Annotated in this window: 51 protein-coding genes and 1 pseudogene; 30 read left to right on the top strand and 22 right to left on the bottom strand. The window is 56.7% G+C overall.

Translation table 11 applies throughout. From position 1 onward, the window contains the following. Window positions 1–206, bottom strand: a pseudogene (locus AWM69_RS22075) (hypothetical protein); the annotation flags it as partial. Further along, the gene (locus AWM69_RS22080; RefSeq protein ID WP_010655513.1) at window positions 203–892 is read right to left on the bottom strand and encodes a heavy metal response regulator transcription factor; all 690 of its coding nucleotides are present in this window, start codon (window positions 890–892) and stop codon (window positions 203–205) included. The pseudogene AWM69_RS22075 and the gene AWM69_RS22080, both read right to left, overlap by 4 nt. Window positions 893–1,098: 206 nt before the next feature. On the opposite strand from AWM69_RS22080, the gene AWM69_RS22085 reads away from it, so the two are divergent. Then, window positions 1,099–1,452, top strand: coding sequence for a co-regulatory protein PtrA N-terminal domain-containing protein (locus AWM69_RS22085; protein ID WP_010655514.1), 354 nt, complete (start codon window positions 1,099–1,101; stop codon window positions 1,450–1,452). A 166-nt stretch (window positions 1,453–1,618) separates the two neighbouring features. After that, on the top strand, window positions 1,619–2,155 hold the full coding sequence (locus AWM69_RS22090; RefSeq protein WP_010655515.1) for a plastocyanin/azurin family copper-binding protein: 537 nt from the start codon (window positions 1,619–1,621) through the stop codon (window positions 2,153–2,155). Window positions 2,156–2,290: 135 nt separating this feature from the next. On the opposite strand, the gene dmeF is transcribed toward AWM69_RS22090, so the two are convergent. Continuing rightward, a complete protein-coding gene (gene dmeF, locus AWM69_RS22095; protein WP_010655516.1) occupies window positions 2,291–3,196 on the bottom strand; it encodes a CDF family Co(II)/Ni(II) efflux transporter DmeF in 906 nt (301 codons plus the stop codon). 19 nt (window positions 3,197–3,215) lie between these two features. Continuing rightward, on the bottom strand, window positions 3,216–3,491 hold the full coding sequence (locus AWM69_RS22100) for a metal/formaldehyde-sensitive transcriptional repressor (protein WP_010655517.1): 276 nt from the start codon (window positions 3,489–3,491) through the stop codon (window positions 3,216–3,218). 366 nt (window positions 3,492–3,857) lie between these two features. Between AWM69_RS22100 and AWM69_RS22105 the strand changes: the two genes are divergently transcribed. Next, a complete protein-coding gene (locus tag AWM69_RS22105; protein WP_010655518.1) occupies window positions 3,858–4,058 on the top strand; it encodes a heavy-metal-associated domain-containing protein in 201 nt (66 codons plus the stop codon). Window positions 4,059–4,126: 68 nt separating this feature from the next. On the opposite strand, the gene flgB is transcribed toward AWM69_RS22105, so the two are convergent. Beyond that, window positions 4,127–4,540, bottom strand: coding sequence for a flagellar basal body rod protein FlgB (flgB, locus tag AWM69_RS22110; RefSeq protein ID WP_019824148.1), 414 nt, complete (start codon window positions 4,538–4,540; stop codon window positions 4,127–4,129). A gap of 379 nt (window positions 4,541–4,919) precedes the next feature. On the opposite strand from flgB, the gene AWM69_RS22115 reads away from it, so the two are divergent. The 4 genes from AWM69_RS22115 (at window position 4,920) to AWM69_RS22130 (ending at window position 9,010) form a co-directional block, all read left to right on the top strand. Next, on the top strand, window positions 4,920–5,126 hold the full coding sequence (locus tag AWM69_RS22115) for a co-regulatory protein PtrA N-terminal domain-containing protein (protein ID WP_010655520.1): 207 nt from the start codon (window positions 4,920–4,922) through the stop codon (window positions 5,124–5,126). 215 nt (window positions 5,127–5,341) lie between these two features. Next, entirely contained in the window at window positions 5,342–7,249 is a 1,908-nt protein-coding gene (locus tag AWM69_RS22120) for a copper resistance system multicopper oxidase (protein WP_010655521.1), read from the top strand. A gap of 72 nt (window positions 7,250–7,321) precedes the next feature. After that, window positions 7,322–8,254 carry a copper resistance protein B gene (locus AWM69_RS22125; protein WP_073514879.1) on the top strand — a complete coding sequence of 311 codons (933 nt, stop codon included), beginning with the start codon at window positions 7,322–7,324 and terminating at the stop codon, window positions 8,252–8,254. 288 nt (window positions 8,255–8,542) lie between these two features. Then, window positions 8,543–9,010: a DUF411 domain-containing protein gene (locus AWM69_RS22130; RefSeq protein WP_010655523.1), complete on the top strand. Its 468-nt coding sequence runs from the start codon at window positions 8,543–8,545 to the stop codon at window positions 9,008–9,010. Between the two features lie 412 nt (window positions 9,011–9,422). Here AWM69_RS22130 and AWM69_RS22135 read toward each other — a convergent pair whose 3' ends face one another. The 5 genes from AWM69_RS22135 to AWM69_RS22155 form a co-directional block, all read right to left on the bottom strand. Then, window positions 9,423–9,755, bottom strand: a complete 333-nt coding sequence (locus tag AWM69_RS22135) for a DUF2790 domain-containing protein (RefSeq protein WP_010655524.1) — start codon at window positions 9,753–9,755, stop codon at window positions 9,423–9,425. Between the two features lie 624 nt (window positions 9,756–10,379). Continuing rightward, window positions 10,380–11,792, bottom strand: a complete 1,413-nt coding sequence (locus AWM69_RS22140; RefSeq protein WP_010655525.1) for a CHAT domain-containing protein — start codon at window positions 11,790–11,792, stop codon at window positions 10,380–10,382. A 24-nt stretch (window positions 11,793–11,816) separates the two neighbouring features. After that, window positions 11,817–12,437, bottom strand: coding sequence for a hypothetical protein (locus AWM69_RS22145; RefSeq protein WP_010655526.1), 621 nt, complete (start codon window positions 12,435–12,437; stop codon window positions 11,817–11,819). A gap of 404 nt (window positions 12,438–12,841) precedes the next feature. Further along, a complete protein-coding gene (locus AWM69_RS22150; protein WP_218728492.1) occupies window positions 12,842–13,924 on the bottom strand; it encodes an endonuclease/exonuclease/phosphatase family protein in 1,083 nt (360 codons plus the stop codon). 86 nt (window positions 13,925–14,010) lie between these two features. Further along, entirely contained in the window at window positions 14,011–14,673 is a 663-nt protein-coding gene (locus tag AWM69_RS22155; protein WP_218728494.1) for a YciC family protein, read from the bottom strand. A 183-nt stretch (window positions 14,674–14,856) separates the two neighbouring features. On the opposite strand from AWM69_RS22155, the gene AWM69_RS22160 reads away from it, so the two are divergent. The 4 genes from AWM69_RS22160 to AWM69_RS22175 all read left to right on the top strand — a co-directional run bounded on the left by AWM69_RS22160 (window position 14,857) and on the right by AWM69_RS22175 (window position 18,422). Next, complete coding sequence (locus tag AWM69_RS22160; protein WP_048378294.1) at window positions 14,857–15,333, top strand: NYN domain-containing protein; 477 nt, start codon at window positions 14,857–14,859, stop codon at window positions 15,331–15,333. A gap of 29 nt (window positions 15,334–15,362) precedes the next feature. Beyond that, a complete protein-coding gene (locus AWM69_RS22165; protein ID WP_048378293.1) occupies window positions 15,363–15,974 on the top strand; it encodes a PolC-type DNA polymerase III in 612 nt (203 codons plus the stop codon). A gap of 152 nt (window positions 15,975–16,126) precedes the next feature. Continuing rightward, a complete protein-coding gene (gene yedA, locus AWM69_RS22170; RefSeq protein ID WP_048378292.1) occupies window positions 16,127–17,017 on the top strand; it encodes a drug/metabolite exporter YedA in 891 nt (296 codons plus the stop codon). Window positions 17,018–17,084: 67 nt separating this feature from the next. Beyond that, window positions 17,085–18,422 (top strand): DEAD/DEAH box helicase, encoded by a 1,338-nt coding sequence (locus tag AWM69_RS22175; RefSeq protein ID WP_218728496.1) that lies wholly within the window; start codon window positions 17,085–17,087, stop codon window positions 18,420–18,422. Here the strand turns inward: AWM69_RS22175 and AWM69_RS22180 are convergent. Continuing rightward, on the bottom strand, window positions 18,391–19,647 hold the full coding sequence (locus tag AWM69_RS22180) for a TIGR03862 family flavoprotein (protein ID WP_218728498.1): 1,257 nt from the start codon (window positions 19,645–19,647) through the stop codon (window positions 18,391–18,393). The genes AWM69_RS22175 and AWM69_RS22180 overlap by 32 nt on opposite strands. Before the next feature lie 328 nt (window positions 19,648–19,975). Then, window positions 19,976–20,896: a histone deacetylase gene (locus AWM69_RS22185; protein WP_218728500.1), complete on the bottom strand. Its 921-nt coding sequence runs from the start codon at window positions 20,894–20,896 to the stop codon at window positions 19,976–19,978. Window positions 20,897–20,987: 91 nt separating this feature from the next. Here AWM69_RS22185 and AWM69_RS22190 point away from each other — a divergent pair, with 91 nt between their 5' ends. From AWM69_RS22190 to AWM69_RS22200, 3 genes are all read left to right on the top strand, one after another. Further along, complete coding sequence (locus AWM69_RS22190; RefSeq protein ID WP_131652115.1) at window positions 20,988–21,557, top strand: GNAT family N-acetyltransferase; 570 nt, start codon at window positions 20,988–20,990, stop codon at window positions 21,555–21,557. A 91-nt stretch (window positions 21,558–21,648) separates the two neighbouring features. After that, the gene (tesB, locus tag AWM69_RS22195; RefSeq protein ID WP_131652116.1) at window positions 21,649–22,518 is read left to right on the top strand and encodes an acyl-CoA thioesterase II; all 870 of its coding nucleotides are present in this window, start codon (window positions 21,649–21,651) and stop codon (window positions 22,516–22,518) included. Then, window positions 22,515–23,105 (top strand): HAD family hydrolase, encoded by a 591-nt coding sequence (locus tag AWM69_RS22200; RefSeq protein ID WP_218728502.1) that lies wholly within the window; start codon window positions 22,515–22,517, stop codon window positions 23,103–23,105. Before tesB ends, AWM69_RS22200 begins: the two co-directional genes overlap by 4 nt. 164 nt (window positions 23,106–23,269) lie before the next feature. On the opposite strand, the gene AWM69_RS22205 is transcribed toward AWM69_RS22200, so the two are convergent. Further along, on the bottom strand, window positions 23,270–24,163 hold the full coding sequence (locus tag AWM69_RS22205) for a neutral zinc metallopeptidase (RefSeq protein WP_131652118.1): 894 nt from the start codon (window positions 24,161–24,163) through the stop codon (window positions 23,270–23,272). Window positions 24,164–24,430: 267 nt separating this feature from the next. Between AWM69_RS22205 and pcaQ the strand changes: the two genes are divergently transcribed. From pcaQ to AWM69_RS22225, 4 genes are all read left to right on the top strand, one after another. Then, the gene (gene pcaQ, locus AWM69_RS22210) at window positions 24,431–25,360 is read left to right on the top strand and encodes a pca operon transcription factor PcaQ (protein WP_131652119.1); all 930 of its coding nucleotides are present in this window, start codon (window positions 24,431–24,433) and stop codon (window positions 25,358–25,360) included. A 98-nt stretch (window positions 25,361–25,458) separates the two neighbouring features. Next, window positions 25,459–26,178 (top strand): protocatechuate 3,4-dioxygenase subunit beta, encoded by a 720-nt coding sequence (pcaH, locus tag AWM69_RS22215; protein WP_218728504.1) that lies wholly within the window; start codon window positions 25,459–25,461, stop codon window positions 26,176–26,178. Between the two features lie 11 nt (window positions 26,179–26,189). Beyond that, complete coding sequence (gene pcaG / locus AWM69_RS22220; RefSeq protein WP_131652121.1) at window positions 26,190–26,795, top strand: protocatechuate 3,4-dioxygenase subunit alpha; 606 nt, start codon at window positions 26,190–26,192, stop codon at window positions 26,793–26,795. Window positions 26,796–27,029: 234 nt separating this feature from the next. Beyond that, window positions 27,030–27,917 carry a DMT family transporter gene (locus AWM69_RS22225; RefSeq protein ID WP_131652122.1) on the top strand — a complete coding sequence of 296 codons (888 nt, stop codon included), beginning with the start codon at window positions 27,030–27,032 and terminating at the stop codon, window positions 27,915–27,917. 89 nt (window positions 27,918–28,006) lie between these two features. On the opposite strand, the gene AWM69_RS22230 is transcribed toward AWM69_RS22225, so the two are convergent. After that, on the bottom strand, window positions 28,007–29,338 hold the full coding sequence (locus AWM69_RS22230) for an MFS transporter (RefSeq protein WP_218728506.1): 1,332 nt from the start codon (window positions 29,336–29,338) through the stop codon (window positions 28,007–28,009). 325 nt (window positions 29,339–29,663) lie between these two features. On the opposite strand from AWM69_RS22230, the gene quiC reads away from it, so the two are divergent. Together quiC and AWM69_RS22240 are read left to right on the top strand one after the other, a co-directional pair. Beyond that, window positions 29,664–31,574 (top strand): 3-dehydroshikimate dehydratase QuiC, encoded by a 1,911-nt coding sequence (gene quiC, locus AWM69_RS22235; protein WP_218728508.1) that lies wholly within the window; start codon window positions 29,664–29,666, stop codon window positions 31,572–31,574. Window positions 31,575–31,661: 87 nt separating this feature from the next. Beyond that, entirely contained in the window at window positions 31,662–32,339 is a 678-nt protein-coding gene (locus tag AWM69_RS22240) for a TetR/AcrR family transcriptional regulator (protein WP_131652125.1), read from the top strand. A gap of 66 nt (window positions 32,340–32,405) precedes the next feature. Here the strand turns inward: AWM69_RS22240 and AWM69_RS22245 are convergent, their stop codons facing one another. The 4 genes from AWM69_RS22245 to AWM69_RS22260 form a co-directional block, all read right to left on the bottom strand. Further along, on the bottom strand, window positions 32,406–33,278 hold the full coding sequence (locus AWM69_RS22245) for a shikimate dehydrogenase (RefSeq protein ID WP_218728510.1): 873 nt from the start codon (window positions 33,276–33,278) through the stop codon (window positions 32,406–32,408). A gap of 4 nt (window positions 33,279–33,282) precedes the next feature. After that, on the bottom strand, window positions 33,283–33,723 hold the full coding sequence (aroQ, locus tag AWM69_RS22250; RefSeq protein ID WP_218728512.1) for a type II 3-dehydroquinate dehydratase: 441 nt from the start codon (window positions 33,721–33,723) through the stop codon (window positions 33,283–33,285). 239 nt (window positions 33,724–33,962) lie between these two features. Next, a complete protein-coding gene (trmA, locus tag AWM69_RS22255) occupies window positions 33,963–35,051 on the bottom strand; it encodes a tRNA (uridine(54)-C5)-methyltransferase TrmA (protein ID WP_131652128.1) in 1,089 nt (362 codons plus the stop codon). Further along, on the bottom strand, window positions 35,048–36,343 hold the full coding sequence (locus tag AWM69_RS22260) for an NCS2 family permease (RefSeq protein ID WP_218728514.1): 1,296 nt from the start codon (window positions 36,341–36,343) through the stop codon (window positions 35,048–35,050). The genes trmA and AWM69_RS22260 overlap by 4 nt, the downstream gene beginning before the upstream one ends. A gap of 210 nt (window positions 36,344–36,553) precedes the next feature. Between AWM69_RS22260 and AWM69_RS22265 the strand changes: the two genes are divergently transcribed. Together AWM69_RS22265 and AWM69_RS22270 are read left to right on the top strand one after the other, a co-directional pair. After that, window positions 36,554–37,003 carry a DUF4879 domain-containing protein gene (locus AWM69_RS22265; RefSeq protein WP_048378273.1) on the top strand — a complete coding sequence of 150 codons (450 nt, stop codon included), beginning with the start codon at window positions 36,554–36,556 and terminating at the stop codon, window positions 37,001–37,003. A 65-nt stretch (window positions 37,004–37,068) separates the two neighbouring features. Beyond that, the gene (locus AWM69_RS22270) at window positions 37,069–37,614 is read left to right on the top strand and encodes a DJ-1 family glyoxalase III (RefSeq protein ID WP_218728516.1); all 546 of its coding nucleotides are present in this window, start codon (window positions 37,069–37,071) and stop codon (window positions 37,612–37,614) included. 75 nt (window positions 37,615–37,689) lie between these two features. Here the strand turns inward: AWM69_RS22270 and AWM69_RS22275 are convergent, their stop codons facing one another. Beyond that, window positions 37,690–38,934, bottom strand: coding sequence for an MFS transporter (locus AWM69_RS22275; RefSeq protein WP_218728518.1), 1,245 nt, complete (start codon window positions 38,932–38,934; stop codon window positions 37,690–37,692). Between the two features lie 410 nt (window positions 38,935–39,344). Here AWM69_RS22275 and AWM69_RS22280 point away from each other — a divergent pair, with 410 nt between their 5' ends. The 3 genes from AWM69_RS22280 to AWM69_RS22290 are packed head-to-tail and all read left to right on the top strand — an operon-like array spanning window position 39,345 to window position 42,023. Continuing rightward, a complete protein-coding gene (locus AWM69_RS22280; RefSeq protein WP_218728520.1) occupies window positions 39,345–40,784 on the top strand; it encodes a cytochrome ubiquinol oxidase subunit I in 1,440 nt (479 codons plus the stop codon). Window positions 40,785–40,787: 3 nt separating this feature from the next. Continuing rightward, the gene (gene cydB / locus AWM69_RS22285) at window positions 40,788–41,795 is read left to right on the top strand and encodes a cytochrome d ubiquinol oxidase subunit II (RefSeq protein WP_218728522.1); all 1,008 of its coding nucleotides are present in this window, start codon (window positions 40,788–40,790) and stop codon (window positions 41,793–41,795) included. A 60-nt stretch (window positions 41,796–41,855) separates the two neighbouring features. Beyond that, complete coding sequence (locus AWM69_RS22290; RefSeq protein ID WP_048378268.1) at window positions 41,856–42,023, top strand: DUF2474 domain-containing protein; 168 nt, start codon at window positions 41,856–41,858, stop codon at window positions 42,021–42,023. Window positions 42,024–42,204: 181 nt separating this feature from the next. Here the strand turns inward: AWM69_RS22290 and AWM69_RS22295 are convergent, their stop codons facing one another. Both AWM69_RS22295 and AWM69_RS22300 read right to left on the bottom strand, forming a co-directional pair. After that, complete coding sequence (locus AWM69_RS22295) at window positions 42,205–43,329, bottom strand: class I SAM-dependent methyltransferase (RefSeq protein WP_218728523.1); 1,125 nt, start codon at window positions 43,327–43,329, stop codon at window positions 42,205–42,207. Between the two features lie 131 nt (window positions 43,330–43,460). Then, window positions 43,461–44,174, bottom strand: a complete 714-nt coding sequence (locus tag AWM69_RS22300) for an autoinducer binding domain-containing protein (protein WP_218728525.1) — start codon at window positions 44,172–44,174, stop codon at window positions 43,461–43,463. 367 nt (window positions 44,175–44,541) lie between these two features. On the opposite strand from AWM69_RS22300, the gene AWM69_RS22305 reads away from it, so the two are divergent. After that, on the top strand, window positions 44,542–45,318 hold the full coding sequence (locus AWM69_RS22305; RefSeq protein WP_218728527.1) for a ferredoxin--NADP reductase: 777 nt from the start codon (window positions 44,542–44,544) through the stop codon (window positions 45,316–45,318). Between the two features lie 60 nt (window positions 45,319–45,378). On the opposite strand, the gene mscL is transcribed toward AWM69_RS22305, so the two are convergent. Further along, entirely contained in the window at window positions 45,379–45,792 is a 414-nt protein-coding gene (gene mscL, locus AWM69_RS22310) for a large-conductance mechanosensitive channel protein MscL (protein ID WP_131652136.1), read from the bottom strand. A gap of 315 nt (window positions 45,793–46,107) precedes the next feature. On the opposite strand from mscL, the gene radA reads away from it, so the two are divergent. The 4 genes from radA (at window position 46,108) to yjiA (ending at window position 51,135) form a co-directional block, all read left to right on the top strand. Continuing rightward, window positions 46,108–47,475, top strand: coding sequence for a DNA repair protein RadA (gene radA / locus AWM69_RS22315; RefSeq protein ID WP_048378264.1), 1,368 nt, complete (start codon window positions 46,108–46,110; stop codon window positions 47,473–47,475). 271 nt (window positions 47,476–47,746) lie between these two features. After that, window positions 47,747–49,813 (top strand): carbon starvation CstA family protein, encoded by a 2,067-nt coding sequence (locus AWM69_RS22320; RefSeq protein WP_131652137.1) that lies wholly within the window; start codon window positions 47,747–47,749, stop codon window positions 49,811–49,813. A 15-nt stretch (window positions 49,814–49,828) separates the two neighbouring features. Continuing rightward, the gene (locus tag AWM69_RS22325; protein ID WP_048378262.1) at window positions 49,829–50,026 is read left to right on the top strand and encodes a YbdD/YjiX family protein; all 198 of its coding nucleotides are present in this window, start codon (window positions 49,829–49,831) and stop codon (window positions 50,024–50,026) included. A gap of 140 nt (window positions 50,027–50,166) precedes the next feature. Continuing rightward, window positions 50,167–51,135, top strand: coding sequence for a GTPase (yjiA, locus tag AWM69_RS22330; RefSeq protein WP_218728529.1), 969 nt, complete (start codon window positions 50,167–50,169; stop codon window positions 51,133–51,135). The last annotated feature ends 31 nt before the right edge of the window (window positions 51,136–51,166 follow it).

The following is a 51,166-nucleotide window of genomic DNA, read 5'->3' on the forward strand; positions in this document are numbered from 1 at the left end:
GAGAATCCGGGGCTATTCACGATGCTATTCAATCCAGTCAAAATTCTCTGAGTAGAATGGAGCTTTTCGCTTAGTGCCTGTTGATCCAGCATCTTGAAGTGATGCTGGCTAAGGTTATTGAAGCTGAGGCCGGCAATAGTGAGCACCGCCGTTACAGCCAGCATGAACATCAGACTCATACGGCTCGTCAGAGACATTCGCTTCATTTCGACTCCGAATCAGGAGAGTCGAGCATGTAACCCATACCTCGCGAGGTATGAATCAGCTTGACCTCAAAATCATCATCGATTTTGGCTCTCAGTCGCCTGATCGCCACCTCGATAACGTTGGTATCGCTATCAAAATTCATGTCCCAAACTTGGGAAGCGATAAGCGATTTTGGCAACACCTCTCCTCGACGACGCAGCAACAGCTCAAGCAAAGCAAACTCTTTAGCTGTCAGATCTATACGTTTACCTCCACGGATGGCCCGACGCTTAAGCAGGTCCACTTCCAGATCGGCCAATTTCATATAGGTTTGCGAGGGAGCGCTGCTACCCCTACGCAGCAGCGTTCTAACGCGAGCCAAAAGCTCAGAAAAGGCGAACGGTTTGATCAGGTAATCATCTGCCCCGAGTTCAAGGCCCTTCACTCGATCTTCGACGCGGTCTCGCGCCGTGAGGAAGAGCACGGGAACATCCTTCCCGGATGCACGTACCTTCTGGAGGACTTCCCAGCCATCCAGCCCAGGCATCATGACGTCGAGAATCAGCAGGTCATAGGCTTCGCTCAAGGCGTGCTGAAGTGCCTCTTTGCCATCGGTAAACCGATCAACATTGAACCCCGCCTCGGTGAGTCCTTGCTGCAAATAGATGCCTATTTTTGGTTCGTCTTCAGCAACAAGAAGTCTCATAGGAGTGGCTCTCAAGTAATTATGAAACGGAGTCTGCAACGAAAAACACAAGCCAAGCAGCAACTGACAGAAAAGTAATATTGGCTTCAGGTATATGTCAGCGACCGCTGTCTATGGTCAAAAATGAGCATTTCCCTAATGCTCAGCCGACTCTTCAGCATGAACCGTATTTGGAGCCGGAAAACAATTCCAAAAGGAGCGGCACCATGAATCGCTTAAAAGTTCTTATTCTTGTGAGCTCGCTACTCGTCTCGTCTTCTCTATGGGCTGAAAGTGGCGGAGACCGGGTTGTAGAGCGTATGGAAAACCTGCGCAACAAGGCTGAATCTGTGCTTATACAAGCTGAAAGAGCTCCTGAAGGGCAGCGTCATGTCCACATGGCCGAGCATATGAATATGCTTGGGGAGATCATGAGTCAGCTCCATCAAGATCACCCAGACGCATCGATGTCACCTCAGCAGCACCTCGCTTGGATGGAAAAGCACGACAAAATAGTTGATGACGTTTTGAGCCAAATGCAGCGTGAGCACAAATTGATGCTTTCTGAAAACCATCAGTGACCAACCTAGTCTCATTGGGGTTTGTTAACCGCTCCGCTGAACACGGCGTTACCTGGGCGCCGTGTTTTCTTTTGAAAACTGACAGAAATGTAGTGTTCAGGTCAGTTAACTAGCAGCTCATTCCCTTTAGCATAGCCAGTGATTCCCTCTTACTCTCGAGGTCACCATGAAAGCTAAGCTCATTACCCCTGTTATTGCGGCAATCACCCTAATCTTCGGTGCTACGGCGATCGCCAGTGTTGGTCATGGTAAAGAGGACATCGGCCAGCCCGGTGTCTCTTCTAAGGTTACCCGTACGGTGGAAGTGGAGATGGGTGATGTTTTCTTCAAACCTAAAAGCATCGACGTCAAACCGGGTGAAACGGTCCGATTCGTCCTTCGCAATGAGGGTTCGCTGCTGCACGAGTTCAACATCGGCAAAGCCGCTGCTCATGCGGCACACCAAAAAGAAATGGCGAACATGTTCCAGAACGGGGCGCTAAGCCCCACCGGGGCCGGGAAAATGATGAGCGACATGGGCCATAGCATGGGAGGGATGAAGATGGTCGAAATGGAACACAACGACCCGAACAGCGTGCTGATCGAGCCAGGCGCAACCAAGGAGCTGATCTGGACCTTCAACACCACCACTGGGCTTCAATTTGCTTGCAACGTGCCGGGGCATTATCAATCAGGGATGGTCGGTCAGATTGTCCTGAAGTAGGTCGTAGTAGGCTGCAAACCACGCGTCGACGAAAGCGTTGGCGCGTGATAATCAACCGGCGTTCGATCCGCGCAGATCACGTTACCCTGGAAGAGTTGCGGGCACCATTGGAGGCCATAGTGAGGAGGCGCTGAATTAGACTGGTCGAAACTCGATCGTCAGATGGCTGACCTCGTGAACCGACTTGAGACGTTCACGAATGCTGTCGGCATTCGCAGTGGCCTCACCAAGGACGCTGACGATTGCCGCATGGGCTTGTGGCCCAATCTGCCAGACGTGCAAGTCCGTAATGGTGGCATCCCCCGGCGTCTCAACCAGTTCACGGATTTCCTCGGCAACATGCGCATCGGTCTGATCCAGCAGTACACCTGCAGTGACCCCCATCAAGGTCCATGCCCACCGCGCAATAACGATGGCACCGACGATGCCCATGACCGGGTCCAGCCACACCCAGCCGAGATAACGGCCGGCGAGCAGTGCCACAATGGCCAGAACCGAAGTCAGCGCGTCCGCGATGACGTGGACGTAGGCCGATTTCAGGTTGTTGTCGCTCCCGTGATGGGCATGGTCATGATCATCATGATCGTGCCCATGGCCCAGCAGCAGGGCGCTGGCAATGTTGACGATCAAACCGGCAATTGCGATGAGCGTAGCGGTGCCGAACTGCACGTCCGTTGGCTGGAAGAGGCGCATGACAGACTCAACGCCAATTCCCAGGGAGACCATGCCGAGAATCAACGCCGAGGCAAACCCGCCTAGGTCTCCAACCTTTCCGGTACCGAAACTGTAGCGCTGGCTGGAAGCGTGGCGTTTTGCATATCCGTAAGCGACGGCCGCGATGCCCAATGCTACGGCATGGGTTGCCATATGAAAGCCATCGGCCAGTAACGCCATTGAGCCAGTTATATAACCGGCGGTGATCTCGCCAACCATCATCACAACGGTAAGTGCCACAACCCAAAGCGTACGCTTGGCATTATCGTCGTGCGCTGAGCCAAGGAACACGTGGTCGTGGGTGTGTTTGATGTCGATACTGCTCATGAGTGATTCCTGACAGCGTTTACTTGGAGTAGCGGCGAATGGCTTCAAGAAGCTCTTCGACGCCCTTACTTCGCTCTTCTTCACTGAGAGCAGGGTTCGCGACATGCTCACGCGCATGCTCCTCGATGATTTCCTCCATCAAGCCGTTCATGGCACCGCGAGTGGCGGCAACAAGGTGCAGTGTTTTGGCGCAATCGAGATCCGATTCCAACGCTCGCTCAACCGCTTGAAGTTGTCCGGCGATACGTTTTACACGCTTGAGAAGATCATCTTTGTTTGCTGCGATATGGCCCATGGGATACCTCTCCTACCTATACGTCGCACATGATAGGCATACCCCCTATACCTATACAAGGTTCGCAGGCGTATGGGGCATTAAAAAACAGTGAGCAGGAAAGAGAGGTTCAAATCTGAGGATGAAGCAGAGGGCCTGGAGTGTTTTCTTCTGGCCGTGCTCTGCCGGCCATGGCCTAGATGCGTACTGGTCGAACTCGATGCAAATCGGGTGGTTAGATCAAATGAAAACGGTTGGTCAAGTCTGTGCTGTCATACATCAATGACACTCACAATTTGAAACAGACAATTATTGACATTGCCATAGTGTCAACCTTGATGCTGTCGGTGCGGTGTAAAGAGACCGCTCAGCACGAGAGGAATAATCATGTTCATCTTAGATGTATCAGGCATTGGTTGCGGCGGTTGCGTCAGCAAAATCACTAAAGCAATTCAGTCCTTGGACAACAAAGCTACGATTTCCGTGGATCGGTCCGCCGGAAAGGTGAGTGTTGAAAGTAGCGAAAGCTCAGAGCAAATTCGTAAAGCTGTCGAGGCGTTAGGTTTTCCTTCCCAAATCAGCACTTGAATGCTGACACCTACCCTTGGCCCATAGTCAGCGCCCCTTATGCGGATGGCTCACAAGACCCTGCGCTACTAATCTCCTCGCAGAGCTTTGAGCAAACCTTTGAATGCACCATTCAAACGAGTAAAAGCGGCATCGAAACGTATCCCATTTTCTGTGTATTTTGCGACCTCAACCTGCTGATCGACAGTATTTTGATCGATGGCAGGTTGAACCGGAGTGCTGTAAAGCAAACCGCTTCCGTAAATATCACTTGCTGAATCTTTTCCGGCAATATGTTTTACATTTGGCGTTTTCAAAGAAAACGTATTAGCAAGGTTTTCTCTATTCTGACTTGCAAGCACAGTAGAGAAGTCCATATCTCGAGCTTTGAAGTTCGGCGTATCGGCGTTTGCGATATTATTACTCAGGATTTCAGCTCTTTGACTACGATAAAATAACGCTCTTTCTGATGTGCCAAGTGCTTTCTCAAAGTTAATGCTCACACTCAATCACCCTTGATGGCTCAATTTTTTCCAAGAACAACTAATACTTTGATTTTGCCGCAGTGCATCTAGGTTCATACACGAAGCTCCGGCATAGAAATCTAAAAACGACTTCACCTTGAAAGCACCTAAACCAAATCAATTACCCACCTAAAGCTGAGGCTAAATAAACAGCCGTGCGACTCGAAAAGATCGATACTTTACGTATTGAATAGCGTATTCCTCAAGAGAAATATGCCAACCTGACACAACTGTAATATTCAGCTAAGGCTTCTGACAGGGCATGAGTTTTATAGTCCTATTGAGCCTTAAGCTCTCCCCTAAGAATCATCGTTTGATGTGGATTTAGGGATTACCAATACTCCCAGAGGACACTAAAATGAAATCCATCAAAGCTTTGTTCATCATTGCAGCCCTAACCGTCTCTTCTTTTGCTATGGCTGAAGGCGGTGGTGACCGGACGTTCGCCCGCATGGAAGTAGCTAGGAATAATTCAATGGAATCGTATCAAATAGCCCAACAACAGAGCACCCAGCCCCCGATCGCAGAAAGCAAAGTCAAAGCGATGGGCCACAAGAATTGCTGAATAGCTTACTGCGCATCAAAACTGACAGAAATGTAATCACTGTGATGGTTCAAATGTGGCAATTTCTGAGCTCGCTTGCCGTAAACACTCGTTTTTAGTGACGGCGAGCTAAGCTCATTCGGGCGCATCCCCCCGAGAGAGTTCCTTCAACCTGTTGAGCAACTCATTGGTTGTTTCGCACGGCTTCCCTTTTTCACTGATCGGACGTAAACGGCATGAATTCCAAAACCTCTAGGCGGACATTCGTTAAAGGCCTGGCCGCTGGTGGCGTTCTCGGCGGCCTTGGTCTGTGGCGCACTCCTGTATGGGCAGTGACCAGTCCTGGTCTGCCGAGCATTCTCACCGGTAACGAATTTGATCTGTTTATTGGTGAAACCCCTGTAAATATTACTGGCTCGCCGCGCACAGCCATGACCATCAATGGTTCGTTGCCCGGACCTTTGCTTCGTTGGCGCGAAGGCGAAACGGTCACACTGCGTGTGAAAAACCGCCTAGACCAAGACACGTCGATTCATTGGCACGGGATCATTCTGCCCGCCAATATGGACGGTGTACCGGGGTTGAGTTTCCATGGCATCGCGCCCGACGGGATGTACGAGTACAAATTCAATGTGCATCAAAACGGCACATACTGGTACCACAGCCATTCAGGCTTGCAGGAACAGGCAGGCGTATACGGTCCAATTGTCATCGACTCTAAAGAGCCTGAACCTTTTCAATACGATCGCGACTATGTGGTGATGTTGACTGACTGGACCGATGAAGATCCTAGTCGTGTCATGGCCAAGCTCAAGAAGCAATCGGACTACTACAACCACCACAAACGTACCGTGGGCGACTTTATCGGCGACGTCAGCAAGCAAGGTTGGTCTGCTGCTGTGGCCGACCGCAAGATGTGGGCTGAAATGAAAATGAACCCCACTGATCTCGCAGACGTCAGTGGGGATACTTACACCTATCTCATGAATGGCCAAGCGCCTAACGGTAACTGGACCGGTATTTTCAAGCCGGGCGAGAAGCTGCGCCTGCGCTTTATCAACGGTTCAGCTATGAGCTATTTCGACGTTCGCATCCCTGGTTTGAAAATGACCGTTGTGGCGGCTGACGGTCAACATGTCAAACCAGTCAGCGTCGATGAATTCCGCATCGCCGTGGCAGAAACGTATGACGTGATCGTAGAACCTACCAGCGAAGAGGCTTACACCATCTTTGCCCAGTCCATGGATAGAACCGGTTATGCACGTGGAACCTTGGCAGTTCGAGAAGGTTTGAAAGCACAGGTACCTGCGATCGATCCTCGGCCGCTTTTGACCATGGATGACATGGGTATGGGCGGTATGGAGGGCATGGACCATGGCGGCATGGCTGGTATGGGCGGCGATATGAAGCAAGGTGAAATGTCAGGCATGGCTGGCATGGATCACAGCAAGATGACGGGGATGAACCAAAGCGACATGACCGGCATGGACAGCGGTGACATGTCTAACATGGCCGGCATGGATCACAGCAAGATGGCGGGAATGGACAAAGGCGACACGTCCAATATGGCCGGCATGGACCACAGCCAGATGGCTGGGATGAGCGATATGAGTGGCGAAATGCAGGCCCATCCAGCATCCGAAACCAACAACCCCTTGGTTGATATGCAAGCCATGAGCCCTACGCCAAAGCTAAACGACCCTGGCATAGGTTTGCGGAATAATGGTCGTCGAGTCCTCACCTACTCTGATTTGAGAAGCACTTTCCAAGACCCTGACGGCCGCGAGCCCAATCGCACTATTGAACTTCATCTGACCGGTCACATGGAGAAGTTTTCGTGGTCCTTCAACGGAATCAAATTTTCAGACGCAGAGCCGCTTCGTCTGAAGTATGGGGAGCGTCTTCGGATCACCCTGGTGAATGACACCATGATGACCCATCCCATCCACCTTCACGGCATGTGGAGCGACCTTGAAGACGAAAATGGCAAGTTCATGGTGCGCAAGCACACAATTGACATGCCACCAGGTACTAAGCGCAGTTATCGAGTCACCGCTGATGCCTTAGGTCGCTGGGCCTATCACTGCCACCTACTTTTCCATATGGAAATGGGCATGTTCCGTGAAGTACGGGTTGATGAGTAAAGGAGACGATCTGTGAGCACATACGTAAATCGTAATAAATCGCTGGTGGGTTGCCTCTTTGCCGTTGGTCTGATGGGCGGACTCTCTTCTGTGGTGATGGCAGGAGAAGATAGTAGTGATCATTCATCTACTGCGAAAGCAACTAACAAACCTGCAACTACGGCAAACGAAACTAAGCCCGATCACGGTTCAATGGACCACAGCAAGATGGGGTCTATGGATCACAGTAAGATGAGCATGGACGACGGGGAAATGGAAGGTATGGAAAGCATGAATGGAGGGGCGACCGCCACGAGTCGAACCCCGATCCCTGTACTTACCGACGCTGACCGTGCAGCCGCCTTTCCAGATGTGGCAGGTCATGGTGTCCACGACAAACAACTCAACTCCTTCATGCTGCTGGATAAGTTTGAGTACCAGGATGCTGATAACGGTAGTGCACTGGCCTGGGATGCGAAAGGATGGATCGGCGGTGACGTTGACCGATTGTGGTTGCGCTCGGAAGGCGAACGTACCAATGGTGTAACGGAAAGCGCTGAACTCTCCGCACTTTGGGGACACGCCATCGGTCCGTGGTGGGATGTCGTCACCGGCGTACGGCAAGACTTCAAGCCCGGGTCGCCACAAACTTGGGGAGCGCTCGGTATACAGGGCATGGCCCTGTATAACTTTGAAGCCGAAGCCACTGCCTACATCGGTGAGAACGGTCAGACCGCTGCTCGATTTGAGGGCGACTACGACATTCTGCTGACCAATCGCCTGATCTTGCAGCCTACAGCCGAAGTAAATTTATACGGGAAAAATGATCCTCAGCGTGGCATTGGGTCTGGATTGGCTAACACCGAAGTAGGGTTGCGATTGCGTTACGAGATTGTTCGCCAATTTGCCCCCTACATTGGAGTTAGCTGGAACCGCTCCTACGGCAAGACGGCCGACCTGGCGAGCGATGAAGGAGAAAGGACCAGCGAGGCTCGATTTGTTGCCGGTATTCGGATGTGGTTCTGAGTGCATAGCATGAAAAAACATTGACCTCTGCTGGTGTGGTCGCCGCAATAGTAGCTGCCGGTAAGGTGCTCCCTCTGGATATCTTCATGCAGATGCAGCCGAAGAGGTAACTGAAGCAGAGGACCATCATGGCGAGAGACCGCGACTACGGTGAGGTAGCAGCACCTTCTCAGGATGAAAGTACCCAACATACCCATCCTTAGGGCGGTGAGGCTTCACATGACGCGTCTTCAACTCCGACCGCTTAGCCAAAAAATCATACCCATGCTGATGGGAAGGAACATACCCATGCGAAATAACATTTTTCGTCCTGGTCGGGCACTGCGCCTCGCTGCACTCTCGGTTCTGTTTATCAGTTCCGCAGGTCATGCCACAGAATTGCTGACGATCAACGTCCATCGTGACGCTAACTGTGGATGCTGCAAGAAGTGGATGGAGCACCTTGAAGCCACCGGTTTCACCGTCGTTGATCATGTAGAAACCAACATGAGCAGAGTCAAGAAAGACTTGGGTGTTATTCCGCGTCTCTCGTCATGCCACACCGCTATGGTCAACGGAAAATTTGTTGAAGGCCATGTACCTGCCGAGCAAATAGTTGCTTTGATCAAACGCGACGACCTTATCGGGATTGCTGTACCTGGCATGCCGACAGGGTCGCCTGGTATGGAGGTCGGTGGAAAGCAGGATGCTTATCAGGTCATTGGCCTGAGCAAAACAGGTATTAACCAAGTGATTGCCGAATACCCGGCAAACTAGTTTTCAAACTTTCCTTAATTCTTGCGTGGTCACTGCCCTTGATCATGCAAGTGACGGAGTGCTTACTCTAATGAGCTATCAAAATTGAGATGGACTCCGCACTGGCTATAACCATCTACCTGTAGGTTGGCAAAAAGCTATGGAGCATTTGTAGTCGTATGGGTGACACACCATAAAAAAGGCGCCACTAGGGCGCCTAAACCATCTCCACAACCAAAGGAGAAACACAGAGATGGGGTGTATCTGGTAAGCGAACATTTGTTGCTAGCTAGCATTTGTTAATAGAGTGGCAGTAGTTACTCAGCAATAAATCGAACCTAATCCAAATAAGAATCGAAAATGTCAGCACTCGTCGTTACTTGGCAACCATTAAACACATGCGCTCCAGAGAACCTACCATGGCTACCTTAGTCTATCCTCCGCGTGGGCAGTTAGTACCCATAACCCTGTACTCTACAGTGTTGAGCTTGCCAGCCGAATCTTCAAAGGTCATACGCGAAGGCGCTACAGCACAGTCTATATTGGCTTGCGTCATACTGACGATCTTATGAATATCTAGGTCCATACCATATTTATAATGAACAATTTCAGGGTTAGACTTCCCGTTTTTCAAGGCGTACTGCTCCATCGCCTGTTGGTTTTCTTGCATCATCCGACCGTAAACGCGATCACCACCTCCTTCAGCTATTGCCAAAGACGACAAGGCCAATATTGAAATGGTAAAAAATGCTTTAAATACTTTCATGATTGTCTCCTAGTGCTGACTTACTTCTGACTAGAGAATAACCAATGATACCTTTCAGAATGCTGCCGCGAATATTACTTATGTGTCAGGTATTGTGAGCCCGGCTCCTGGCTTGCAAGGTGTCTAGAGAATCCGGGGCGATTCAGACAGTTGCTACCGCACCGGTGGGTAGAGCTCCATCGCATTGATCAAATGGGCGTAACCCACTAGATTTCCCATTTTTTCCCCTGTCGCTGGCTAGATTTTCTTAACCGCGCCAAGATTTTCTTAAAATGTGCGCCGAACACTCAGAAAATATTAACCGAAAATGGCCGCGCAACCACTATTTTGGGGCTTTCCGCTTATTGGCGGTAAGCGTCCCGCAATCACACCTTACCGCATTGCGCTTTCTGGACGACCTGGGCTTTGAACGTTTTGGGATAAGAGCTACGTTGGCGCATGGAAATCCTAGCGATAAGGGTGATTGCGTTCGCTTAAAAATACGCGGACACAATCGCCCTTAATGCTGGAGTTCGGTAGGTGAGTTCGCCGGACGGTTACTGCTATGGGGCATCTCAGCCAGAACGCAGTCACTGAGTGCGAGCTACCCAACTGAGCTGGGAGTTGAACTGCTGAAAAGCACGGTTATTGGTAGAAGGCTGCCGACCCGTAGAACTCAAGTGGAGTATAATCTTCCTCTTTCCTTCGAAGCTGACGGATTAAATCAAATTCTCTTCCAGTTTTGGAGGCAAGGTCGTCTGCGATCTCTAATGTAGACCTCCTAATTGCAAGCATCGCCATCTTATAGGCGTCGAAATAAGAGTTCCCAGCCGCCAAATTGAAAGCTAGATAAGCTCCGAACGCTGCTGCTGGATAACCCATGACAGGCCATAGATGGGAAATTGTCGCTTGATCTGCGCTCGCTAAACCTGGGGCTATACCGATTTTTGGTAGAAAACCGCGTTCCTCAAATCGCGCTCCGTCACAAATGTTTAGAAATGCTAATCGCCGTTTATCCATGACTGGAGCCTGCTCCCATAGATCCTCAAGCGAAACGGATAAATTATCCCCGATGTGCATTTTCACATGTTTAGGAGACCAGTGATCAAACTCGCCGTGGGATGCGACCCAAATAATATCGTACTTAGGGTCTTTATAAGCGTCGATGAAGCTTTGTTGCGTGGCTTCGGTGAAGCAGACCACTTTTACGGTGGCTCCGGCAGATTCAAAGATGTGCTTAATTACTTCGGCCTCAAGTTCTTCTGTAAGACTTCCGCCACCACACCAAATCAAAACATTTTGCGGTTTTCTGTCAGATTTTGGAGTGGATAACGATGAGGTTAGCGGCCATGTTTCACCCCGCACTTTGAGCTGTATCGCTTGCAGCGGGGTACACTCAGTATCAAGAATCAACTGGTATAAAGGTTTGGCGTTGAACGGAAATGGAGAAAAGCAATAGCTTCTAGTTAGGGCTGTTTCGTATTCTGTAGAATTCCCATACTTAGGGATTCCTATTCTATTTGGAATTGTTAGACCAGAGTTGTCGGAATAAGCGATGGTTTTTGCCACGCCTAAAAAATGGTTGCTCGATTGTACCAGTTGCTCGATAAAGGTCTGAGTATCACGCTCAATGAATATTTTCTCGTCGCCTAAAGCTGCGAGATAGCCATGCTCACCGAACGGAATAGATATGTACAGATCTTGTGCATTGATATTGGAATTGGCTGTCAGTAACTGGTGCCACAGCAGTAAACCGTCAAGCGTGACGTGGGTTTTACCGGCGTTCAAGCTGTTGACGACAAACGGCAAAATTGAGCCGCTCCGCATTGCTGCATCACGAAAGAAATTAATTCCGTCAAGCTTTGACTTATAGAAACCTTGGACAAGGTTTATCTTTCTGAGAAGTGCGGATGGGTCTCCATCCTTATTGCCTGCATAGATAGTGGCTAGCAGTTGCAGCTTATGCGGCTCAGCGAGGTTTTCATTGAAGTCGGCGAGTGCCTTTGCTGCCCACTCATGCGATGCTTTGCTTGAGAACGCACTTGCTGTAGTAGACAAGGTGTAATAATGAACGGCACGGACTTAATCTGGTAGAGTATTTTTGCCAGCGACAGACTCTAGGTATGGAACGAAAGTCTTGGCCAAGTCAGGCGCTTCTTTTGCTGCCCAGCATGCCATTTGACTTCCAAGATTTGCTTCGTCAATGTAAATGTATTCCGCAGGCAGATTCATCGTGTCTGTAAAAGTCGATGCGGCGAAGGGCCATAGCTCGCGTGCTATATTGTTCATGGCTGTTCGCTCGCGAGCGTAGTAGTAGAAGGCGCTGAAAAATTTCACCATCACCGGCACAAACCCTGGCCAGGTTCTTACCACCGCTGATGAATAGAAGTCAAAGATTCTCCCCAGATGTAAATTTTTTGAGTGACTGTCTCTGGTGTCTTCTGATAACGCCCATCCAATCCAGCTCCCCATATCAGTTAGTTCATATATACGGTATGACGCGTGAAGTGTTTCGGTAGCAAAAATGAACTGGTAATAGTGGGACAATAGTCTGTCTTCGGCAGGGGCACTATTTTGCTGATCAATTATAAGGCAGATTATGCGTCGGACTTCTGCATGCGAGATGGATGAAGCTAAAGTGGCGTCACGGAAAACTTTGTCAAAGTGCTCATGCAGAATCGCTAGGCTTTGTTCGAGGTTCAATACATTGCTTCCTTCTAGTCTGCATTGATCAATTTATGTATCCGTTGGCCTCAGTCGGACTGCTCCTCTCTATGGGCACTGTCAATGTCGAGCGCCTAAACTGGCTGTGGATGTTTTGGCCGCTGTCAATCCTACCTGCAATCGGCAGGATTTATGTCAACCTTTGCCCCAATCATTGACAGTCAATCCAGTTCTGTAAGTATCGGGCGGTAGCCCCGGTTTCGCGGGGGATTTCGGTGTCAATGGTGATTGGACATAGGTGATACCATGCACTATTGGCCGGATGACCCGCTGGTGGCAGAGGCCACGGCCCGGATCAAACCGCGCAAAGTGTGAGGGGCGTCCGGTCGGCGTTCTGAGGCGGCGTGTCTGTCCACATTGCGGGCTGTAAGCAGGTTACCGGTTCAATCCACGGGCAGCAGCAAGCGCCCCACCACCGGCAGATGGTCGGAGATGGTCAGGGTGTCTTTCTGGCGCACATAGCCTTCAATGCGTTTGAGCTTTGGGCTGTAGAACAGGTAGTCGAGGGTGCGGTCAGGGGTTTCGACCCGTGGGTCGTTGGGGAAGTGGGTCAGCCATAGCTCCCGGTTTATGCCGGTGGCCTCGGGATTGCTGGGGATCATCGGGTATTTCTCCCACAGCTGGTGCAGCTCGCTGTCAGAGGAGTAGCCCAGGCGCTGCTCGGGTGGCAGACGCAGGAACTGGCCGATCGGCAATAGATTGAAATCCCCTCCGATCAACCAGGGTGTGCCTTGACTCTCAAGTTTGTCGGTCAGTGCCGCGACGGCCTGCATTTGCTTGCGCAAGTTGCTGTTGTTCTGCGTCGGTGCATCCAGCTGGGTGTTGATGGCAATCAATTGCCCGCCGTCGTTGAGCGGCAGGTAACTGACCAGCAAGGCGGGTTTTGGCTGGAATTGGCGGCTGATGAGGTTGGCTTCGGCCACGGGCAACTGTAAACGCTCGGCATGTTCGATCTGATAGCGGGCGAGGGTGACCAGTTTGCGGCCGACGCTACCAAAGATATGCCAGTCGGGGACAAAGTCGGCCTTCCAGGTAAAGGTTTGCGTGCTGCAGGGGTAAAGATCCACGAGGCGCTCTTGCAGCAAGGCCAGTTGATCCTGGTAGCCACTGGCCTTGGCGTTCTCGTCGAGTTCCTGCAGCAGCACCAGATCGGGTTGTTCATCGCGAATCACCCGGGCCACCTCATCGAGGCTGAAGGCCATGTCTTCGCGGTTCGGCCGGGTGTCGGGGCCGCTGCCGTCAGCCAGGTCGTACCAGAACACATAGCGCTTGCCCGCCAGGTACTGAACGTTCCAGGTCATGACCTTGAGCGCCTGGCCGGGTGTCAGCACGGGTGCTGTGGCCGGGCAGTTCAGCGACAGCACTTCTTTGGCCTCGGGTCGCCATGTCACGCTGTAAATCAGGCCTGCCAGCAGCCCTGAAATCAGCAGCAAACCAAATACGGTGAGGCGCAGGAAACGTGGCATGGGCTCGGCTTATGACGTTGCAAGAAGTGAACGAGCATACCGGACAGCAGGGGGTAGCCCAAGGTTCTATCGGTTGGGCGCAATTGTCATTTCATGTCAGACGAGTCGCTGATCAGCATAAACAACCGGAACAGGACGACGGATACAAACAACTGCAAGAAGCTGCTGACGCTTTCGAGGCCTACACCAAGCAACGGATTTTCATCCTTGTTCAGCAGCGAGAGGCTCAACTCCTTGAGGATCATCAGCGGACCGAGCACGGCCAGCAGACAGATGAAAATTCTTAAGAAATGGCCTTTGCTCATGGAGAAGCTCGACTTCATGGCGGCCAAGGGCGCCTCACCACGCAGCACTAACCGGTATTCAGAGAACGCCAGCATGACGGTGAGGAAAATACCGGGGACAAAAAACAGCGACAGTCCGAGCACAATCGCCAGGGTGCTGATGGCGGAAAGCAGGGCAAACCGGGGCCACAGCGTCAGCGCCAGTGCCAGCAGCTCGCGGTTACGGGGGCTTTCGCCTCGACTGCGGGCGTCGAGGAACAGAATCAGGGCGCCGGTATACAGCGGGTACACCAGCAAGCCGACCAGCAAGCCGTAGCCGGGCGATGGATCTGGCCCCACGGCGTTTTCGACGATGTGTTGCAGCACGGCTTCAAGAATGACCAGCGGCAGGCACAGCGTCGCGATCTGAACCAGATTGCGCTGGAAGAAGTAGAGGGAGTCGCGAATAACAGTCAACGGATTCATTGTCGGGCATCAGCAGTCAAAAGCGGTGCGTCACTTTAACCGATGAAGGGCCAGGGTGAGCATATCTAAACGCGGCGCTGGGGACACTCGGCGGTTTATCCGCGCAAACCTTCGACAGGCTGGCATACTGCGCCCTTGTTTTTCAGTCGTGTGTCCGCTTGCCGGGCACCATGAGGTTTACCGGTGAAAAGAATTGCGGTCTTCGCGGATGTGCAGAACCTCTATTACACGGTCCGCCAGGCCTATGGCTGCCATTTCAATTACGCCGCGTTATGGGCTGACATCAGTCAGCGCGGAGAAATCGTCGAAGCGTATGCCTACGCGATTGACCGGGGTGACAGCAAACAGCAGCAATTCCAGCAGATCCTGCGCAACCTCGGCTTTACGGTAAAACTCAAACCCTACATCCAGCGCAGCGACGGCTCGGCCAAGGGCGACTGGGACGTGGGCATCACCATTGACATCATGGATTCGGCCGCCGATGTCGACGAAGTGGTGCTGGCCTCGGGTGATGGCGATTTTGACCTGCTGCTCGAACGCATTGCCAGCAAGCACGGCGTTGAAACCGTGGCCTACGGCGTACCGGGCCTTACCGCTAACTCGCTGATCCGTGCCGCTGGCCGCTACGTGCCGATTGAAGGCAGTTTGCTACTCAAGTAATAGCCACTTTTTTACAGGATTGATCAGGTTTGGAACGCATCGCGGTAATTGACTTTGAAACCACCGGCATCTCCCCGAGCAGCAGTTGCCGGGCGACCGAAATTGCAGTGGTGATTCTCGAACAGGGACGCATTGTCGAGCGTTACCAAAGCCTGATGAACGCGGGGGTGCGGGTTCCGGGCTTTATCGAGCAACTGACCGGTATCAGTAACGCCATGCTGCGCAGCGCGCCATCTGCCGAGCAGGTGATGAACGAGGTCAATGAGTTCGTGGGCATCACCCCGTTGCTGGCGCATAACGCGGCCTTCGACCAAAAATTCTGGGACTTTGAAATGGGGCGCATCAAGCGCACCCGGTTGCAGAATTTTGCCTGTTCGCTGTTGCTGGCCCGGCGCTTGATGCCGGGGGCACCGAATCACAAGCTGGGTACCCTGACCACATTCGCTGACTTGCCCCACACCGGCCAGGCCCACCGGGCGATGGCCGATGCCGAAATGGCCGCCAACCTGACGGCACATCTGGCTCAGCAACTGCGCCAAAAACACGGTCTGCGGGAGTTGAACCACGATCTGCTGTGCAGCCTGCAGAAAGTCCCGGCAGCCAAAATCAACGAACACCTCAAACGTTATCGCGGGTTTTGAACCTGTCGTCGCTGCCGAGGCAAAAGGCTGCGGCGACCACGTTGTTTGATCGGTAAAAGTGTACGGTCGCTTTTGCAGCATTCTGTTACTTATTCTTTTCGCCATGCTTGTCTAGACTGCTTCATCCCTTGCCTCTGCCTTTGAGCTGACTCATGCCTGCCGTACGTCGTTTTCCGCTTCAATTGATCGGTGCTTTTTTTGCGTTGTATGTGATTTGGGGCTCAACCTACCTGGTGATCCGCATCGGCATTGAATCCTGGCCACCCTTGATGATGGCGGGCGTGCGCTTCCTTGTGGCCGGGAGCCTGATGTACGGTTTTATGCGCTGGCGCGGGTCGCCTGCACCGACTCTGGTGCAGTGGCGTTCGGCAGCTATGATCGGCTTTTTGCTGCTGGCGTGCGGTAACGGCGGGGTGACGCTGGCCGAACACTCGGGGGTTGCCTCGGGCGTCGCCGCGTTGGCGGTGGCAACCGTGCCGCTGTTTACCTTGTTATTCGGTTTTTTTTGGGGCGCGCGTAACACCCGACTGGAATGGGCCGGGATTGTGCTCGGACTGATCGGCATCGGCATGCTCAACCTCGGCTCCAACCTGCAAGCCAGCCCGATGGGCGCTGCGATGATCCTGTTTGCCGCAGCAGCCTGGGCCTTTGGCTCGGTGTGGAGTCGCCACTTGCCGCTGCCCGCCGGGCCCATGGCCAGCGCCGCCGAAATGCTCGTGGCCGGTGCGGTGCTCTTGATCGGCAGCCTGCTGAGCGGAGAGCGCATGACTGAAATGCCGACCGCCGCAGGGTGGGGGGCGCTGCTGTACCTGGTGTTCTTCGGCTCGATCATCGCCTTCAGCGCCTACATGTATTTGCTGAAAAACGTACGCCCGGCGGCGGCGACCAGTTATGCCTACGTCAACCCGGCCGTAGCGGTGATGCTTGGCATTGCATTTGCGGGTGAGACCATCGGCGTTGAAGAGTGCCTGGCGATGGCGGTGATCATCAGCGCGGTGGTGTTGATCGGCTTGCCGCAGTGGCGCAAGCAGAAACCCGCCTGAATTAGGGTAAACTGCGCGCCATTGCAACTTATGCACCCCTGCGCTGACCTTTTTCGACGGTATCCCCATGACATTCGCCACCCTTGGCCTGATCGAACCCTTGCTGCGCGCCCTTGAGACGCTCGGCTACAAGACTCCAACCCCGGTTCAGGCCCAAGCGATTCCCGCCGTGCTGGCCGGCCGTGACCTGATGGCCGCTGCCCAGACCGGCACCGGCAAAACGGGCGGCTTCGCGCTGCCGCTGTTGCAGTCGCTGACCATGGAAGGCCCTAAAGTCGCCAGCAACTCAGTGCGCGCACTGGTGCTGGTGCCGACCCGTGAGCTGGCCGAGCAGGTTCACGAAAGCATTCGTCAATACGCCGAGCACCTGCCGTTGAGCACTTACGCGGTATACGGCGGCGTCAGCATCAACCCGCAAATGATGAAAATGCGCAAAGGTGTTGATGTGCTGGTCGCCACGCCGGGTCGTTTGCTGGACCTGTATCGCCAAAAGGCCATCAAGTTCAACCAGCTGCAAACCCTGATTCTTGACGAAGCCGATCGCATGCTCGATCTGGGCTTCTCTGAAGAGCTGCGCGATATCTACCGCGCCTTGCCGAAAAAGCGCCAGACCCTGCTGTTTTCGGCGACTTTTTCCGATGCGATCCGTTTGTTGGCCGAGCAGATGCTCGACAACCCCCTGAGCATTGAAGTCAGCCCGCGCAACGTGGCCGCGAGCAGCGTCAAGCAATGGGTCATCCCTGTGGATAAAAAGCGCAAGCCGGAGTTGTTCCTGCATTTGCTGCGCACCCAGCACTGGAAGCAGGTCCTGGTGTTCGCCAAGACCCGCAATGGTGTGGATGATCTGGTGGGCAAGTTGCAGGCGTTGGGCATCAATGCCGACGGCATCCACGGTGACAAGCCGCAGGCCACTCGCCAGCGGGCGCTGGATCGCTTCAAGGCCAGCGAAGTGCAGATCCTGGTTGCCACCGATGTGGCGGCCCGTGGCCTGGACATCGAAGACCTGCCATTGGTGGTCAACTTCGACCTGCCGATCGTGGCGGAAGATTACATCCATCGCATTGGCCGCACGGGTCGTGCTGGCCAGAAGGGTGAAGCGATCTCACTGGTGTGCGCCGATGAAGTGAACATGCTGTCGGCCATTGAAATGCTCACCCGCCAGACCCTGGCGCGGCATGAAGAGCAGGACTTCGAGCCGGAGCACCGCGTCCCGGAGACCGACGCTTCAGGTCAGGTGGTCAAAAAACCGAAGAAGCCGAAAAAGCCGAAAACCTCGGGCGGTGGTGGCAAGCGCAACCTGGGCAAGTGGGTCGACAGCGGCGAAGCCGCACCGGCCGAACCTTCGGTCAAACCGGTGCGTAAAGTGCCTGTGTTCAACACCGGTCCGCGCAAGCGCAAGCCGTAAGCCAGCTCAAAACCCCCACCCCTGCGGCGCGACCACTGGCAAAACAGCCTGTGAGCAAGTAGCCGCCGGTGGGGGCTTCCCAGTCGAGCATTTCGCCGGCGCAGAACACCCCTGGCAATTGCTTGAGCATCAGCTTTTCATCCAGCGCTTCAAAGCGCACTCCGCCAGCCGTGCTGATGGCTTCGTCCAATGGGCGGGCCTTGAGCAGTTTCAGTGGCAGGGCCTTGATGGCCTTGGCCAGAAGCTCGGGGTCGTTGAAGCTGGAGGCGGGGCACAGCTCGCGTAGCAACGCCGCTTTTACGCCATCCAGCCCCAGTTGGCTGTGCAAATGCTTGCTCATCGAACGTGAACCGCGGGGTTTGGCGAGGGCCGCCCGGATTTTATCCACAGCCTTGCCCGGCAACAGATCGATCAGGATCGTTGCCGCCCCCTGTTGGTTGATCGCTTCACGAATGGGCGCTGACCAGGCGTAAATCAAACTGCCTTCAATCCCGCTGGCGGTGATGACACATTCACCCAGGCGTGGCGTGCTGTGTTCCAGCGCAAGGGCGATGTTCTTCAGCGGCGCTCCTGCGAACTTGTTGCGCAGCAGCTCACTCCAGCCTTCGACATCGAATCCGCAGTTACTGGCCTGCAATGCGGCGAGTTCCACGCCACGTTCAGCCAGCAGCGGCATCCAGGCCCCGTCCGAACCCAGGCGCGCCCAACTGCCACCGCCCAGCGCAAGCAGTACCGCATCCGGCTTGAGTTGTTTTTCGCCTTCCGGGCTGTCGATGCGCAACGCACCATCGGCTTGCCAGCCCAGCCAGCGATGGCGGGTGTGGATAACTACACCGGACTCGCGTAAACGCTTGAGCCAGGCGCGTAGCAACGGGGCCGCTTTCATGTCGGTGGGAAACACCCGGCCTGAGCTGCCGATAAAAGTCTCGATGCCCAGGTCGTGAATCCACTGGCACAGGGCATCTGCATCGAAAGCCCGAAGCAACGGGGCCATCTGCGGCGCTCGCTCTGCGTAGCGCGACAAAAAGGCCGGGTAGGGCTCGGAGTGGGTGATGTTCATGCCGCCAACCCCGGCCAGCAAGAACTTGCGCCCCACGGAAGGCATGCCGTCATACACATCGACCTGCACGCCTGCCTGGCTCAACACCTCAGCGGCCATCAGGCCAGCCGGGCCACCGCCGATAACGGCGACGCGATAGGGAAGGAGAGGAGTGGGCTCAGTCATGACAGGCTACAAATCGGCGAAATAAGCCGAGCATTCTACCTGACGGAAAGCTCTGGCAACGTGTTCGTATCCCGGTAGCCGCTGCCGAAGGCTGCGTCCGATAGTGAAGCGATCGTAAACGCCCAAGTCACGCCGGCCGGGAGCTCCCATTGTCTGATGTTGCGACGGATTCGTCGTCGGACGCAGCCTGCGGCAGCGGCTATAGTCGATCTGTTAAAGCTGTACGAAAAACATACAGCGCTCTGTAGCGCTTATGGTCCGTGGCTTGTAGGGGCTTTCACTCAGGTTATCCACAGGCAGTTCCACAGGCATTGTGGGTAAAAAAGAGTTAATAACAGCCGGCGGATGCCCAAACCTTTTGTGCGCTGTGGTGCAAGATTCCGTGACGCTGTGCCAGTGCCTTGCGATCTTTGCTGTATCCGCCGCCGATGACACCGACCACTGGTATATCGCGGCCCAGGCAATGACGCATGACGCTCTCGTCGCGGGCGGCCACACCGGCATCGGTCAGTTTCAAATAGCCGAGGGCATCGTCTTTATGCACATCGACACCGGCGTCGTACAGCACCAGATCCGGTTGATACAGCGGCAGCAGGTAATTCAGCGCCTCGTCGACCACCTGCAAATACGCTGCATCGCCCATTCCCATGGGCAGGCCGATGTCCCAGTCACTTTGGGCTTTGCGTGCCGGAAAATTCTTTTCGCAGTGCAGGGAAACCGTAATAGCGTCTGGCGTGTGTTCCAGAATCCGTGCGGTGCCATCGCCCTGATGCACGTCGCAATCAAAAATCAGTACCCGGCTCACCCGCCCGGTTTCCAGCAGGTAATGGCTGATCACGGCCAGGTCATTGAAGATGCAGAAGCCGGCGGGGTGATCGTAGTGGGCGTGATGGGTGCCGCCCGCCAAATGACAGGCCAGCCCATGTTCCAGGGCTTGCTCGGCGGCCAGCAATGAGCCGCCGACTGCACGCACGGTGCGCCGCGCCAGCGCTTCGCTCCAGGGTAAACCCAGGCGTCGCTGGTCTTCGCGGGCCAGTTCGCCCGCCATGTAGCGCTCTATATAGGTGCGATCATGGGCCAGCGCGAGGATATCCACAGGGCACAACTGCGGGCGCAGCAGTTCTGCATCACGGGTAAGCCTGGACTCGACCAGGTGGTCGCGCAACAGACGGAACTTGTCCATCGGAAAACGATGCTCCGCCGGGAACGCAGGGCTGTAGTCATCGTGGTAAATCAGCGGCACGGGCATAGGGATTTCACGTCGGAACGAGCGTTGGATATTAACAGCGCTGTACACTGCTCGGTATGCGAAAAGCCCGGTAACAAATCGGAGAGCACTGATGGAACAGATTGTTGAACTCGAAAGTGCCCGATTGCGACTGCGTCCCTGGCGTGACACGGACTTGCCCGAATTTGCGGCGATGTGTGCAGATCCTCAAGTGATGCGCTATTTTCCCGCGCCGTTGAACCGCCTCGAAAGCGCGGCGCTGATTGGCCGGGTGCGCGGACACTTTGCCGAATATGGATTCGGCTTGTGGGCGCTGGAGCGCAAGGACACGGGTGCCTTTATCGGTTTTACCGGGCTGTCGAATGTCGGTTTTGATGCCCACTTCGTTCCGGCTGTGGAGATCGGCTGGCGGCTGGCGCCGGAACATTGGGGCCTGGGCTACGCCAGTGAGGCGGCCTGGGCAGCATTGCGCTGTGCCTTTGATCGATTGGCGCTGGATCAGGTGGTGTCGTTTACCAGCCAGGTGAACCTGCCGTCACAAAAGGTCATGCAGGCGATTGGCATGCAACGCGATCTGTCTGGAGACTTTGAACACCCCCGGCTCCCTGAGGGCCACCCGTTAAGGGCGCATGTGCTGTACAGGATTACGCGAGCGCAATGGTTGGAAACTCTGCACGGATAAGCAGGCAGTAGGTGTCATGGCGAAAGCCGAAATATTATTGGCTGCTGTAGCGAAGATTACGGTGGTATTGCTCTGTGTGAGGAGAATCTGAATGAGCCAAGTGTTGGATGATCTGGTCAACCTGCTGACCCTGGAACCGATCGAGGAGAACCTCTTTCGTGGCAGCAGTCAGGATCTGGGCTTTCGCCAGTTGTTTGGTGGCCAGGTGCTTGGACAATCGTTGTCGGCCATGAGCCAGACCGTTGAAGACGCCCGCCACGTGCACTCGATGCATGGCTATTTCCTGCGTCCTGGCGATGCCAGTCTGCCCGTGGTTTATCAGGTCGACCGCGTGCGTGATGGCGGCAGTTTCAGCACGCGTCGGGTGACGGCGATCCAGAAGGGCAAGCCGATTTTCACCAGCAGCGCCTCGTTTCAATACGACGAGGGCGGGTTCGAGCATCAAACCGCGATGCCTGATGTCGTGGGTCCGGAAAATCTGCCTTCCGAGCTGGAGATGATTCGGCAGCGTGCGCACCTGATTCCTGAGTCGATGCGTGAAAAGTTACTGTGCGCCAAGCCCATCGAGTTTCGTCCGGTGATCGGGGAAGATCCGTTCAACCCTCAAGTCAGTGACCCGATCAAGTACGTGTGGTTTCGTGCAGACGGTGCGCTGCCCGATACGCCAGCGCTGCACAAATACCTGCTGGCCTATGCATCGGACTTCGGATTGCTGACCACCTCCTTGCTGCCTCACGGCAAAGGCGTATGGCAAAAGGATATGCAAGTGGCCAGCCTGGATCATGCGCTGTGGTTTCACGCAGACCTGCGGGCCGATGACTGGCTGCTGTACGCCATGGACAGTCCTTGGGCCGGCAATTCTCGCGGGTTCTCCCGTGGCAGTGTGTTCAACCGCGCCGGAAAACTGGTGGCCTCGGTGACCCAGGAAGGCCTGATTCGCCACCGCAAGGATTGGGCATGAGCCTCAAAGACATCAAGCACTGGGTGTTTGACATGGACGGCACCCTGACCGTTGCGGTGCATGACTTCCCCTTTATTCGGCAGTACCTGGAGATACCGGGTGCAGAAGACATCCTGACCCACCTTGCGGCCTTGCCGCCCGAGGTCTCGGCGGCCAAGCACGCGTGGTTGCTGGAGCACGAGCGTGAGCTGGCCCTGGCTTCTGTCCCGGCCCCGGGTGCCGTTGAACTGGTTCATGAACTGGCTGAGCGGGGTGTTCGTCTGGGTGTACTGACCCGTAATGCTCAAGAGCTGGCGCAGATCACGCTCAAGGCCATTGGCCTGGACACCTGCTTTGCGCCCGGGGATGTGCTGGGGCGAGACAATGCGGCGCACAAGCCGGATCCGGATGGCCTGCTGCAATTGGCTCGCGCCTGGGACGTAGAGCCATCGAAGCTGGTCATGGTGGGGGATTATCAGTTTGACCTGGCCTGCGGGCGTGCGGCAGGCAGCCGAACCGTGCTGGTCAACGTGCCGGACAATCCCTGGCCGGAACTGACCGACTGGCACGCCCGGGACTGCTTCGAGCTGCGCAGGCTGCTGGCTTAACTGCGAGCGACGGCTAACTGCCGGTTTTGTAGCCGCTGCCGCAGGCTGCGAAAAGGGCCGCAGGACCTTCAACAACAGGGTCGCCGGGTAACCCGTCGCAGCCTTCGGCAGCGGCTACAGCCTGGCTTTTGCCAGTCCGGCCGCTGCGACGTCCAGTTCTTTGCTCAGAGTCGCGCGGCAGCAAAGGTGTCGCATTGATTGATATCACCCTGGGCAAAGCCGGTCTTGAACCACTTCACTCGCTGTGCCGAGGTGCCGTGGGTGAAGGAGTCCGGGACTACCCGACCCTGGCCTTGCTGCTGCAAACGGTCATCACCAATGGCGTTGGCCGCTGTCAGGGCCTCCTCGATGTCCCCAGGCTCCAGCCAGTCCAGGCGTTTTTGCGCATGGTTGGCCCATACCCCGGCCAGGCAGTCAGCCTGCAATTCCTGGCGTACCAACAGCCCGCCATCACCCTCCATGCGTTGGCCTTGCTGGCGCGCCTGCTGCATTTTCGAGGACACACCCAGCAGCGTCTGGACGTGGTGACCCACTTCGTGGGCGATCACATAGGCTTGTGCGAAATCACCGGCAGCCTGGAAGCGCTGGGCCATTTCCTGGAAGAAGCTCATGTCCAGATAAACCTTTTGGTCGGCCGGGCAATAGAACGGCCCACTGGCCGCCGAGGCGAAACCGCAAGCGGAATTGACCTGGCCACGGAACAGCACCAGGGTTGGGTCCTTATAGTTGCGCCCTGCTTGCTGGAAAACCTGGCGCCACGTGTCTTCGGTGTCGCCCAGTACCGCGCGTACGAACTCGGCCTGCTCATCGTTGGCCGGTGGTGCGTGCCCGGGTTGCTGGGTGACCTGCGGCGAGGACTGCTCGGTCAGTTGACCGCTCAACTGCCCCAAAATCTGCATCGGGTCCTGGCCGGTCAGCAAACCAAAGCCGACAATCACTACCACGGCCATCAGGCTCAGGCCTTTGCCGCCCCCGATTCGCATCCCGCCGCCGCCCCCGGTGCTTTGATCGCGCACGTCTTCCACATTGTCGCTACGTCGACCTTTTTTCCAAAGCATGAAGGAATCCTCAGATAAATCTTGTTTGTGAGTGTTGTTGCTGAGTAGGGACTGCGCCAGCCCGGTCGTCAGACGCTTTTTAATAGTGCTCAAGTATGACATCTCGCGAAGCGTATCCGATGTTCAGCAGACCGCCTTTGGGCGGCAGCGCCCGCCAACCGTGGCCGGCACTGTTTTAGAGTACACGCCGCCAAATCGAAATGGTTGAATACACCACGGGTCGCCTGCGGCTATCCACCCATTCCCGTCTTCGGAGTCGCTAACCCTGTGAACATAGATACCCGCATCAAGTACCGACACCTCGTGTGTTTTTTGGAGATGGCACGCCAGGGCAGCCTGGCACGGGCCGCGGATGTGCTGGCGGTGAGTCAGCCGGCCATGTCCAAAACCTTGAAGGAACTGGAGGCGTTGCTGACCGTCAGTCTGTTTGTGCGGCGTAAAAGCGGGATCAGTCTGACCGAGGCCGGCGTCGCATTTCTGCGTTACGCGACGCCTTCTGTGCAGGCATTGCGTGAAGGCGTAAATGCCTTGCGCGGAGGGGAGTTCTCAGGGGGCACAGTACGGCTCGGTGTGTTGTCGACGGTCGAAAGCCTGTTGATCCCCGAGCTGGTGCAGCGTCTGCATGCGCGGCATTCAGCGCTGGTGGTGAGCGTAGTGACGGGGCCCAGTGCGTATCTTTTATCGCAATTGCGGGTCGGCGATGTCGACCTGGTGGTGGGACGGATGACCGACAGCCCGGACATCCAGGGCATGAATTTTGAGCACCTTTACAGCGAGTCCATGACCTTGGTGGTGCGCCCCGGTCATCCGCTGACGCAAGCCCCTCTGGATCGCCGTTTACTCGAGCGCTACCCGCTGGTCTTGCCGCTGGCTAACACCACGATCCGGACCTTTGCCGACAGCCTGTTTGTGCAGTGTGGTCTGACTCAATCCCGGCAACGCCTGGAAACCCTCTCCATCACCGTCAGCCGGCGCTATGTCTTGCGTAATGATGCGGTCTGGATTGCGCCGCTGGATGCCGTACGACTCGATCTGGCAAGCGGTGAACTGCAGGAACTCGATCTGGGGCAGCGAGAACCGGGGGGCTCGATCGGTATTTGCAGCAACGCCCACGCACCGATGTCTGTGGCTACCCAGGGCTGTGTCGAGGTTTTGCGGGAGTTGGGTCAAGCCTATTGCGCGAGCACCTATCCATAACCATTCGGTTATTCTTTGGTGGCGCTTTTTCAATAGTCCGTGCTGACCTGTTGATTGAAACTGGCCTCTGGCCTTTATTCAAACAATAGGAAATCGACATGTCTGATGCAGACAGCCGGCGCTTTATCATCCGCGACCGCAACTGGCACCCCAAAGCCCTGACTCCCGACTACAAAACCTCGATTGCCCGCTCCCCGCGCCAGGCGCTGGTGAGCATTCCACAGTCGGTGAGTGAGACCAGTGGCCCTGATTTTTCACACCTGAAATTTGGCCAGTTCGACAACGACCTCCTGTTGAACTTTAACAGTGGCGGCTTGCCTGTAGGCGAGCGGATTCTGCTGGCCGGTCGCGTGTGCGACCAGTACGGCAAGCCGATTCCCCACACCTTGGTCGAGATCTGGCAAGCCAACGCCGGCGGCCGCTATCGGCACAAGAACGACCGCTATCTCGCGCCGCTGGACCCCAATTTTGGCGGTGTGGGTCGCACGCTGACCGACAGTCAGGGCTATTACAGCTTCCGCACCGTCAAGCCGGGTCCTTACCCGTGGCGCAACGGCCCCAATGATTGGCGTCCGGCGCATATTCACGTCTCCATCAGTGGCCCTTCGATCGCCACGCGCCTGATTACCCAGCTGTACTTTGAAGGCGATCCGTTGATTGCGATGTGTCCGATCGTCAAATCGATCGCCGACCCCGAGGCTGTACAAAGCCTGATAGCGCGGTTGGACATGGCAGCCGGCAATCCGATGGATTGTCTGGCCTATCGTTTTGACATCGTGCTGCGCGGCCAGCGCAAGACGCACTTCGAAAACTGCTGAGGAGCCCCGTCATGCCTATTCAATTGCTACCGGAAACACCGTCGCAAACGGCGGGTCCTTATGTCCATATCGGCCTGGCACTGGCTGCGGCGGGTAATCCGCCACGGCCCGAAGAAATCTGGAGTGAGATGGCCCGACCCGATGCCTCGGGCGAGCACATCATGCTGCTGGGCAATGTGTACGACGGCAACGGCCATCTGGTGCGCGATGCCTTCCTTGAGGTGTGGCAAGCCGATCATCGGGGCGCCTATGACGAAGCCTTCGATTCGGAAAAAGCGTTCAATAGCTTCGGCCGTACGGCCACCACCTTCGATGCCGGGGAGTGGGTGCTCAACACCGTCAAGCCGGGGGTGGTGAAGAATGCGGCGGGTGTGCCCATGGCTCCGCACATCAACGTGACGCTGTTTGCCCGCGGCATCAACATTCATTTACAAACCCGCCTGTACTTCAGCGATGAGTCTGAAGCCAATGCCGTTTGCCCGGTGCTCAATCTGATCGAGCAACCCCAGCGCCGTGAAACCCTCATCGCCCAGCGCTGCGAAGTCCAAGGTAAAACGGCCTACCGTTTTGATATCTACCTTCAGGGAACTGGCGAAACAGTGTTCTTTGATTTTTAACGCGGCTTCCCGGCCGGCGAGAGCCTTCTCGCCGGCAGGATGAGCGCGGGCACACAGGTGTAGGCACCTCGGTTTTAATGCGGTTTGAACCAAGCAGTTAATATAGCTTGCAAGAATATGGAGCCACGCTCTAAATTATTTGAGCGCTGAGCAGTCATCAGCCTTGCCGGCGTATCGCCTGTGTCGTGGGCATCTGAGATGCGTTCAGTCCATTGCCCCACAATGAGGTGTTCAATGACATTGCCTACGCCGCTCTCGGGCGTTAACCAGCCACTCAAGGGCATTCTGCTGATTGTGACGGCCACTGCGCTGTTCTCCAGTCACGATGCCCTGTCCAAATACCTGAGTGGCTTGTACCCCGTGGTGATGGTGGTGTGGGCGCGCTATCTGGTGCACACCCTGCTCATGGCCGGGATTTTTCTCCCTCAGTCCGGGCTACGGGTCTTACGTAGCAAACGCCCATTGCTCCAAGTCTTGCGAGCAATATGCCTGCTGGGCTCCGGGTTGTTTTTCACCTACGGATTACTGTTCATTCCCCTGGCCGAAAACACGGCGGTGAACTTCCTGGCACCGCTGTTGGTGGCGGCCTTGTCCGGGCCGTTGCTGGGCGAGAAGGTCACCCGCGGGCAATGGGTCGCCGTGATTTGCGGATTCATCGGGGTGGTGGTGATCATCCATCCCGGCGGAGAGTTATTCACACCGGCGGTGTTGCTACCGATGGCGGCGGCGTTGTGCTTCAGTTGCTATCAGATCCTTACCCGAAAACTCAGCCTGTACGACAGCCCGACGACCAGTAATTTTTTCGCCGGGCTGTTCAATGCCTTGGTGATGAGTGCCCTGGTGCCGTTTTTCTGGCAAACGCCGACGCTGATTCATGGCCTGGAAATGCTTGCGCTCGGCAGCCTGGGCATGACAGCCCATTTGCTGCTGACCCAATCCTTCCGCCTGGCGGCCCCGGCCTTGCTGGCTCCTTTCAGTTACTGCCAGATCGTCTTTTCCGGGATCCTCGGCTGGTTGTTGTTTAACCACACGCCAGATTTCACCACCCGTATCGGTATTGCCATTATCTGCGTCAGCGGCCTGGCAGCCGCCTTGCAGCAGCGACGCAAAGCTACGGCCTGAGGGCCAATCAGCTAAGGGCAATACAGATCAGAACCTGCAGGCGCGAGCATGCTCGCGCCTGCAGAGACTTTTTTTTGTGCAATCCCGGTTTACGTCTGCGGGATTTTTCGCGGTGCCATGAAGTACATCCACACCAGAGCAATGAAGTACATCGCCGGAATCATGGTGAACAACAGGGTGTAATTGTTGTTGGAGACCGTCAGCACATAGCCCACGAACTGGGTCATGAACATCCCGCCGATGGCCGCGCACATGCCGCCAAAGCCGAACACAGTGCCCATCATGTGCTTGGGCGTGTAGTCCATCACCATGCTCCAGACGTTCGCGGTCCAGGCCTGATGCGCACCGAGGGCCAGGGCAATAGCCGCGACCGCCACCCACAGTTGGCTGGAGCCAGCGGCAAACACCACGCCGATAATACTGATGGCGCACAGCAGCATCGACACCAGGCGCGCCTTGACGGCAGCCATGCCGCGACTGATCAGGACCGAAGAAAGAATCCCGCCGCCGACACTGCCGAAATCGGCGGTGACATAGATGATGATCAGCGGGATACCCATCTGCGTCACGTTGATGCCCAGGTTGTACTGCTGGTTCAGAAACGGCGGTAACCAGTACAGGTAGAACCAGAACACCGGTGCCGTCATCGCATAGGACAGGGCGAAGGCCCAGGTTCCGCGCATCTTGAGGATGGTGGAAAACGAAACGGATTTTTGCTCGGGTTCCTGCTCTTGCTGGATATACGCCAGTTCTGCCTGGCTGACCGTCGGATGCTGCTCGGGGTTGTAGTATTTCAGCCCCCAGAAAATCAACCAGATACCGCCCAATGCCGCCATGCACAAAAAGGCGGCTTGCCAACCCCAGACATGCAGCACCAATGGCAACAGCATCGGGGTGAACATGGCGCCGACGTTGGTCCCGGCGTTGAAGATCCCGCTGGCCACGGCACGCTCGCTGGCCGGGAACCACAGGCGCGTGGTCTTCACGCAGGCCGGGTAGTTGGCCGCTTCGGTCAGGCCAAGGATAAAGCGGCAGATCATAAAGCCAACCGCCGAGGTGGCGAGGCCGTGCGCCCCTGTGGCCAGGCTCCACAGCAATACCGCGCAGAAGAACACACGCTTGACGCCGACTCGGTCGATCAGGCGGCCTTGCAGGACAAAGCCGATGGCGTAGCCCACCTGGAACCAAAAGTTGATGTTGGCGTAATCCATCGCCGTCCAGCTCATCTCTTTGGCCAGAATCGGTTGCATTACACCCAGGGCGGCGCGGTCGATGTAGTTCAGCGTGGTGGCGAAAAAGACCAGCGCGAGCATGCCCCAGCGGGTTTTACCGATTGCCATGGCGCCACGAATCCGGTCGCCGATGCCGCCATGCGGTGTGCTCTGGGCCGGGGTGCTACGTACAGTTTGAGAAGGGACCATGATTATTTACCCGTCCATGACAAGGCCGGGCTCCACGCAAGCGGCGTAGGCAAGCAGAGCGTCAGATCAATAAATGCGAGCATGAGCGGTTACCCGTTTTTGGAATTGTTATGTGGTGTGCTGGAGCGTTTAAGCCCAGTAGTACGGGGTCGATGGTGGCGAGTGAGCAAAAAGTCGTCAATTCGTGACAGGCCATAGTGTTCGATAATCGCACGCAAAACTAACTGTTTGGTACATCTCGATTGCTCAATAATAGGGCGCCCTTAATAATCAGGCCATTAGAAATGCTGTCGTCTGCAGGCCGTTCCAATTCTGGGAGTTAAACATGAAGCGTTCGATCGCCACTGTATCGTTGAGCGGCACCTTGCCCGAGAAGCTGGATGCCATTGCGGCGGCGGGCTTTGACGGGGTCGAGATCTTTGAAAACGACCTGCTTTATTACGACGGCAGCCCGCGTGAAGTACGCCAGATGTGCGCTGACCTGGGGCTGGCGATCAGTCTGTTTCAACCGTTTCGCGACTTTGAAGGCTGCCGCCGCGACCGCTTGGCGCGCAACCTGGATCGCGCCGAACGCAAATTCGACCTGATGCAGGAACTGGGTACTGACCTGGTGCTGGTGTGCAGCAACGCAGCGTCCGATTCCGTGGGTGACCGGCAAGTTTTACTCGATGACCTGAGCCTGCTCGCCGAGCGTGCCGGGGCGCGAGATCTGCGCATTGGTTACGAGGCGTTGGCATGGGGGCGTCATGTCAATACGTGGCAGCAGGTCTGGGACCTGGTGCGCCAGATCGATCATCCGAACCTCGGGGTGTTGCTCGACAGCTTCCATACGTTGTCGCTCAAGGGTGATCCCGGCGCGATTGCGCAGATTCCGGGTGACAAGATCTTCTTTGTGCAAATGGCCGACGCGCCACTGCTGGCGATGGACGTGCTGGAGTGGAGCCGCCACTTTCGCTGCTTCCCCGGCCAGGGCGAGTTCGACTTGCCCGGCTTTTTGGCGCCGATCATTCAGAGCGGCTACACCGGCCCGTTGTCACTGGAAGTCTTCAATGACGGTTTCCGTGCGGCGCCGACCCGCGCCAATGCCGCGGACGGCTTTCGCTCATTGCTCTATCTCGAAGAGAAGACCCGCGAGCGTCTGGCCCGGCAAGCGGAGCCTGAGGTCAGCCTGGAACCCTTGTTCGCGCCAGCGGCCGCCAGTGCTTACGATGGCATCGAGTTTCTTGAGTTTGCCGTGGATGAAAGCCGCGGTGCGCAGCTCGGCCATTGGCTGGAGCGCCTGGGCTTTCGCAAGGCCGGGCAGCATCGCTCAAAAAATGTGAGCCTGCTGCGTCAGGGCGATATCAACCTGATTCTCAATGCCGAACCGTATTCGTTTGCCCACAACTTTTTTGAGGCGCACGGCCCATCGTTGTGCGCCACGGCGATTCGCGTGGAGGACAGTGCCCGCGCGCTGGCCCGTGCCGTGGCCTATAAGGGCCAGCCCTATCGTGGTCTGGTCGGGCCCAATGAGCTGGAGCTGGCAGCCGTACGGGCCCCCGATGGCAGCCTGATTTATCTGGTGGACACCGATGATGCCGGTAAGCCGCTGTACGAGTCGGACTTCAACCTTGCGCCCGTGGACGCGAGCCCCGGCGGACTCAAGCGCATTGACCACATGGCCATGGCGCTGCCGGCCGAAAGCCTCGACAGCTGGGTGCTGTTCTACAAAAGCCTGCTGGATTTCGAGGCCGATGACGAAGTGGTACTGCCGGATCCTTACGGGCTGGTGAAAAGTCGCGCGCTGCGTAGCCGCTGCAGTTCGATCCGCTTGCCACTGAATTTTTCAGAAAACAGGAACACCGCCATCTCTCACGCGCTGTCGAGTTATCGCGGTTCAGGTGTGCACCACATCGCGTTTGAATGCGATGACCTGTTCGCCGAAGTCAGTCGTGCCAAAGAAGCGGGCGTGCCGCTGCTGGACATCCCGCTCAACTACTACGATGACCTGGCGGCACGCTTTGATTTTGACGATGAGTTTTTGAGCGAGCTGGCCTACTTCAACGTGTTGTATGACCGCGACGCCCAAGGCGGCGAGTTGTTCCATGTGTACACCGAGCCCTTTGAAGGCCGCTTCTTCTTTGAACTCCTGCAGCGCAAAAACGGCTATGCCGGTTATGGTGCTGCCAACGTCGCCGTGCGTCTGGCGGCCATGGCCAAGTCGCGCAGCGGCGCGGTTCGACAGGCGAAGCTGTAAGGTCTTGGGCCAATACGTTTGGCGACTTCCTTCGCCGGGCCGGGCAGCCCATAATCGCGATCATCTTCATATGGCCGTGAGTCTTTAATGACCAAGACCCCAGACATCGACACCGCCGCTCCGGCTGCGGTGAGCGAGCCGCGTAAAAGCCGTAAGAACAACCCTGAAAAGACGCGCGAGAATATCCTCAAGGAAGCGATTGTCGAGTTTGTCGAGCAAGGGCTGTCGGGCGCGCGCGTGGATGCAATCGCTGAGCGCACCCACACCTCCAAGCGCATGATCTATTACTACTTCACCAGCAAAGAGCAGCTTTACGTCGAGGTGCTGGAGAAGCTTTACAGCGAGATCCGCACCACCGAAAGCCAGCTGCATCTCAACGAGCTGGAGCCGGTGCAGGCGATCCGCAGGCTGGTGGAGTTCACCTTCGATCACCATGACCGGAATGCGGATTTCGTGCGCATTGTCAGCATCGAAAATATCCACAAGGGCGAATACATCAAGCATTCGGAATGCATCAAGGCGATGAACGACAACATCGTGCATGTGCTGGAAGACATCCTGCAGCGCGGTGTTGAGCAGAAAGTGTTTCGCCCGGGTCTGAACCCGCTGGACGTGCACCTGCTGGTCAGTTCGTTCTGTTATTACCGCGTCTCCAACCGCTACACGGTGGGGGAGAGCTTTCAGGTCGACCTGTCAGACCCACAGGTCAAACAGCGCCAGCGCGAGATGATTTGCGATTCGGTCCTGCGCTATTTGCAGGCCTGATCCCGGGGGCTGGGCTGACCGCTGCCAATGGGCGTCGCAGCGGTCAGCCAGAACGAGGTTGTTGCCTCAGCCCTGCACTGCGTTGTTCATCTCTTCAAAGTGAGCCAGCATGCGCGACGCGTCAGCCGTGGCGCCGCTGATCAGCCCGAACGCGCTTACGGCCTGAAACACCGCCATCTGCCTGCCATCCAGCGTGCGGCAGCCCAAGGCCCGGGCGGTGCGCAGCAATTCGGTCTGCAATGGAAAATAGATAATTTCAGCCACCCACAGGGCCTTGTGCAGCAGCGTGGCAGGCACCGGCATGCCGGGCAGTTTGGCCATGCCGACCGGGGTGGTGTTGACCAGTCCGTTGGCCTGGGCCATTGAGGTTGTCAGGTCGGTTCCCACTGTAGCCCGCTGACCCGGGAAATGCTGGTTCAGGTTATCGACCAGGTTGTGCGCACGGCTGTGGTCCACATCAAAAATCTGCAGATGTTGTACACCCTCGTCGAGCAAGGCGTGGGCAACGGCCGCCCCGGCACCTCCCGCCCCCATTTGCACCACATGCTCCACGGCCACATCGCTCAGGCTGCGCCGAAACCCTTCGGCAAAGCCCAGGCAGTCAGTGTTGTGGCCGATACGTTTGCCGTTGGTGAACACCACGGTGTTCACCGCGCCGATGCAGCGCGCTTGGGGTGAGAGTTCATCCAGTAGCGGCAAGACCAGTTGCTTGCACGGGTAGGTGATGTTCAGGCCGTTGAAGCCCTGGCGTTCGGCGCTCAGCAGCAGGTCGGGCAGCGCGTGGGTGTCCAGCTGCAGCGCATCCAGGTCAAGTAACTGGTAGGTATAGCGCAGGCCATGTGCCAGGCCTTCGCGCTCATGCAGCGCGGGCGTGCGTGAGGCCTGAATGCCGGCGCCGATCAATCCGGCCAGTACGGTAGAAGAGGCAGTCGTCGACATGGCGTTACCTTTTCAGTTGCTGGCTGAGGTGTTCCAGCGCCAGCCGATAGCCGTTGCTGCCGAACCCGCACAGTACCGCTTGGGCAATCCCGGAAACAAAGGAGTGATGACGGAAAGGTTCGCGGGTATGCACGTTGGAAAGGTGCACTTCAATGACCGGCAACTCGCTGGCGACCAGGGCATCACGAATGGCCACCGAGGTATGGGTCCAGGCGGCGGGGTTAATCACAATGGCGGCGCAGCGCTGGCGGGCACCGTGAATCCAGTCGAGCAGTTCACCTTCATGATTGGTTTGCCGAAACTCAACCGCAAGGCCCAGTTCCGTGGCCGTACGGCCACATAAGTCGGCGATGTCAGCCAGGGTTTCATGGCCATAAATACCGGGCTCGCGGCTGCCGAGCAGGTTCAGGTTGGGGCCGTTGAGCACCAGAACGATAGGGGTCATAAAGGGCAACTCTGGATTGTTATTGTGAGGTCGCCAGAGCATGGTCCGGCTAACCGGAATAAAATGTACCAACCGGTTAACAAGATCAATCGGAGGGGGCAATCCAGCGGATGTGTCGCGCAAGAAGTGGGCGTTTATCGGCTATTGAAACGGGGGGAAGGTACAGCGGGGGCTTGAAGCGTAGGGGTGACGCTCGTCCCGACCTCTCAGTAGAGAGGCCGGGTTGGAGGCTGTACTGTTTAGCGACGGACCAGCAACACGCCCGATTCCATGTGGTGAGTCCACGGGAACTGGTCAAACACGGCACAACGCTCAATGCGATGGGTGTCGTGCAGTTGGGCGATGTTCTCGGCCAAGGTCAGCGGGTTGCAGGAAATATACAGAATATTGTCGAAACGACGGGTCAGCTCGCAGGTGTCCGGGTCCATGCCCGCACGTGGCGGATCAACGAAGACACTGCCGAAGTCGTAGCTTTTCAGGTCGATGCCTTGCAAGCGACGGAACGGACGCACTTCATTCAGGGCTTCAGTCAGCTCTTCTGCCGACAGGCGCACCAGCGTGACGTTATCCACAGCGTTGTCGCTGAGGTTGTTCAGTGCGGCATAGACCGATGTCTTGCTGATTTCGGTCGCCAGCACTTTGCGTACCCGGGTGGCCAGCGGCAGGGTGAAGTTGCCGTTGCCGCAATACAGCTCCAGCAAGTCATCGGTCCGCTCACCCAACGCGTCGTATGCCCAGTTGAGCATCTTCTGGTTGACCGTGCCGTTGGGCTGGGTGAAGGCGCCCTCGGGTTGCTGGTAGGTGAAGGTACGCCCCGCCACTTCGAGCTTCTCGACCACATGATCGCGACCAATCACTGTGCGCTTGCCTTTGGAGCGGCCAATCACGCTGATGTCGAGGTCTTTGGCCAACTGCTCGGCGGCGTTCTGCCAATGCTCGTCCAGCGGACGGTGGTAGCACAACGTGACCATCGCATCGCCGGCCAGAGTGGTCTGGAACTCCACCTGGAACAGCTTGTGGCTCAGGGCCGAGCTGGCTTTCCAGGCGGCCTTGAGCTGCGGCATCAATTGATTGATGCGCAGGCTGGCGATCGGGAAGTCCTCGATCAGGATCGGCGTACGCTTATCGTCCGACGAGAACATGGCGTAGTGGCGTTCGCCCGCTTCGCGCCACAGGCGGAATTCGGCCCGCAGACGGAAGTGCTTCAGCGGTGAGTCAAACACCTGAGGCTCGGGTGCATCGAAAGGCGCCAGCAGTTCGCGCAGGCGGTTGGCCTTGGCCTCGAGTTCGATGGCGTAGGTAGCAGAATCAAATGGCAAAGCACTCATGCGTTAAACCAACCCAGCTTGATCACAAACAGAATCGACAGAATGATCAGTGGTGCATTCAGCTCGCGTACGCGACCTGTCAGCAGCTTGATCACGGTCCAGGAAATAAAGCCGAAGGCGATGCCGTTGGCGATGGAGTAGGTGAACGGCATCGCCAGCGCGGTGATCACCACCGGTGCGGCAACGGTCACGTCATCCCATTCGATTTCGGCCAGGCCGCTCATCATCAGGACGGCGACAAACATCAGGGCCGGTGCGGTGGCGAAGGCCGGGACGCTGGCAGCCAGGGGCGAGAAGAACAGGGCCAGCAGGAACATGATACCGACCACGATGGCGGTCAGGCCGGTACGGCCGCCGGCGCTTACGCCTGCTGCCGACTCGATGTAGCTGGTGGTGGTCGAGGTGCCCAGCAGCGAACCGGCCATGGCCGCGGTGCTGTCGGCAATAAGGGCGCGGCCCATTTTTGGCATGTGACCGTCTTTGCCCATCAGGCCTGCGCGCTTGGCAACGCCGATCAGGGTGCCGGAGTTGTCGAACAGGTCAACGAACAGGAAGGCGAAGATCACGCTGATCAGGCCAATGTCCAATGCGCCTTTGATATCCAGCTGCAGGAAGGTGGGTGCCAGCGAAGGTGGCATCGACACCACGCCACCGAACTCGGTCACACCCAATGCGATCGAGGCAACCGTGACGGCCAGAATGCCGATCAGCACCGCACCGCGCACTTTCATGGCCTCGAGGGCAACGATCAGGGCAAAGCCCAGGGAGGCGAGGATCACTTTAGGTTGGCTCAGATCACCCATGCCCACCAGCGTTGCCTGGTTGGCAACCACGATGCCGGCGTTGCCCAGGGCGATCAGCGCAAGGAACAGACCGATACCGGCGGCAATGGCCGAGCGCAGTGGCAGCGGGATACTGTTGATGATCCACTCACGGATGCGAAAGATCGACAGCAGGAAGAACAACACGGCGGAGATAAACACCGCGCCCAGCGCTACTTGCCAGGTATGGCCCAAATGCAGCACCACGGTGTAGGTGAAGAAGGCGTTCAAACCCATGCCCGGTGCGAGGGCGATCGGGTAGTTGGCGATGATGCCCATGGTCGCGGAACCGATGGCGGCCGCCAGGCAGGTGGCAACAAACAGGGCGCCCTTGTCCATACCTGTCTCACCGAGGATGCTCGGGTTTACGAACAGGATATAGGCCATCGCGAGGAAGGTCGTGATACCTGCAAGAATCTCGGTACGCACGTTGGTATTGTGTGCTTTGAGTTGAAACAGCCTTTCCAGCATGCCAGTCCCCGTGGCGCCACTGGCGCCGTGATTGAATCGTTTTCAACAGCAAAGCACAGACTTTGAGTGCCTGAAGATTTTCTGTCTGTCGGAAAAAGCCGCGCATCATACCAGCAGCTTGGGCGTATGGCTGCTTTGGATGGCCTGCGCGGCCATGTTTTGTAACGCTGAGGTGACAGGCATACTGCGTGCCAGTTTTCGGGGGTATTCATGAAGCGCATCATCAAGCCTGTTTTTGTCTGTTTAAGCCTGCTGGTGGGGCTCTCCACAAGTGCCGGGCTAAACGCGGCGCCGGCAATGCCCTTGAGTCGTATCGAAATCCTCAAGGTGGTGTCTGTTTCCTGCGCCGTGGAGGATGTCTCGGATGCGCGGGAACGCACCCGTTGCGATCACAACGGCCCCGGCATCAAAGTGTATGTGCTGGAACGGGGCTATGGCGGGCAACCGAATGTCACCCTGGATGGTCAGGAGGTCGACGGGGTCCGCACGCCAGTCTGCAATCAAGGAGAGGGGCTGGTCACCTGCCAGGGAGCCGGCACGACCGTGGGTTATGTGTACACCTTTGATCTGGGTAACCGGAATGGCGGCTGGTTCCAGTTCAGTAACGCCTCGCTGGTGCCGCCGCATAACCGCTTCAGTGCACGGCTCTTTATAAAGTAGTCATGCAGTTGAACGCACAGGGCCAGGCTGGCCTAAGCTGACAGGACTTGTGTGCGAGAACGCTTATGACCTTTAGAGCCTTGATTCCTGTCGCCGAAGGTGTCGATGACCTGCAAACCGTGACCTTGATTGATGTGCTGCGCCGCGCCGAGATCGAGCTGGTGGTTGCCAGTGTCGAGGGGCGTCGCATGTTGACCTGCGCTCGCGGCACGCGTCTGACGGCCGATGGCATGCTGGTTGATCTGCTGGCCCAGCCTTTTGATCTGATCGTGTTCCCGGGAGGAGAGGCGGGTAGTCAGCACTTGTCGGCCCATCAGCCATTGCGCCAAATGCTGGTAGAGCAGGGTCGGGCCGGGCGTATTTTTGCCGCGATCGACCAGGCCCCGGCGCTGGTGTTGCAACCTGCCGGGATGCTCAGGCAACGGCGCATGACCTGCAGTCACGGCGTGAGCGACCAGCTTTCTGGTTGTAATTTCATAGACGAACCCGTGGTGGTCGATGGCAATTGCATCACCGCCCAAGGTTCGGTCGCGGCGTTGTCCTTTGCGCTGATGCTGGTCGAGCAACTGTGCGGCAAGAACCGGCGCAACGCGCTCTTTCCAACCCTGTAAACCGCTGCCGGAACGGGCTTGCACGCGATTCAGGCGGCGCGGCGGGCGCTGATGCCATCGCGGGCAATCTCGCGCTTACGCGCGTTCGGGTTGTGCGGGGGGCTTTTCTTCCAGCATTCGGTCGCGGTTGGCCAAACCGGGGAACAGTTTTATCCACACCCCGGTGATGACCAGAGTGCCCACGCCGCCCAGCACTACCGCCGGCACGGTACCCAGCCAGTGAGCGGTTGCCCCGGATTCGAATTCGCCCAGTTGATTGGACGCGCCGATAAACAAACCATTGACCGCGCTGACCCGGCCGCGCATTTCATCCGGGGTTTCCAGTTGCACAAACGAAGCGCGGATCACCATGCTGATCATGTCGGCTGCACCGAGCACCACCAGCACTGCCAGCGAAAACCAGAATGACGTGGACAGCCCGAACGCGATGGTCGCCACCCCGAATACCCCCACGGCGGTGAACATGATGCGCCCGACCTTGCGTTCCACTGGAAACCTGGCCAGCCAGAGCGACATCAGCAAGGCGCCGACGGCCGGGGCCGAGCGCAGCATGCCCAGCCCCCAAGGCCCGGTGAGCAGGATGTCTTTGGCAAATACCGGCAACAACGCGGTGGCGCCTCCGAGCAGCACGGCAAACAGATCGAGGGAAATGGCGCCGAGTACATCCGGGCGGCTGCGAATAAACCGGATGCCCCCCAGCAGCGAGTCCAGCGTCGCCTTGCCCTTATTGAGCGCTGCCTGGCGCGCGGGGAGGTTGCACATGAGCAGCGCAGCTATCAGATACAGCCCGACGGCCGGGCCATAGACCCAGACACTGCCAAACGCATAGAGCAACCCGCCAAAAGCGGGCGCAATGATGGTGGCTGACTGTTGCGCCGCCTGAGCCGCTGCCACCGCACGCGGAAACAGGCTCGCGGGCACGATGGAAGGCAGCAGCGCCTGGGTGCTCGGCATTTCGAATGAGCGCGTGCTGCCCAGCAGAAACGCCAGGATGAAGATCATTTCCCGGGTGACGTGGTTCGTTGCGCTACCGATGACCAGTGTCAGGGCAATCATCGCCTGCAGTGACTGGCACAGCGCGGCGACCTTGCGCCGGTCATAGCGGTCAGCCACATGCCCGGTGTGCAACATGAACAGTACCCGCGGGGCGAACTCGATCAACCCGACCCAACCCAGGTCCATGACGTTACCGGTCAACTGATACAGGTTCCAGCCAATCGCCACGGTCAGCATCTGAAAAGCACTGGCGGTGAAAATACGGGCGATAAAAAAAGCAATGAACGGTCGGTGATGGCGTAACAGCAATGGGTGGCTGGTCATCAAAACAGTCGCGAATAGGGGCATGAGGGGAGCGGGGAGATTAGCATCATTTAGTAACATTTGATGGCGCGGCCGAGAACAATCACAAGGAAAGAACGTTCGGTCGCTATGGGCTCTGTTCGTGATTTCTTCCCGTTCCGGTAAAGGTCTATATCAAGGCCTGGGACAACCTGTCACGCGACAACAGACCACATTAGCCACGTTCAAATATTGGACTACTCTTTCATCAATGCTTGATCCAGATCAAAACCCTGTGGGGTTTATCTGGATGGCCAGACGGCCAGATCCCTTTTGAGTCGTGGTGTAAGAAGAGCGAACGCCGATTCGCTGTAACCAGGGCTCGCGGGGTAGCTGGATACGGGTGTCCTGCCTGTGTTCTGAACGACCTGATACCTGATAGAGGAATGCTTATGTTCGGTTTGGAGGCTCTAGATCTCGCCCGAATTCAGTTTGCGTTTACCGTTTCGTTCCACATTCTGTTTCCTGCCATCACCATCGGGCTTGCCAGTTATTTGATGGTGCTCGAAGGCATGTGGCTGAAAACCCGTGACGATACGTACCGCGACCTGTACCACTTTTGGTCGAAGATATTCGCAGTCAACTTTGGTATGGGTGTGGTATCGGGTTTGGTCATGGCCTATCAGTTCGGTACGAACTGGTCGAGGTTCTCAGACTTCGCCGGCGCGGTGACCGGTCCATTGCTGACCTATGAAGTGCTCACTGCATTCTTCCTTGAGGCTGGCTTTCTGGGCGTCATGCTCTTTGGCTGGAACCGCGTCGGTCGCGGGATGCACTTTTTCTCGACCGCGATGGTGGCCCTCGGCACCCTCATTTCGACCTTCTGGATTCTGGCGTCCAACAGCTGGATGCAGACCCCTCAAGGCTACGAAATCATCGATGGGCGCGTGATCCCGGTCGATTGGCTGGCGGTGATCTTCAACCCGTCCTTCCCTTACCGTCTGGCGCACATGGCCACGGCAGCCTTTGTGGCCACGGCGTTCTTCGTTGGTGCTTCGGCGGCCTGGCATTTGCTGCGGGGTCGAAACACTCCGGCGATCCGCCGCATGCTCTCGATGGCGATGTGGATGGCACTGGTGGTTGCACCGGTGCAGGCGCTGATCGGTGACGCGCACGGTCTGAACACCCTTGAGCATCAGCCGGTGAAAATCGCTGCGATCGAGGGTCACTGGGAGAACAAGCCCGGCGAGCCGACACCGCTGATCCTGTTCGGCATCCCGAATATGAAGACCGAGACCACCGATTACAAGATTGAAGTGCCTTACCTGGGCAGCCTGATCCTGACCCACAGCCTGGACAAACAAATCCCGGCCATGAAGGATTTTCCTGCTGCTGACCGTCCGAACTCGACCATCGTGTTCTTTACCTTCCGCATCATGGTTGCGCTGGGCATGCTGATGATCTTCATCGGCCTGTGGAGCCTATGGCTGCGCAAGCGCGGCACGCTGTACGAAAACCGCTGGTTCTTGCGTCTGGTGCTGTGGATGGGGCCGTCCGGATTGATCGCGATCCTGGCCGGCTGGTTCACCACCGAGATCGGTCGTCAGCCGTGGGTGGTCTACGGACTGATGCGCACCGCTGATGCATCGTCCAACCACAGCGTTACGCAAATGAGCATCACGCTGATCATGTTTGTAGTGGTGTATTTCTCACTGTTTGGTGTCGGGCTGGGTTACATGATGCGTCTGGTGCGCAAAGGTCCGGTGACCCATGAAGGTGACGATCACACTTCCGGTGGTCCAGGTCAGAAGCGCACGCCAGCCCGTCCTCTGTCGGCTGCCGTTGAAGGCACTGACGATGGTCACAGCGACAGCCTGAAGAAGGGGAACTGAGTCATGGGTATTGATCTGCCACTTATCTGGGCAATCATCATCATCTTCGGGATCATGATGTACGTGGTCATGGATGGCTTCGATCTCGGGATCGGCATCCTCTTCCCGTTCATCAAGGGCGAGCAGGACCGTGACGTGATGATGAACACGGTTGCTCCTGTCTGGGACGGCAACGAAACCTGGCTGGTACTGGGCGGGGCAGCGTTGTTTGGTGCCTTTCCACTGGCTTACTCGGTGGTACTGTCGGCACTTTACCTGCCACTGGTGCTGATGCTGGTCGGCTTGATCTTCCGCGGTGTGGCCTTTGAGTTCCGCTTCAAGGCCCGGGCCGAGAAGCGTCACATCTGGGACAAGGCTTTTATCGGCGGGTCGATTGCCGCGACCTTCTTCCAGGGCGTTGCACTGGGGGCCTTTATCGATGGCTTCCCAGTGGTTGATCGTCAGTACGCGGGCGGTGGTCTGGACTGGCTCTCGCCATTCACCGTGTTCTGCGGGATCGCACTGATCGTGGCTTATGCCTTGCTCGGTTGCACCTGGCTGATCATGAAGACCGAAGGGGACCTGCAAGCGCGCATGCACAAGCTGGGTCGCCCACTGGCGCTTGCCGTGCTGGCCCTGATGGGCGTTGTCAGCCTGTGGACACCGTTGGCACATACCGATATCGCCGCCCGCTGGTTCTCGTTGCCGAACCTGTTCTGGTTCTTGCCGGTGCCGATCCTGGTACTGGTGACCCTGTACAGCCTGCTCAAGGCGATTGCACGCAAGGCTCACTACCTGCCGTTCCTGTTGACCCTGGTGCTGATCTTCCTGGGTTACAGCGGTCTGGGCATCAGCTTGTGGCCGAACATCATCCCGCCATCGATCTCGATCTGGGACGCCGCCGCGCCACCGCAAAGCCAGGGCTTTATGCTGGTCGGCACGCTGTTCATCATTCCGTTTATTCTCGGTTACACCTTCTGGAGCTACTACGTGTTCCGCGGCAAAGTGACCCACGAAGACGGCTACCACTAGTCACATGTGCCGCTGCGGCCTCACGAGGCCGCAGCCTTTTCTTGAAAGGAGCGCCTGAGCATGGCTGGCAAAGATTATCTACACGACGTGCAAGAGTGCGAAAAAAAGCCACTGTGGCAACGCATTGGCTGGTTGCTGGTGATCTGGACCGGCAGTGTGGCGACCCTGGCCGTGTTTGCCTGGCTGATTCGCCTGTTCATGACCGCCGCAGGCATGAAAACCCATTGATGGCTGCGCAAAGGTTTCTGTAGGAGCGAGCTTGCTCGCGATGGTTGTTAACGATAACGCGTGGGTTTGCTGGATAAACGCAGCGTTTTTGAAACCATCGCGAGCAAGCTCGTTCCTACAGGTTCAGATCGTATTGCCCTTCACTGACAGGCATTAGATCCTCCCCCCTGTTTCCTTGCGGTTACTTGCGCGCTTTGAGGATCACAAACTTCGGCGTGGCCGCAACTTGTTCGACACCGCGAAACAGCTTGGCCAGCTTGCTGTGATAACCCAGGTGGCGATTGCCGACGATGTACAGCGCGCCGCCGACCACCAGGGCTTCACGCGCTTGCTGGAACATGCGCCAGGCAAGGAAATCACCCACGACCTGTTGCTGGTGAAACGGCGGATTGCACAGCACCACGTCCAGTGAGTCAGGTGCCTGGCCGGCAAGGCCATCATCCGCCCGCACGATCACGTCCCGTCCACCCAGCGCTGCCTGCCAGTTTTCATGGGCGGACTGCACAGCCATAAACGACTCATCCACCAGTGTGTACTGCGCATCAGGGTTGTTCAGAGCACTGGCAATCGCCAGCACCCCGTTGCCGCAACCCAGATCCGCGACCCGCGCCGAGCCCAGGTTTTTTGGCAGGTGGGGCAGGAATGCACGAGTGCCGATGTCCAGCCCTTCGCGGCAGAACACGTTGGCGTGGTTGAGCAACTCGATGGCCGGGTCATCCATCACGTAGCGCGACGGATAAGGCGAAGTAAAGGGTCCCTTGGCTTCTGGGGTGGCGATCAGCAAGCGGGCTTTTTTTACCGCCAGAGAGGCTTGCACCGGGCCGATGTAGCGCTCCAGCAAGTCGCCTGCCGCGCGGGGCAGGTGCTTGACCATTGCGGCTGCAATAACGCGCGCGCCCGGTGCCAGTTGGCCTTGCAGACGGATCAGTTGTTCCTCGAGCAGGGCCAGGGTTTTGGGGACGCGTACCAGGACGCAGTCGAACGGCCCGGCCAAGGGCTGGCTGGCCGGGACAATCGTCACGGCATCAAAGGCGTGATGATTGCGCACCAGGTTTTTTTCCAGCGCTTGAGTGGCCAGAAATGAATCCGTGCTACTGGTGACCTTCATGCTGGCGACCAGGCTGATCGCCAGCGCACCAAAACTGTCGTTAAGTACCAGCACACGGCTGTTGGCAGGCAATCCCTGTTCGGCCAGATGGTTCAGCACATACTCATCCGCTGCATCGAAGGCCTGTAATGGCTCATTCTGCTGCTCAGGCTGGCGGATCAGGTGGAGTTGGGCGAACGGGGTTTCTAGCACAGGCATTTAGACAAACTCTGGGGAATCGATGACGGCATGGCCGGCAGCGCAATCTGTGGGTTTTGCAGGTAGGCGGGATTTTACGTTTAATTGCAGGAGATTGCCTGATGCGTTTGTCAGTTCGGCTGGAGCGGGCGTTAGAGCAAGCCTGACTTGGTTGCAATGACCACGGCAGAGGTTTTGTTGTTAGCCCCCATTTTTTGCATGGCGCTGCTGATATGGAAGTTTACGGTTCGGGTGGTCAGGCTCAGGATCATGGCAATGTCAGAGGCGGTTTTACCTTCGGCAGTCCACTTCAGAACCTCCACTTCCCGAATGGATAGACGAGAGACCGGATGAGTAACGCGTCCGGCGGGAGAGAACTGGCTAATCATGACGATGTGCAGCTGGTTGCACAGCCACAGAATATCAGCCGCTTTTTCATTGAACTCTTCGACGGTAAGCGGTGTGTGGCTTCTACCGACACTCAAGATACTGACGGCGCCCTTGGCATCGTGCACGGACTGGGACCAGCCATATTTCAGCCCAATGGATTGCACATGTTTCAACAGGTCGGGTGTCTTGTTGAAAACATGCTCATCCCAAAGAATCGGTTCAATGGAATACTGGCAGTGATTGATCAAAGGGTCTTTGTGGGTGTAATGATTGTTTTCATACGTGGTTATAAATTCGTTTGGGTAGTTGCTTACAATGGCGCCATCTAAATGGGTGTTCCCAAGGCGAAGTAATGTGCGGAAGAAAAAACGACTGAATCCGTACTCGGTGACTTTCTTTGAGGTGTAGTCAAATATTTCACTTTCTGTTTTTTCCGTAATTGATTGATTTTCGTAGCGTATTCCATGCGGTTTCATGAGGAGATACCCAGTCTCGAAACTTTGGATCCTAGAGGTAGGAAATAGTAGTTGATATATGTAGCTTGTTTCCAGTTTTTTATGATTTTGTAGATTTTAGTGCCAGTGTGTATTAGTGCAAATGCTCGAGATGTAGTCCGGATTAGATGGGGTGAGTTGCCTGTTGGCAGTTTCTATAGAAGATCGAGTGATGGCTTTTTGATTGTAAGTTTGGGGCGGAGATATATGGCTTAATACTTAGGTGTTAAGTTTCTGGATCGCCGATACGACCTGCGCGGGTTGATCATTTTAGGTGTGAGGCTAACAATCGGGTGTCTCTCCAGCGCTCTTTGCGCGACACTAGAACCACTAGCCAATGGAGTGCACCATGAATGCCAGTGCCGAAAAATTTACCTGTCAGACCCTTCTCACGGTAACGCCCCTGACACCCAGTCTGTTTTCGCTACGAACCACTCGGGATCCGGGCTTTCGCTTTCGTGCCGGTCAATTCGCCAGATTAGGCGTGACCAAGGCCGACGGCAGCACGGTGTGGCGGGCCTACTCCATGGTGTCTTCCCCCCATGACGAATTTTTGGAGTTCTTTTCCATTGTGGTACCTGGTGGTGAGTTCACCAGTGAGCTGAGCCGCCTGAACGTCGGGGATACCTTGATGGTCGAGCGCCAGGCCTTCGGCTTTTTGACCCTGGATCGCTTTGTCGATGGTCGGGACCTGTGGCTGTTGGCGACCGGAACGGGCATCGCGCCGTTCCTGTCGATCCTGCAAGACTTCGAAGTCTGGGAACGCTTTGAACGCATCATGCTGGTTTACAGTGCCCGCGAACAAAAAGAGCTGGCGTATCAGGATTTAATTACCGAGTTGGGACAGCGGGACTACCTGGCGGAATACGCACATAAGTTGACCTATATACCTATTGTCACGCGAGAAACAATGCCGGGCACCTTGCGCGGGCGTATCACGACATTGATTGAAAACGGCGAGCTTGAACAAGCGGCAGGTGTCGAGTTGCGCCCCGAGTATTCTCGAGTGATGTTGTGTGGTAATCCACAAATGATTGATGACACTCGGCAGTTGCTTAAGGCGCGTGAGTTGCAACTAAGTCTGACGCGCCGGCCGGGGCAAGTGGCCGTCGAGAACTATTGGTAGTTATGGTTTAAATGAATAAAAAACGGCGCCCGCGGGCGCCGTCTTTATTCATCAATAGCGTTATGGTCGATTGTTCTGGACTTTGAGCAAGTCGCGAATCTCACCGAGCAGCTCTTCTTCTTTTGACGGAAGAGGAGGCGCGCTTGGCGCGACCGCTTCTTCACGCTTCAGGCGGTTGATGGCCTTCACGCCCATGAAGATTGCAAAGGCGACGATGATAAAGTCGATGATGCTCTGGATGAATTTGCCATAAGCCACAACCACTGCAGGGGCATCGCCAACCGCGGCTTTGAGCGTAATGACCAGGTCACTGAAGTCCACGCCTCCGATCAACAAGCCCAGAGGTGGCATGATCACATCGCCGACGAAGGATGAAACGATCTTGCCGAATGCCGCGCCGATGATAATACCGACGGCCATATCGACCACGTTACCTTTGACCGCGAAGGCCTTGAACTCACTTATCACGCCCATAGGTTATTCCTTGTTACAGATGAGGTTGGCTTGTTAGTGTAAATCAGCCTTGACGATCTTGCTCATTAGACTGGCATCTTGTACGCATTTATTGACGGGCCAACCTTTATCGGGCGAGTCCTTGCAGGGAGCGAATGCCTGTCAGTTAATGACAGTACGCTGCTACACAAACATTTTTCGTTTGACTGACAGACATCAGGCCCCACGGTTTGGGTTCTTTCTGAGAGTGACCACTGCACCGGCGAAATCAGCCGACAGGTGTCGCCCTGATCAAGGCCCGGTGGGCTATCATCGCGGTTTTTCCGTGGAGTTCAGATGGCCAAGCCTAAGCGCATTTTCGGCTGCACCGAGTGCGGTGCAACCTTTCCCAAGTGGGCCGGGCAATGCGGCGAATGCGGCGTCTGGAACACGTTGGTCGAAACCATTGTAGAAAGCGGTTCAGCCGCGCCACCCAGCGGGCGTACCGGGTGGACCGGCCAACAGGCCCAGATCAAAACCCTGGCCGAAGTCAGCATCGAAGAGATCCCGCGCTTTTCCACCGCGTCCGGTGAGCTGGACCGGGTGCTCGGTGGCGGCCTGGTCGATGGCTCAGTGGTGCTGATTGGCGGCGACCCCGGCATCGGTAAATCGACCATCCTGCTGCAAACCCTGTGTCATATGGCCACGCGCATGCCGGCGTTGTATGTCACCGGTGAAGAGTCCCAGCAGCAAGTGGCCATGCGCGCCCGGCGTCTGGGGTTGCCGCAGGATCAACTCAAGGTGATGACCGAAACCTGTATCGAAAGCATCATCGCCACCGCCAAGCTGGAAAAACCCAAGGTCATGGTGATCGACTCGATCCAGACCATCTTTACCGAGCAACTGCAGTCGGCACCGGGCGGCGTTTCGCAAGTGCGCGAGAGCGCGGCCCTGTTAGTGCGCTATGCCAAGCAAAGCGGCACGGCCATTTTCCTGGTGGGCCACGTCACCAAGGAAGGCGCGCTTGCCGGGCCGCGGGTGCTGGAGCATATGGTCGACACCGTGCTGTATTTCGAGGGCGAGTCCGATGGCCGCCTGCGTTTGCTGAGAGCGGTGAAGAACCGGTTTGGCGCGGTCAATGAGCTGGGCGTGTTCGGCATGACCGATAAAGGCTTGAAAGAAGTCTCCAACCCATCGGCCATCTTTCTGACGCGCGCCCAGGAGGAAGTTCCGGGCAGTGTGGTCATGGCCACCTGGGAGGGCACGCGCCCCATGCTGGTGGAAGTTCAGGCATTGGTGGATGACAGCCATATGTCCAACCCGCGTCGTGTCACCCTGGGGCTGGATCAGAATCGCTTGGCCATGTTGCTGGCAGTCCTGCATCGCCACGGCGGTATCCCGACCCACGATCAGGATGTCTTCCTCAACGTCGTAGGCGGGGTCAAGGTGCTGGAAACCGCCTCCGATCTCGCTTTGATGGCGGCCGTGATGTCCAGTCTGCGGAACCGTCCGCTGCCCCATGACTTGCTGGTATTCGGAGAAGTGGGCCTGTCCGGGGAAGTACGCCCGGTGCCCAGTGGGCAGGAGCGGCTGAAAGAAGCTGCCAAACATGGCTTCAAACGCGCCATCGTTCCCAAGGGCAACGCCCCGAAAGAATCCCCGCCCGGGTTGAAGGTCATTGGCGTGACCCGTCTGGAACAGGCGCTGGATGCGTTGTTTGAATAGCGTTTAACGGTGCAGGAAATCAGCACTCTTTGCATGGGACCTTGACCTACAGGCTCGTGTCAGGCGGCGGTCACGGCACGGCACGGATGTGCCAAACCGTCGTCAGGCAATGTCCGCAGCCCCCCACGCGTGCAATGGCGCGGGGCGCTGAAAAAACCTTGCACAAAACTGCAAAAGAAGGCTCTAGATCAATGTCAGGGGCTGGTCTTTAAGGCTGGGAGCGCTAAACTCCGGGGGCAATCCTTCTTGTCCAACTGGCCGGAATATAAAAATGAAAAATAATAATAGCCTGCTACGCCACATTCCGTGGCTGCTGCTGGCAATTGTAGGAGCCTTCGCCCTTGGCGTAGTAGCCTTGCGCCGAGGCGAGGCGATCAACGCCTTGTGGATCGTAGTGGCAGCAGTTGCCATCTATCTGGTCGCTTATCGTTATTACAGTTTGTTTATCGCTACCAAAGTGATGCAGCTGAACCCCCTTCGGGCGACGCCGGCCGTGGTCAATAACGACGGTCTGGACTACGTGCCGACCAACAAGCACATTCTTTTCGGGCACCACTTTGCAGCCATTGCTGGCGCCGGACCTCTGGTCGGCCCCGTATTGGCGGCGCAAATGGGCTACCTGCCCGGTACACTCTGGCTGATCGCCGGCGTGGTACTGGCCGGTGCAGTGCAAGACTTCATGGTCCTGTTCATGTCCACCCGTCGCAACGGTCGCTCCCTGGGTGACATGGTTCGCGAAGAAATGGGCAAGGTGCCTGGCACCATCGCGCTGTTTGGCTGCTTCCTGATCATGATCATCATCCTCGCGGTGCTGGCGCTGATCGTGGTCAAAGCCCTGGCCGAAAGCCCATGGGGCATGTTCACGGTGATGGCGACCATCCCGATTGCGATGTTCATGGGCATCTACATGCGCTACATCCGCCCGGGCCGCATCGGTGAAATCTCGTTTGTCGGGGTATTCCTGCTGCTGGGTTCCATCTGGCTGGGGGGCCAGATTGCCGCCAGTCCGGAATGGGCGCCCGTGTTCACGTTCACCGGTACGCAAATCACCTGGATGCTGATCGGCTACGGTTTTGTGGCGGCGGTCTTGCCGGTGTGGCTGGTACTGGCACCGCGTGATTACCTGTCGACCTTCCTCAAAATCGGCACCATCGTGGCCTTGGCGATCGGTATTCTGGTCACCATGCCCGAACTGAAAATGCCGGCGGTCACGCAGTTCATCGACGGTAACGGCCCGGTCTGGAAAGGCGGTCTGTTCCCGTTCCTGTTCATCACCATTGCCTGCGGTGCGGTATCGGGTTTCCACGCACTGATCTCCTCGGGCACCACGCCCAAGCTGCTGGATAACGAAACCAACGCGCGCTACATCGGTTACGGCGGCATGTTGATGGAGTCCTTCGTGGCCATCATGGCGATGGTTGCCGCATCGGTGATCGAGCCGGGCGTGTACTTCGCCATGAACAGCCCGGCAGCCATTGTCGGGTCCGATGTCGTCGGTGTGGCGCAGACGATCAGCAGCTGGGGCTTTGCCATTACCCCGGATGCCCTGACGGCCCTGGCCAAAGACATCGGTGAAACAACCGTTCTTGCACGTGCTGGCGGTGCGCCAACCCTGGCGGTGGGCATCGCTCAGATCCTGCATAACGTGTTGCCGGGCGAAAACACCATGGCGTTCTGGTATCACTTCGCCATTTTGTTCGAGGCCCTGTTCATCCTGACCGCAGTCGATGCCGGTACGCGTGCCGGTCGTTTCATGCTGCAAGACCTGCTGGGCAGCTTTGTACCCGCCCTTAAACGCACCGAGTCCTGGGGCGCCAACCTGTTGGCAACCGGCCTGTGTGTGGCGATGTGGGGCTACTTGCTGTACCAGGGCGTGATCGACCCTCTGGGCGGGATCAACACCTTGTGGCCGCTGTTCGGTATCTCTAACCAGATGCTGGCGGGTATCGCGCTGATGCTGGCGACCGTTGTGCTGATCAAAATGAAGCGCCAGCGCTACATTTGGGTGACCATGCTGCCAGCGGTCTGGCTGCTGATCTGCACCACCGCGGCTGGCTTCATCAAGTTGTTCGATGCCAACCCGGCCATCGGCTTCCTGGCCCTGGCCAACAAGTACAGCACCGCGCTGGACGCGGGCCAGGTACTGGCGCCGGCGAAAAACATCGATCAGATGCAGCACGTGATCATCAACGCGTACACCAACGCTGGTTTGACGGCACTGTTCCTGTTTGTGGTGTTCAGCATCCTGTTCTATGCGATCAAAGTCGGCATTGCCGCCTGGGGCAGCAAAGAGCGTACGGATAAAGAAGCGCCATTCCAGGCCATGCCGGATGCATAACAGAGGATTGCAAATATGTTCAATGACCTGAGTCGCCTCGGTAAATACCTCGGTCAGGCCGCGCGCCTGATGGTCGGCATGCCCGACTACGACACCTACGTCGAGCATATGCAAACCAAGCACCCGGACAAGCCGGTCATGAGCTACGAGGTGTTCTTTCGTGAACGCCAAGAAGCCCGTTATGGCGGTAAAGCCGGCCCCAAGTGCTGTTAAACCGTTAGGTCTCCTGTAGGAGCGAGCGTGCTTGCGATAGCGTCCAGTCAGTCAACCGAGAGGTTGAATGCTTTGACGGCTTCGCGGGCACGCTCGCTCCTACAGTTGTTTTTGTGCTCCCCTTTTTAAGGAGACTTCGCATGTCCTCTCCAATCCCCGTCACCATCCTCAGCGGCTTTTTGGGGGCTGGCAAAACCACCTTGCTGCGCTACCTGCTAAAGGCCGAGCACGGCCTGAAAATCGCGGTGATCGAAAACGAATTCAGCGATGCCGGGATCGATACCCAACTGCTGGGTGACGAGCCGGTGCAAGTCATGACCCTGGCCAATGGCTGCGTGTGCTGCACCATCCACACCGACCTGACCAAAGCCCTTTACCTGCTGCTCGAGCGTCTGGACAGCGGCGAAATTGCGTTCGACCGCCTGGTGATCGAATGCACCGGTCTGGCCGATCCGGCGCCCGTGGCGCAAACTTTTTTTATCGACGAAGAACTGCGAGAGCGTTACCTGCTGGACGGCATCATCACCCTGGTGGATGCCGCCCATGCCGATATACACCTGAGCCAAACCATCGCCCAGGCGCAAGTCGGCTTCGCTGACCGGTTGCTGGTGAGCAAGCGTGACCTGGTGGACGACCCCACGTTCGACGCGCTGTGTGAACGCCTGACCCGCATTAACCGTCGAGCGCCGATTCGGGTGGTCGAGCACGGCAAGATCGACCTGGCTGAACTGCTGGATGTGCGCGGATTTAACCTGAACGCGGATTTGGGCGGTGGCCTGAGCTTGCGCCCGGTGCCGCGGGCATCGTCGATTGACCGTATTTCCAGCCTGGTACTGCGCACCGACCAAGCGCTGGACATCGACCGCCTCAGTGAATTCATGAACGAGCTGCTGGAAGAGCACGGCAAGCAACTGCTGCGTTACAAAGGCGTGCTCAACATTGCGGGCGAAGACCGGCGGCTGGTGTTTCAAGGTGTGCTCAAGCTATACGGCTTTGATTGGGACACCGAATGGTCCGAGGGTGAGTCGCGTGAAAGCGTGATGGTATTTATTGCTGACGACCTGCCTGAAGCCAGGATTCGGGAGGGTTTTGCCCGGCTTGAGTCTTGAGTAACGCCTGGCCCTCACCCCAACCCTCTCC

The organism is Pseudomonas sp. D1HM (assembly GCF_019266105.1).
GTDB classification, from domain to species: domain Bacteria; phylum Pseudomonadota; class Gammaproteobacteria; order Pseudomonadales; family Pseudomonadaceae; genus Aquipseudomonas; species Aquipseudomonas taetrolens.

What these genes read in the sequence shown, in the direction of transcription:
- AWM69_RS22080 (WP_010655513.1), bottom strand. Translation starts at nt 892, where the DNA reads ATGAGACTTCTTGTTGCTGAAGACGAACCAAAAATAGGCATCTATTTG.
- AWM69_RS22085 (WP_010655514.1), top strand. Translation starts at nt 1,099, where the DNA reads ATGAATCGCTTAAAAGTTCTTATTCTTGTGAGCTCGCTACTCGTCTCG.
- AWM69_RS22090 (WP_010655515.1), top strand. Translation starts at nt 1,619, where the DNA reads ATGAAAGCTAAGCTCATTACCCCTGTTATTGCGGCAATCACCCTAATC.
- dmeF (WP_010655516.1), bottom strand. Translation starts at nt 3,196, where the DNA reads ATGAGCAGTATCGACATCAAACACACCCACGACCACGTGTTCCTTGGC.
- AWM69_RS22100 (WP_010655517.1), bottom strand. Translation starts at nt 3,491, where the DNA reads ATGGGCCATATCGCAGCAAACAAAGATGATCTTCTCAAGCGTGTAAAA.
- AWM69_RS22105 (WP_010655518.1), top strand. Translation starts at nt 3,858, where the DNA reads ATGTTCATCTTAGATGTATCAGGCATTGGTTGCGGCGGTTGCGTCAGC.
- AWM69_RS22115 (WP_010655520.1), top strand. Translation starts at nt 4,920, where the DNA reads ATGAAATCCATCAAAGCTTTGTTCATCATTGCAGCCCTAACCGTCTCT.
- AWM69_RS22120 (WP_010655521.1), top strand. Translation starts at nt 5,342, where the DNA reads ATGAATTCCAAAACCTCTAGGCGGACATTCGTTAAAGGCCTGGCCGCT.
- AWM69_RS22125 (WP_073514879.1), top strand. Translation starts at nt 7,322, where the DNA reads ATGGGCGGACTCTCTTCTGTGGTGATGGCAGGAGAAGATAGTAGTGAT.
- AWM69_RS22130 (WP_010655523.1), top strand. Translation starts at nt 8,543, where the DNA reads ATGCGAAATAACATTTTTCGTCCTGGTCGGGCACTGCGCCTCGCTGCA.
- AWM69_RS22135 (WP_010655524.1), bottom strand. Translation starts at nt 9,755, where the DNA reads ATGAAAGTATTTAAAGCATTTTTTACCATTTCAATATTGGCCTTGTCG.
- AWM69_RS22150 (WP_218728492.1), bottom strand. Translation starts at nt 13,924, where the DNA reads ATGCCACGTTTCCTGCGCCTCACCGTATTTGGTTTGCTGCTGATTTCA.
- AWM69_RS22155 (WP_218728494.1), bottom strand. Translation starts at nt 14,673, where the DNA reads ATGAATCCGTTGACTGTTATTCGCGACTCCCTCTACTTCTTCCAGCGC.
- yedA (WP_048378292.1), top strand. Translation starts at nt 16,127, where the DNA reads ATGCCTGCCGTACGTCGTTTTCCGCTTCAATTGATCGGTGCTTTTTTT.
- AWM69_RS22175 (WP_218728496.1), top strand. Translation starts at nt 17,085, where the DNA reads ATGACATTCGCCACCCTTGGCCTGATCGAACCCTTGCTGCGCGCCCTT.
- AWM69_RS22180 (WP_218728498.1), bottom strand. Translation starts at nt 19,647, where the DNA reads ATGACTGAGCCCACTCCTCTCCTTCCCTATCGCGTCGCCGTTATCGGC.
- AWM69_RS22185 (WP_218728500.1), bottom strand. Translation starts at nt 20,896, where the DNA reads ATGCCCGTGCCGCTGATTTACCACGATGACTACAGCCCTGCGTTCCCG.
- AWM69_RS22190 (WP_131652115.1), top strand. Translation starts at nt 20,988, where the DNA reads ATGGAACAGATTGTTGAACTCGAAAGTGCCCGATTGCGACTGCGTCCC.
- tesB (WP_131652116.1), top strand. Translation starts at nt 21,649, where the DNA reads ATGAGCCAAGTGTTGGATGATCTGGTCAACCTGCTGACCCTGGAACCG.
- AWM69_RS22200 (WP_218728502.1), top strand. Translation starts at nt 22,515, where the DNA reads ATGAGCCTCAAAGACATCAAGCACTGGGTGTTTGACATGGACGGCACC.
- AWM69_RS22205 (WP_131652118.1), bottom strand. Translation starts at nt 24,163, where the DNA reads ATGCTTTGGAAAAAAGGTCGACGTAGCGACAATGTGGAAGACGTGCGC.
- pcaH (WP_218728504.1), top strand. Translation starts at nt 25,459, where the DNA reads ATGTCTGATGCAGACAGCCGGCGCTTTATCATCCGCGACCGCAACTGG.
- pcaG (WP_131652121.1), top strand. Translation starts at nt 26,190, where the DNA reads ATGCCTATTCAATTGCTACCGGAAACACCGTCGCAAACGGCGGGTCCT.
- AWM69_RS22225 (WP_131652122.1), top strand. Translation starts at nt 27,030, where the DNA reads ATGACATTGCCTACGCCGCTCTCGGGCGTTAACCAGCCACTCAAGGGC.
- AWM69_RS22230 (WP_218728506.1), bottom strand. Translation starts at nt 29,338, where the DNA reads ATGGTCCCTTCTCAAACTGTACGTAGCACCCCGGCCCAGAGCACACCG.
- quiC (WP_218728508.1), top strand. Translation starts at nt 29,664, where the DNA reads ATGAAGCGTTCGATCGCCACTGTATCGTTGAGCGGCACCTTGCCCGAG.
- AWM69_RS22240 (WP_131652125.1), top strand. Translation starts at nt 31,662, where the DNA reads ATGACCAAGACCCCAGACATCGACACCGCCGCTCCGGCTGCGGTGAGC.
- AWM69_RS22245 (WP_218728510.1), bottom strand. Translation starts at nt 33,278, where the DNA reads ATGTCGACGACTGCCTCTTCTACCGTACTGGCCGGATTGATCGGCGCC.
- aroQ (WP_218728512.1), bottom strand. Translation starts at nt 33,723, where the DNA reads ATGACCCCTATCGTTCTGGTGCTCAACGGCCCCAACCTGAACCTGCTC.
- trmA (WP_131652128.1), bottom strand. Translation starts at nt 35,051, where the DNA reads ATGAGTGCTTTGCCATTTGATTCTGCTACCTACGCCATCGAACTCGAG.
- AWM69_RS22260 (WP_218728514.1), bottom strand. Translation starts at nt 36,343, where the DNA reads ATGCTGGAAAGGCTGTTTCAACTCAAAGCACACAATACCAACGTGCGT.
- AWM69_RS22265 (WP_048378273.1), top strand. Translation starts at nt 36,554, where the DNA reads ATGAAGCGCATCATCAAGCCTGTTTTTGTCTGTTTAAGCCTGCTGGTG.
- AWM69_RS22270 (WP_218728516.1), top strand. Translation starts at nt 37,069, where the DNA reads ATGACCTTTAGAGCCTTGATTCCTGTCGCCGAAGGTGTCGATGACCTG.
- AWM69_RS22275 (WP_218728518.1), bottom strand. Translation starts at nt 38,934, where the DNA reads ATGACCAGCCACCCATTGCTGTTACGCCATCACCGACCGTTCATTGCT.
- AWM69_RS22280 (WP_218728520.1), top strand. Translation starts at nt 39,345, where the DNA reads ATGTTCGGTTTGGAGGCTCTAGATCTCGCCCGAATTCAGTTTGCGTTT.
- cydB (WP_218728522.1), top strand. Translation starts at nt 40,788, where the DNA reads ATGGGTATTGATCTGCCACTTATCTGGGCAATCATCATCATCTTCGGG.
- AWM69_RS22290 (WP_048378268.1), top strand. Translation starts at nt 41,856, where the DNA reads ATGGCTGGCAAAGATTATCTACACGACGTGCAAGAGTGCGAAAAAAAG.
- AWM69_RS22295 (WP_218728523.1), bottom strand. Translation starts at nt 43,329, where the DNA reads ATGCCTGTGCTAGAAACCCCGTTCGCCCAACTCCACCTGATCCGCCAG.
- AWM69_RS22300 (WP_218728525.1), bottom strand. Translation starts at nt 44,174, where the DNA reads ATGAAACCGCATGGAATACGCTACGAAAATCAATCAATTACGGAAAAA.
- AWM69_RS22305 (WP_218728527.1), top strand. Translation starts at nt 44,542, where the DNA reads ATGAATGCCAGTGCCGAAAAATTTACCTGTCAGACCCTTCTCACGGTA.
- mscL (WP_131652136.1), bottom strand. Translation starts at nt 45,792, where the DNA reads ATGGGCGTGATAAGTGAGTTCAAGGCCTTCGCGGTCAAAGGTAACGTG.
- radA (WP_048378264.1), top strand. Translation starts at nt 46,108, where the DNA reads ATGGCCAAGCCTAAGCGCATTTTCGGCTGCACCGAGTGCGGTGCAACC.
- AWM69_RS22320 (WP_131652137.1), top strand. Translation starts at nt 47,747, where the DNA reads ATGAAAAATAATAATAGCCTGCTACGCCACATTCCGTGGCTGCTGCTG.
- AWM69_RS22325 (WP_048378262.1), top strand. Translation starts at nt 49,829, where the DNA reads ATGTTCAATGACCTGAGTCGCCTCGGTAAATACCTCGGTCAGGCCGCG.
- yjiA (WP_218728529.1), top strand. Translation starts at nt 50,167, where the DNA reads ATGTCCTCTCCAATCCCCGTCACCATCCTCAGCGGCTTTTTGGGGGCT.